General features: G+C 73.2%; 46 protein-coding genes, 1 tRNA gene, 2 pseudogenes and 1 riboswitch. Of the genes and pseudogenes, 24 read left to right on the top strand and 25 right to left on the bottom strand.

The window, feature by feature from the left end:
* Positions 1-1,758: pseudogene (locus ABZV78_RS17780) on the top strand (hypothetical protein); the annotation flags it as partial.
* 49 nt (positions 1,759-1,807) lie between these two features.
* Here ABZV78_RS17780 and ABZV78_RS17775 read toward each other — a convergent pair.
* Complete coding sequence (locus tag ABZV78_RS17775) at positions 1,808-2,386, bottom strand: TIGR03086 family metal-binding protein (protein ID WP_355639782.1); 579 nt, start codon at positions 2,384-2,386, stop codon at positions 1,808-1,810.
* Between the two features lie 88 nt (positions 2,387-2,474).
* Here ABZV78_RS17775 and ABZV78_RS17770 point away from each other — a divergent pair, with 88 nt between their 5' ends.
* Together ABZV78_RS17770 and ABZV78_RS17765 are read left to right on the top strand one after the other, a co-directional pair.
* Positions 2,475-3,125 carry a TetR/AcrR family transcriptional regulator gene (locus ABZV78_RS17770; RefSeq protein ID WP_355639781.1) on the top strand — a complete coding sequence of 217 codons (651 nt, stop codon included), beginning with the start codon at positions 2,475-2,477 and terminating at the stop codon, positions 3,123-3,125.
* Between the two features lie 72 nt (positions 3,126-3,197).
* Positions 3,198-5,030 (top strand): NHL domain-containing thioredoxin family protein, encoded by a 1,833-nt coding sequence (locus ABZV78_RS17765; RefSeq protein WP_355639779.1) that lies wholly within the window; start codon positions 3,198-3,200, stop codon positions 5,028-5,030.
* A 16-nt stretch (positions 5,031-5,046) separates the two neighbouring features.
* Here the strand turns inward: ABZV78_RS17765 and ABZV78_RS17760 are convergent, their stop codons facing one another.
* The 3 genes from ABZV78_RS17760 to ABZV78_RS17750 are packed head-to-tail and all read right to left on the bottom strand — an operon-like array spanning position 5,047 to position 7,284.
* The gene (locus tag ABZV78_RS17760) at positions 5,047-5,796 is read right to left on the bottom strand and encodes a 5-oxoprolinase subunit PxpA (RefSeq protein WP_355639777.1); all 750 of its coding nucleotides are present in this window, start codon (positions 5,794-5,796) and stop codon (positions 5,047-5,049) included.
* Positions 5,780-6,676 (bottom strand): biotin-dependent carboxyltransferase family protein, encoded by an 897-nt coding sequence (locus ABZV78_RS17755; RefSeq protein WP_355639775.1) that lies wholly within the window; start codon positions 6,674-6,676, stop codon positions 5,780-5,782. The genes ABZV78_RS17760 and ABZV78_RS17755 overlap by 17 nt, the downstream gene beginning before the upstream one ends.
* Complete coding sequence (locus tag ABZV78_RS17750) at positions 6,673-7,284, bottom strand: allophanate hydrolase subunit 1 (RefSeq protein WP_355639774.1); 612 nt, start codon at positions 7,282-7,284, stop codon at positions 6,673-6,675. The genes ABZV78_RS17755 and ABZV78_RS17750 overlap by 4 nt, the downstream gene beginning before the upstream one ends.
* Before the next feature lie 76 nt (positions 7,285-7,360).
* On the opposite strand from ABZV78_RS17750, the gene ABZV78_RS17745 reads away from it, so the two are divergent.
* Positions 7,361-8,038 (top strand): hemolysin III family protein, encoded by a 678-nt coding sequence (locus ABZV78_RS17745; protein ID WP_355639772.1) that lies wholly within the window; start codon positions 7,361-7,363, stop codon positions 8,036-8,038.
* A gap of 76 nt (positions 8,039-8,114) precedes the next feature.
* On the opposite strand, the gene ABZV78_RS17740 is transcribed toward ABZV78_RS17745, so the two are convergent.
* Positions 8,115-8,405: a DUF6458 family protein gene (locus ABZV78_RS17740; protein WP_355337320.1), complete on the bottom strand. Its 291-nt coding sequence runs from the start codon at positions 8,403-8,405 to the stop codon at positions 8,115-8,117.
* A gap of 116 nt (positions 8,406-8,521) precedes the next feature.
* On the opposite strand from ABZV78_RS17740, the gene ABZV78_RS17735 reads away from it, so the two are divergent.
* The gene (locus ABZV78_RS17735; protein ID WP_355639770.1) at positions 8,522-9,058 is read left to right on the top strand and encodes a histidine phosphatase family protein; all 537 of its coding nucleotides are present in this window, start codon (positions 8,522-8,524) and stop codon (positions 9,056-9,058) included.
* A gap of 26 nt (positions 9,059-9,084) precedes the next feature.
* Here the strand turns inward: ABZV78_RS17735 and ABZV78_RS17730 are convergent, their stop codons facing one another.
* The 4 genes from ABZV78_RS17730 to ABZV78_RS17715 form a co-directional block, all read right to left on the bottom strand.
* A complete protein-coding gene (locus tag ABZV78_RS17730) occupies positions 9,085-9,354 on the bottom strand; it encodes a DUF6458 family protein (protein ID WP_088969138.1) in 270 nt (89 codons plus the stop codon).
* Between the two features lie 173 nt (positions 9,355-9,527).
* Positions 9,528-11,384, bottom strand: coding sequence for an acyl-CoA dehydrogenase (locus ABZV78_RS17725; RefSeq protein WP_355639768.1), 1,857 nt, complete (start codon positions 11,382-11,384; stop codon positions 9,528-9,530).
* A gap of 140 nt (positions 11,385-11,524) precedes the next feature.
* The gene (locus ABZV78_RS17720) at positions 11,525-12,652 is read right to left on the bottom strand and encodes a PP2C family protein-serine/threonine phosphatase (protein WP_355639766.1); all 1,128 of its coding nucleotides are present in this window, start codon (positions 12,650-12,652) and stop codon (positions 11,525-11,527) included.
* Between the two features lie 100 nt (positions 12,653-12,752).
* Positions 12,753-13,382, bottom strand: coding sequence for a septal ring lytic transglycosylase RlpA family protein (locus ABZV78_RS17715; RefSeq protein WP_355639764.1), 630 nt, complete (start codon positions 13,380-13,382; stop codon positions 12,753-12,755).
* Positions 13,383-13,579: 197 nt separating this feature from the next.
* Here ABZV78_RS17715 and ABZV78_RS17710 point away from each other — a divergent pair, with 197 nt between their 5' ends.
* Entirely contained in the window at positions 13,580-14,134 is a 555-nt protein-coding gene (locus ABZV78_RS17710) for a phosphoribosyltransferase (RefSeq protein WP_355639762.1), read from the top strand.
* A gap of 33 nt (positions 14,135-14,167) precedes the next feature.
* Positions 14,168-15,187 (top strand): hypothetical protein, encoded by a 1,020-nt coding sequence (locus ABZV78_RS17705; protein WP_355639760.1) that lies wholly within the window; start codon positions 14,168-14,170, stop codon positions 15,185-15,187.
* On the opposite strand, the gene ABZV78_RS17700 is transcribed toward ABZV78_RS17705, so the two are convergent.
* A complete protein-coding gene (locus ABZV78_RS17700) occupies positions 15,175-15,693 on the bottom strand; it encodes an alpha/beta hydrolase (RefSeq protein WP_355639759.1) in 519 nt (172 codons plus the stop codon). The two genes, ABZV78_RS17705 and ABZV78_RS17700, sit on opposite strands and share 13 nt — an antisense overlap.
* An 87-nt stretch (positions 15,694-15,780) precedes the next feature.
* On the opposite strand from ABZV78_RS17700, the gene ABZV78_RS17695 reads away from it, so the two are divergent.
* Entirely contained in the window at positions 15,781-16,215 is a 435-nt protein-coding gene (locus tag ABZV78_RS17695; RefSeq protein WP_355639758.1) for an ASCH domain-containing protein, read from the top strand.
* A 4-nt stretch (positions 16,216-16,219) separates the two neighbouring features.
* Here ABZV78_RS17695 and ABZV78_RS17690 read toward each other — a convergent pair whose 3' ends face one another.
* From ABZV78_RS17690 to ABZV78_RS17675, 4 genes are all read right to left on the bottom strand, one after another.
* The gene (locus ABZV78_RS17690; protein ID WP_355639756.1) at positions 16,220-17,098 is read right to left on the bottom strand and encodes an LLM class flavin-dependent oxidoreductase; all 879 of its coding nucleotides are present in this window, start codon (positions 17,096-17,098) and stop codon (positions 16,220-16,222) included.
* A gap of 49 nt (positions 17,099-17,147) precedes the next feature.
* A complete protein-coding gene (locus ABZV78_RS17685; protein ID WP_355639754.1) occupies positions 17,148-18,200 on the bottom strand; it encodes a MerR family transcriptional regulator in 1,053 nt (350 codons plus the stop codon).
* A gap of 103 nt (positions 18,201-18,303) precedes the next feature.
* Entirely contained in the window at positions 18,304-18,864 is a 561-nt protein-coding gene (locus ABZV78_RS17680; RefSeq protein ID WP_355639752.1) for an NUDIX domain-containing protein, read from the bottom strand.
* Between the two features lie 31 nt (positions 18,865-18,895).
* A complete protein-coding gene (locus ABZV78_RS17675) occupies positions 18,896-19,789 on the bottom strand; it encodes a LysR family transcriptional regulator (RefSeq protein WP_355639751.1) in 894 nt (297 codons plus the stop codon).
* A 113-nt stretch (positions 19,790-19,902) separates the two neighbouring features.
* On the opposite strand from ABZV78_RS17675, the gene ABZV78_RS17670 reads away from it, so the two are divergent.
* The 6 genes from ABZV78_RS17670 to ABZV78_RS17645 all read left to right on the top strand — a co-directional run bounded on the left by ABZV78_RS17670 (position 19,903) and on the right by ABZV78_RS17645 (position 23,810).
* Positions 19,903-20,259, top strand: a complete 357-nt coding sequence (locus ABZV78_RS17670) for a DUF1801 domain-containing protein (protein ID WP_355639749.1) — start codon at positions 19,903-19,905, stop codon at positions 20,257-20,259.
* Complete coding sequence (locus ABZV78_RS17665) at positions 20,256-20,642, top strand: VOC family protein (protein ID WP_355639747.1); 387 nt, start codon at positions 20,256-20,258, stop codon at positions 20,640-20,642. The genes ABZV78_RS17670 and ABZV78_RS17665 overlap by 4 nt, the downstream gene beginning before the upstream one ends.
* A 67-nt stretch (positions 20,643-20,709) precedes the next feature.
* On the top strand, positions 20,710-21,708 hold the full coding sequence (locus ABZV78_RS17660) for an aldo/keto reductase (protein WP_355639745.1): 999 nt from the start codon (positions 20,710-20,712) through the stop codon (positions 21,706-21,708).
* A complete protein-coding gene (locus ABZV78_RS17655; protein WP_355639743.1) occupies positions 21,708-22,199 on the top strand; it encodes a GNAT family N-acetyltransferase in 492 nt (163 codons plus the stop codon). The genes ABZV78_RS17660 and ABZV78_RS17655 overlap by 1 nt, the downstream gene beginning before the upstream one ends.
* An 81-nt stretch (positions 22,200-22,280) precedes the next feature.
* Positions 22,281-23,006, top strand: a complete 726-nt coding sequence (locus ABZV78_RS17650; RefSeq protein WP_355639741.1) for a DUF899 family protein — start codon at positions 22,281-22,283, stop codon at positions 23,004-23,006.
* A 27-nt stretch (positions 23,007-23,033) separates the two neighbouring features.
* Positions 23,034-23,810, top strand: coding sequence for a nucleotidyltransferase domain-containing protein (locus tag ABZV78_RS17645; protein ID WP_355639739.1), 777 nt, complete (start codon positions 23,034-23,036; stop codon positions 23,808-23,810).
* A 456-nt stretch (positions 23,811-24,266) separates the two neighbouring features.
* On the opposite strand, the gene ABZV78_RS17640 is transcribed toward ABZV78_RS17645, so the two are convergent.
* Positions 24,267-24,851: a DinB family protein gene (locus tag ABZV78_RS17640; protein WP_355639738.1), complete on the bottom strand. Its 585-nt coding sequence runs from the start codon at positions 24,849-24,851 to the stop codon at positions 24,267-24,269.
* 275 nt (positions 24,852-25,126) lie between these two features.
* Here ABZV78_RS17640 and ABZV78_RS17635 point away from each other — a divergent pair, with 275 nt between their 5' ends.
* On the top strand, positions 25,127-26,305 hold the full coding sequence (locus ABZV78_RS17635) for a low temperature requirement protein A (protein ID WP_355639736.1): 1,179 nt from the start codon (positions 25,127-25,129) through the stop codon (positions 26,303-26,305).
* A 113-nt stretch (positions 26,306-26,418) separates the two neighbouring features.
* Positions 26,419-26,565 (top strand): hypothetical protein, encoded by a 147-nt coding sequence (locus ABZV78_RS17630; protein ID WP_355639734.1) that lies wholly within the window; start codon positions 26,419-26,421, stop codon positions 26,563-26,565.
* Between the two features lie 51 nt (positions 26,566-26,616).
* Here ABZV78_RS17630 and ABZV78_RS17625 read toward each other — a convergent pair.
* A tRNA-Gly gene (locus tag ABZV78_RS17625) sits at positions 26,617-26,690 on the bottom strand.
* 252 nt (positions 26,691-26,942) lie between these two features.
* On the opposite strand from ABZV78_RS17625, the gene ABZV78_RS17620 reads away from it, so the two are divergent.
* Positions 26,943-27,926, top strand: a complete 984-nt coding sequence (locus ABZV78_RS17620) for a zinc metalloprotease (protein ID WP_355639732.1) — start codon at positions 26,943-26,945, stop codon at positions 27,924-27,926.
* An 88-nt stretch (positions 27,927-28,014) separates the two neighbouring features.
* On the opposite strand, the gene ABZV78_RS17615 is transcribed toward ABZV78_RS17620, so the two are convergent.
* Entirely contained in the window at positions 28,015-28,560 is a 546-nt protein-coding gene (locus ABZV78_RS17615) for a pyridoxamine 5'-phosphate oxidase family protein (protein WP_355639730.1), read from the bottom strand.
* 74 nt (positions 28,561-28,634) lie between these two features.
* Here ABZV78_RS17615 and dcd point away from each other — a divergent pair, with 74 nt between their 5' ends.
* Entirely contained in the window at positions 28,635-29,213 is a 579-nt protein-coding gene (dcd, locus tag ABZV78_RS17610) for a dCTP deaminase (protein ID WP_355639728.1), read from the top strand.
* A gap of 58 nt (positions 29,214-29,271) precedes the next feature.
* Here dcd and ABZV78_RS17605 read toward each other — a convergent pair whose 3' ends face one another.
* Entirely contained in the window at positions 29,272-30,252 is a 981-nt protein-coding gene (locus tag ABZV78_RS17605; protein WP_355639726.1) for an NlpC/P60 family protein, read from the bottom strand.
* 70 nt (positions 30,253-30,322) lie between these two features.
* Positions 30,323-30,458: riboswitch (cyclic di-AMP (ydaO/yuaA leader) on the bottom strand.
* 207 nt (positions 30,459-30,665) lie between these two features.
* Here ABZV78_RS17605 and ABZV78_RS17600 point away from each other — a divergent pair.
* The gene (locus ABZV78_RS17600; protein WP_355639724.1) at positions 30,666-32,702 is read left to right on the top strand and encodes a peptidoglycan recognition family protein; all 2,037 of its coding nucleotides are present in this window, start codon (positions 30,666-30,668) and stop codon (positions 32,700-32,702) included.
* A 64-nt stretch (positions 32,703-32,766) separates the two neighbouring features.
* Here the strand turns inward: ABZV78_RS17600 and ABZV78_RS17595 are convergent, their stop codons facing one another.
* The 3 genes from ABZV78_RS17595 to ABZV78_RS17585 all read right to left on the bottom strand — a co-directional run bounded on the left by ABZV78_RS17595 (position 32,767) and on the right by ABZV78_RS17585 (position 36,252).
* On the bottom strand, positions 32,767-33,768 hold the full coding sequence (locus ABZV78_RS17595; RefSeq protein ID WP_355639722.1) for an NlpC/P60 family protein: 1,002 nt from the start codon (positions 33,766-33,768) through the stop codon (positions 32,767-32,769).
* 179 nt (positions 33,769-33,947) lie between these two features.
* Positions 33,948-34,952 carry a hemolysin family protein gene (locus tag ABZV78_RS17590; protein WP_355639720.1) on the bottom strand — a complete coding sequence of 335 codons (1,005 nt, stop codon included), beginning with the start codon at positions 34,950-34,952 and terminating at the stop codon, positions 33,948-33,950.
* On the bottom strand, positions 34,945-36,252 hold the full coding sequence (locus ABZV78_RS17585) for a hemolysin family protein (protein WP_355639718.1): 1,308 nt from the start codon (positions 36,250-36,252) through the stop codon (positions 34,945-34,947). Before ABZV78_RS17585 ends, ABZV78_RS17590 begins: the two co-directional genes overlap by 8 nt.
* Before the next feature lie 107 nt (positions 36,253-36,359).
* Here ABZV78_RS17585 and ABZV78_RS17580 point away from each other — a divergent pair, with 107 nt between their 5' ends.
* Positions 36,360-37,037 (top strand): GPP34 family phosphoprotein, encoded by a 678-nt coding sequence (locus ABZV78_RS17580; RefSeq protein ID WP_355639716.1) that lies wholly within the window; start codon positions 36,360-36,362, stop codon positions 37,035-37,037.
* Positions 37,038-37,104: 67 nt separating this feature from the next.
* Here ABZV78_RS17580 and ABZV78_RS17575 read toward each other — a convergent pair whose 3' ends face one another.
* Together ABZV78_RS17575 and ABZV78_RS17570 are read right to left on the bottom strand one after the other, a co-directional pair.
* Entirely contained in the window at positions 37,105-39,303 is a 2,199-nt protein-coding gene (locus ABZV78_RS17575; RefSeq protein ID WP_355639714.1) for a (Fe-S)-binding protein, read from the bottom strand.
* 206 nt (positions 39,304-39,509) lie between these two features.
* Positions 39,510-39,773, bottom strand: a complete 264-nt coding sequence (locus ABZV78_RS17570; protein WP_091264673.1) for a cell division protein CrgA — start codon at positions 39,771-39,773, stop codon at positions 39,510-39,512.
* Between the two features lie 231 nt (positions 39,774-40,004).
* Between ABZV78_RS17570 and ABZV78_RS17565 the strand changes: the two genes are divergently transcribed.
* From ABZV78_RS17565 to ABZV78_RS17550, 4 genes are read left to right on the top strand one after another with little or no spacing between them, the layout of a single operon-like run.
* On the top strand, positions 40,005-40,811 hold the full coding sequence (locus tag ABZV78_RS17565; RefSeq protein WP_355639712.1) for a DUF881 domain-containing protein: 807 nt from the start codon (positions 40,005-40,007) through the stop codon (positions 40,809-40,811).
* Positions 40,808-42,340 (top strand): class E sortase, encoded by a 1,533-nt coding sequence (locus ABZV78_RS17560; RefSeq protein WP_355639710.1) that lies wholly within the window; start codon positions 40,808-40,810, stop codon positions 42,338-42,340. The genes ABZV78_RS17565 and ABZV78_RS17560 overlap by 4 nt, the downstream gene beginning before the upstream one ends.
* A gap of 3 nt (positions 42,341-42,343) precedes the next feature.
* The gene (locus tag ABZV78_RS17555) at positions 42,344-42,622 is read left to right on the top strand and encodes a hypothetical protein (RefSeq protein WP_355639708.1); all 279 of its coding nucleotides are present in this window, start codon (positions 42,344-42,346) and stop codon (positions 42,620-42,622) included.
* Between the two features lie 5 nt (positions 42,623-42,627).
* Positions 42,628-43,278, top strand: a complete 651-nt coding sequence (locus tag ABZV78_RS17550; RefSeq protein WP_355639706.1) for an aminodeoxychorismate/anthranilate synthase component II — start codon at positions 42,628-42,630, stop codon at positions 43,276-43,278.
* An 84-nt stretch (positions 43,279-43,362) separates the two neighbouring features.
* On the opposite strand, the gene pknB is transcribed toward ABZV78_RS17550, so the two are convergent.
* Together pknB and ABZV78_RS17540 are read right to left on the bottom strand one after the other, a co-directional pair.
* The gene (pknB, locus tag ABZV78_RS17545; protein ID WP_355639704.1) at positions 43,363-45,180 is read right to left on the bottom strand and encodes a Stk1 family PASTA domain-containing Ser/Thr kinase; all 1,818 of its coding nucleotides are present in this window, start codon (positions 45,178-45,180) and stop codon (positions 43,363-43,365) included.
* Positions 45,177-45,527, bottom strand: a pseudogene (locus ABZV78_RS17540) (serine/threonine protein kinase); the annotation flags it as partial. The pseudogene ABZV78_RS17540 and the gene pknB, both read right to left, overlap by 4 nt.

Raw genomic sequence — 45,527 nt, 5'->3', positions numbered from 1 at the left:
CGGCGCCGGTCAGCCGGATGCGTACGAGGCTGGCGGCCTCCGGAACCTCGAGGCGGGATCGTCCTGAGCCTGCCAGCCGCCTGGGGCGCCCCCGAGGAGCAGCGTCCGGCCGCCGCGTGGGGCGGTGCCGCCGCGGTGCCGCAGCAGCGCGAGCCGGAGCGGGCGGCCGACGAGCCGGCGCAGCCCGGCTGGGGTTCCCCCGCCGTGCCGACGCCGGCCGAGGCGCCGGCCCGGGCGAGCGCGTCCGTCCCGTCCCCCGACTCACCGCCCGCCTGGGCCGGCAACCAGGACAACCCGGGGCAGTGGACGCGCGAGCGTCCGGCCATCCCGGAGGCGGAGCCGTGGGCGCCCGGCGAGGCGTGGGGCCGGTCCGCGGAGGCCCCGCCCGAGCAGTCCGCGTCGCCGGGCTGGGAGCCGGCCCGCGCCGACGACGGGCCGATCTACCAGCCGGCCCCGGGTCCGGGGATCTCCGCGGCCAACGCGGTGCCGCTGCCGCCGCAGGAGCAGCGGGTGCCGGGCGCCGCCCTGGCCGCCGCGCCGCCCGCCGACTACGCGCCGTTCGACCCGGGCGCCGAGCCGGGCGACCGGAACCCGCAGGCGTACGAGCCGGAGCAGGCCGCCGACGCCGGCTGGGGTACCCCCGGTCCGGCGCACGAGGAGCCGCAGTCGCCGGCCGGGCCGGTGGTTCCCGCGCCGCGTACCTCGCCGGAGGCCGGCGCGGGTGGTGCCGTCTCGGCCAGCGCCTCGGTGCCGATGGCCAGCCGGGTCACGCCCCCGGCCGACCAGCCGCTGCCCACGGCCGGCGGGTCGGCCCCGCAGCCGCGGGTCTACGGCCGGCCCGCCCGCCCGGAGCCGGAGGAGGCGCCCGGGCAGGACGGCCCGAACGGCTTCCCCGAGCCGGGCCCGCAGTCCCGGACGGACGAGTCGGACCGCCCGCACGGGTACGCCGACGCGCCCCCGCTGCACGCGGCCCCGCCGTCCTCGCCGGCCGGCCCGCCGCCGTTCCCGCCCGGCGTGCCGTCCTTCGTGGACCCGCCCGGCAACAACCGGCCGGCCAACGGGGTGCACCCGCACAACGGCGAGCGCCCGGGCGGGCCGCACGACCCGTTCGGTGCCCCCGGCGGGCCGCGCGACCCGTTCGGCGCTCCCGGCGGTCACCAGGACCCGTTCGGCGCGCAGAACGGCCACCACGACCCGTTCGGCGGGCCGGGCAGCGCGCCCGGTGACCCGTTCGGGGGTCCGGCCGGCGGTCGTGCCTCGGTCGGCGTACCGGGGCCGGGGCCGATGGGCGAGCCGGGTGGCTTCCCGCCCGCGTTCCCGCCGCCGCCCCAGCAGGCCCCGCCCGGCTGGCCGCAGGCGGGCCCGGGCGGCGACCCGGACCAGGGCCGGTTCGAGGCGTTCCGGCCGGAGGCCGAGCCGAAGACCGAGGCGCCCACGCCGAAGGTGCGCAACGGACGGGTGCTGGCGCTGGTGCTGATCGCGGCGGTGCTCATCCTCGCCGTGCCGCTCGGCCTGCTCACCCTGCTCGGCAAGATCGGTGGGGACGAGAAGCCGGCGGGCTTCGACCCGGCGGTGGGCTCCTGCGTGAAGCAGTCCGGCGCGACCGCGGTGCCGGCCGACTGCGGCGAGCAGGGCGCGTTCACCGTGGTGTCGAAGGTCGACAGCAGGGACAAGTGTGCCGACCCGGCACAGCCCCAGGTGGTCCTCCCCGGTGACGGGACCAACCGGGTGCTCTGCCTCAAGCCGGCCGGTCAGTAGCAACTCCCACGACGGCGGGGCCACGGGATCCGTGGCCCCGCCGTCGTCGTCACTTCTGCCAGTTGGGGTCGCGACCGAGGTAGGCCAGCAGCGCGGCGACCGGGTCGGCGCCGGGCTCCGCGGGCAGCGCGGCGGCGTACGCGAAGCCGCGTAGCGGCTCGGCGGTCGCCCGGGCCGCCGGCATGAGCTGCTCGGCCAGTTCGGCGGTGAGCGGCGCCGGCTGCCCGGTGGCCACCGCGACGTCCCAGGCGTGGACGGCGGCGTCCAGCGCGCAGGCGGCGGCGGCCAGCCGCGGGTCCATGGTCGGCACGGGCGGCAGCGGCGTGCCGACCGGCCCACCCGCCGCGTCGACCCGCGCCCAGGTCGCGGCGGCCGCCTCGATCGCGTTCCGCACCACGGTCTGGACGCCCTCGTCATGGCCGCGCGGCGGGTCGAACGGGTTGTACGCCGGCGGCGTGCCGGCCCCGACATGCGCCGCCCACGCGTGCTGGTCACCGGCGGCGTGCATCAGCACCTGGCCGACGGTCCACCGGTCGCACGGAGTCGGGTCGTCGAGCCGGTCGGCCGGAACCCCCTCGGCGGCGCGGCGCAGGAGGTCGAGAGCGGTGGTGAGAACGGGGAAGCTCACGAGGCCGGTCCTTTCGGGGGAACGGAATGTTTCGTTCCGTTCCAGCTTAGCAGAACGGAACGATCTGTTCCGCTGCTATGGTCGGCGCATGTCCGCACCCGATCCCAGCCCGCTGAGCGGTCGCCGCGCCGAGGCGGCCCGCAACGACGCCCGGATCCTCGACGCCGCCCGCGAGGTCTTCCTGGCCGACCCCGACGCGCCCGTCTCCGCCGTGGCCGGCCGCGCCGGCGTGGGCATCAGCGCTCTCTACCGGCGCTACCCCAGCAAGGAGGACCTGCTGCGGGCTCTCGCCGCCGACGGCCTGTCCCGCTACATCGCCGACCTGGAGGCCGCGCTCTCCGCCGAGGCGCCACCGTGGGACGCCTACGTCGCCTGCCTGCACCGGGTCGTCGAGGGCGGTGGCCAGGCCCTCGCTCAGCGGCTGGCCGGCACGTTCGCCCCCACCCCGGAGCTGAGCCGGCTGGCCGACCGGGCGACGCGGCTGGCGGACACGCTCCTCGACCGGGTACGTCGGTCGGGCGACCTGCGCGACGACGTCAGCGAGGCCGACATCGTGCTGCTGCTGGAGACCGTCATGCTGGTCGACCTGCCCGGCGCCGACCGGGGCGCCGCGCTGCGGCACCGCTACCTCACCCTGCTGCTCCAGGCGCTGCACAACCCCGTCGAGGCCCCGCTCCCCGGCGTCCCGGCCCAGCAGGCCGACCTGGTGGCGCGCTGGCGGAGCCGGTCCGGCGGGTAGCTCGGCGGAAGCGTGTCGCTCTTCACCGCCCCATCAGGCCGGCGGCCGACGGCGGTGCGGCACGATGGGGGCATGAGCGCACGAGTACGGGCACCCGAGCTGCGCGGCCGGGGCTGGCTGAACACCGGCGGCAAGGACGTCACCCTGGCCGACCTGCGCGGCAAGATCGTCCTGCTGGACTTCTGGACCTTCTGCTGCATCAACTGCCTGCACGTGCTCGACGAGCTGCGCCCGCTCGAGGAGAAGTACGGCGACGTCCTGGTCGTGATCGGGGTGCACTCGCCGAAGTTCGAGCACGAGAAGGACCCGGTGGCCCTCGCCGCCGCCGTCGAGCGGTACGGCGTGCACCACCCGGTGCTCGACGACCCCGAGATGGACATGTGGCAGCAGTACGCGGCGAAGGCCTGGCCGACCCTCTCGGTGGTCGACCCCGAGGGCTACGTGGTCGCCACCATGGCCGGCGAGGGGCACGCCGAGGGGCTGGCCCGGCTGGTCGACGACCTGATCGCCACCCACGAGGCGAAGGGCACCCTGCACCGGGGCGAGGGCCCGTACGTGCCGCCGGCCGAGCCGGAGACCCCGCTGCGCTTCCCCGGCAAGGCCGTGGTGCTCGACAACGGCAACCTGCTGGTCTCCGACTCGGCCCGGCACTCCCTGGTGGAGCTGGCCCCGGACGGCGAGACCCTGGTCCGCCGGATCGGCACCGGCAGCCGCGGCCACGCCGACGGCCCGGCGGAGGGCGCCACCTTCGCCGAGCCGCAGGGGCTCTGCCTGCTGCCCCCGCACGTGGCCGAGGTGGCCGGCTACGACCTGGTCGTCGCGGACACCGTCAACCACCTGCTGCGCGGCGTGCGGCTGGCGACCGGCGAGGTGGTCACGGTCGCCGGCACCGGCCGGCAGTGGCGCTCGACGGTCGACGACCATGCGCACGACGCCCGCTCGGTCGAACTCTCCTCCCCCTGGGACGTCGCCTGGTACGACGACAAGGTCGTCGTCGCCATGGCCGGCATCCACCAGCTCTGGTGGTTCGACCCGACGAAGCGGACCGCCGGCATGTACGCCGGAACCACTGTCGAGGCGCTGCGCGACGGCCCGCTGCCGGACGTCTGGATGGCCCAGCCCTCCGGCCTCTCCGTCTCGGCCGACGGCGCCCGGCTCTGGGTCGCCGACAGCGAGACCAGCGCCATCCGCTACGTGGAGAACGGCGTGATGGGCACCGCCGTGGGGCAGGGCCTGTTCGACTTCGGCCACGTCGACGGCCCGGCCGACCGGGCGCTGCTCCAGCACCCGCTGGGGGTGTGCGCGCTGCCGGACGGCTCGGTGCTGATCGCGGACACCTACAACGGCGCGGTGCGCCGCTTCGATCCGGAGACCGAGCAGGTCGCCACGGTGGCCGACGGGCTGGCCGAGCCGAGCGACGTGGTGCTCACCACCGAGGGCGAGGTGCTGGTGGTCGAGTCGGCCGCGCACCGGCTCACCCGGCTGGCCCCGGGCGCGCTGACCGCGGCGGGCGCGAACACCGTGGACGGCCCGCGGCACAAGCTCGAGCGCAAGCCCACCGACGTGGCGGCCGGCGAGCTGACCCTCGACGTGATCTTCACGCCGGCGCCCGGGCAGAAGCTGGACGAGACGTACGGGCCGTCGACCCGGGTGGTGGTCTCGGCGTCCCCGCCGGAGCTGCTGGTCGAGGGGGCCGGGACGAGCACCGACCTGTCCCGCCGCCTGGTGCTCAGCGGCGACGTGGTGCAGGGGGTGCTCCAGGTGACCGCCCAGGCGGCCACCTGCGACGCCGACGTCGAGCACGCCGCCTGCCACCTGACCCGGCAGGACTGGGGCGTGCCGGTCCGGGTGGTGGCCGGCGGGGCGACCCGCCTGCCGCTGGTGCTGCGCGGCCTGGACGCCTGACGCACCGGGCCGCCGGTCAGGCGAACGGGGTGAGGACGACCCCGGCGTCGATGAGGGCGGCCCGGACCAGCTCGGCGCAGCGCACCGCGCCCGGGGTGTCGCCGTGCAGGCAGATCGACTCCACCGGGCAGGGCACCACGCTGCCGTCGACCACGACGACGCTCCGCTCGGTGGCCATCCGGACCGCCCGGTTGGCCACCTGCTCCGGGTCGCTGATCAGCGCGTTCGCGGCGCTCCGGGGCACCAGCTGCCCGTTGGGCAGGTAGTTCCGGTCGGCGAAGCCCTCGGCCACCACCCGCAGGCCGGCGCCGACGGCGAGCTGGGCGAGCACCGAGCCGGGCGGGCAGAGCAGCGGCAGCTGGTGGTCGTACCCGCTGACCGCGGCGACCAGCGCGGCGGCCTGGGCCTCGTCCGAGGCCGCCGCGTGGTAGAGCGCGCCGTGCGGCTTGAGGTAGCGCACCCGGGTGCCGGCCAGCCGGCAGAAGGCGTCCAGCGCGCCGAGCTGGTAGATCGTCTCGTCGCGCAGCGTGGCGAAGTCGTAGGCGATGTGCCGCCGGCCGAAGCCGGCGAGGTCCCGGTAGCCGACCTGGGCGCCGACGGCGACCCCGCGCCGCGCGGCGGCCGCGCAGACCCGGTGCATGGTGGACGCGTCACCGCCGTGGAAGCCGCACGCGACGTTCGCGGAGGTGACCAACCCCAGCAGCGCCTCGTCGTCGCCCAGCCGCCAGATGCCGAATCCCTCACCGAGGTCAGCGTTGAGGTCCATGGAACGTCACCGTAGTGCCTGGGCGGGCCTGGGCGAGCGGGGTCACGTCCTCCACCACCCCGATGACCGGGTATCCGCCGGTGGTGGGGTGGTCGGCCAGGAAGATCAGCGGTTGGCCGTCCGGCGGCACCTGCACCGCGCCGAGGACGAGGCCCTCGCTGGGCAGCTCGCCGGCCACCGCGCGGGGCAGGGCCGCGCCGACCAGTCGCGCGCCGACCCGGTTGCTGGCCGGGCTGATTTCGTACGCGGTGGTCAGCAGCAGGTCGAGCGCGGCGGGAGTGAACCAGTCCTGCCGGGGTCCGGGGCGCAGGGCCAGCCGCAGCACGGCCGGCACGGCCGGGGCGACGGTGAGGTCCACCGGGGCCGGCGGGCCGGCCGGGGCGCCCAGGGTCAGCCGGTCGCCGTCGCGCAGCGGGGGCGGGCCGAGGCCGGAGAGGGTGTCGGTGGCCCGGCTGCCGAGCACCGGCTCGACCGCGATCCCGCCCGAGACGGCGAGCCAGGTGCGCAACCCGGCGCGGGCGGGACCGATCCGCAGGACCGCCCCGGCGGGCAGCGACAGCGGCCGGCCCAGGTCCCCGGGCCGGCGCTCGGCGGGCCGGCCACCGCGGCGCGGGCCGTCCGGGGCGGGTGGGCGCTCGACCAGCAGGTCCACCTCGGCGCCGGTGAGCGCCACGGTGACCGCCCGGGTGAACCGCAGGGTGCAGCCGGTCAGGGTGATCTCCAGGCCGGCGGCGGGCTCGGGGTTGCCGACCAGCCGGTTGGCCAGCCGCAGGGCGGCCGGATCGAGCGCGCCGGAGCGGGGCACGCCGAGGTGGGCCCAGCCGAGGCGGCCCTGGTCCTGCACGGTGGTGAGGGCACCGGCCCGGAGCACCTCGATCATGCGGGCACCAGCCGGACCCGGGTGCCCGGGGTGAGCCGGGCCGGTGGGTCGGCGTGCACGTCGAAGAGGACCAGGTCGGTCCGCCCGACCAGCAGCCAGCCGCCGGGCGAGGCGGTCGGGTAGATCCCGGCGTACGGGCCGGCCAGCGCCACCGAGCCGGCCGGCACCCGGGTACGCGGGGTGGCGAGCCGGGGCACGGCCAGCTCGGCCGGCAACCCGGTGAGGTACGCGAACCCCGGCGCGAAGCCGCAGAACGCCACCCGGAACTCGGTCCGCCGCAGCCGCTCCACCACGGCGGGCACGTCGACGCCCCAGTGCTCGGCGACGGCGGGCAGGTCCGCGCCGTCGTACACGGTGGGGACCCGGACCTCGGCGGCGCCGGCAGTTGCGGCGGCGCCTTCCGGGGTCCACCCGGCGATCCGCGCGGCGGCCGCCGCCGGGTCCGGCACCCCGTCGACCAGCACGGTGGCCGCCGCCGGGACGATCTCGACGGCGCTCAGGTCGCCCGTCGCGCGGCGGCGCCACAGCTCGGCCCGCCACGCCTCGACCTGTTCGGGGCCGTCGCAGTCGAGCAGGAGGGCGTGGGCGCCGACGGGCCGGATCCGCATCCCGTCATCCTCGCGTCGACGACCGTGACGGTCCACACTACTTGCAAGTAACCTACGGTGTCGTAACCTGTTGGGCGTGACCACCTCCGCACCGCTCCGGCTCAAGCCGGCCGACATCGGGAAGCCCCGGATGCGCGGCTGGCTGCACACCTACGCGTTCTTCGCCGCGCTGGTCTGCGGCATCGTGCTGTGCTCCATCGCCGCCGCCCGCCCCGGCTGGGCCCCGCTGGTGAGCTGCCTGATCTACAGCCTCACCGTGTGCGGTCTCTTCGGCACCAGCGCGCTCTACCACCGCCGGGTCTGGTCCGAGCGGGGCTACCAGATCATGCGCCGGATGGACCACTCGATGATCTTCGTGTTCATCGCCGGCACCTACACGCCGTTCTGCACCCTGCTGCTGGACACCCGGCACGCCACGATCATGCTCGGCCTGGTGTGGGGCGGCGCGCTGGCCGGGGTGGCGGTCAAGCTGATCTGGCCGCACGCGCCGCGCTGGGTCTCCGCCCCGCTCTACCTGGCGCTCGGCTGGGTCGCGGTGGCCATGCTGCCGGAGATCCTGCACGCCGGCGGGGTCACCGCCCTGGTGCTGCTGAGCGTCGGCGGGGCGATCTACAGCGTCGGCGCGATCTTCTACGCGCTGCGCCGGCCGAACCCGTGGCCGACCGTCTTCGGCCACCACGAGTTCTTCCACGCCTGCACCCTGGTCGCGGCGATCTGCCACCACGTCGCGATCTACTTCGCGCTGTTCGCCTGAGCGCCGGCCGGTCCGGAAAGCAGGCGAAGGCCCCGCGCCGTTGCGGGGCCCTCGACGTCTGCTGCGGGGGTGCGGGTCAGGCCGGGTAGCCCGTGCCCGGACGGCGCACCTCGCGGTACTCCTCGCGCACGACCCGGTCGTCCTGCACCGGCACGACCGGCTCGGCCACGACGCGCTCGCGCACCGGGGCGGCCACCACCCGGCGGCGGCTGTTCCAGAAGTAGAGCGTGGTGATCAGGCCCGCCACTCCGGCGAGCATGAGCACCCAGCCCACCACGTTCAGGTTCAGCCATCCCAGGTTGGCGTCGATGGCGAACGCGAAGATCGCGCCGAGCGCGATGAGGAAGATGCTGGCACCGATGCCCATGACGTCGCCTCCTTGGCGTCCTGCTGGCGTTTCCTGCCCGCCGCGGCCATGGATGAGGTAGCGGCACACATCGACTTACCCAGGCGCTCCGATCGCCAATCAGGCAAGCTGAGTGCATGACGGACGGCAGGAACCAGCAGCGGACCCTGGTGCTGCTGCGACACGCCAAGGCGGAGCAGTCCCAGGAGATGCCGGACGAGGAGCGGCCGCTGACCGCACGGGGGCACGCCGACGCGGCCGCAGCCGGCGCCTGGCTGGCCCGGCACGCGCTCCTCCCCGACGTGGTGCTCTGCTCGACCGCCCGGCGGACGCGACAGACCTGGCACGGGGTGGCGCTGGGCGCGACCGGATCCCCGCCCGAGGGCGGCCCGGGGGGGTCGGCGCCGGCGGTGCGCTACGAGCCGGCCGCGTACGAGGCGCAGCCGGACGGGCTGCTGGACCTGGTCCGGGCGGTCGACCCGGACGTCCGCTACGTGCTGCTGATCACCCATAATCCGGGCATCTCGCTGCTCTCCGCGGTGCTCGACCCGGAGCGGGCGGATCCGGACGGGCTGCGAACCACCGACCTGGTCGTGCACCGGCCCACCACCCGGTGGGCCGAACTCGCGCCCGGCGGGGCGCCCATCACCGCCCGGCACACCGCACGCGGCTGAGCCCGCCCGGAGGCGGGCTCAGCCGGTCAGGACGGCGGGGCGGTGGGCGGCGGTGGGTCCGGCGGCGGGGGCATCATGGCGGTCGGGTGGGAGAGCCGGTTCTCCTCCACGATGAGCGTCCGTGCCCGCTTACGCCGGTCCTGCCAGAACCAGAGCGTGGTGAGCAGCACGGCCAGCCCGGCCAGGATGAACACCCAGCCGACCGCGCGCAGGTCGATCCACCAGACGTTGGCCCGGATGGCGAAGGTCATGATCGCGCCGAGCGCGATGAGAAAGATGGCGCTGCCAATGCCCATGTGCGCTGCACTCCCCCGTGCGGTGGCCCTTGGGCGTGCCTTGTCGTGGTCCGCGACGGTTACCCGCCAGGCGGCGGGCCTACCGGGCGGGGGGCGAAAACACGACGGCGGCCGGCGAGCTCGTCCGCTCGCCGGCCGCCGTGGTCAAACCGGTCACATCACCCCGTGGGGGATCAGAACGCCTCCTCCGGGAGGTCCATGATCTCCAGGTCGGCGCCCTCGATGATCCGCCGGTCGGCGCCGATGCGGGGCAGCACCTCGCGGGCGAAGAACCGGGCGGCGGCCACCTTGCCGGTGTAGAACGCCTTGTCGGTGGCGGAGACCTCGCCGCCCAGCGCCTTCAACGCCACGTCGGCCTGCTTCTGGAGCAGCCAGCCGACCACCAGGTCGCCGATCGCCAGCAGGAACCGGCGGCTGCTCAGGCCGACCTTGTAGAGGGCGCGCGGGTCGCCGCCCTGGGCCTCGGTGAGCCAGCCCATCATCACGCCGAGGATGTTCTGGATCTCGCCGAGCGCCTTGCCGAGCGCCTGCCGCTCCTCCTTGAGCTGGCCGTTGCCGGCCTCGGAGGCGATGAACTCCTGGATCTCGCCGGCGACCGCCATGAGCGCCTTGCCGTTGTCCCGGACGATCTTCCGGAAGATCAGGTCGAGGCTCTGGATCGCCGTGGTGCCCTCGTAGAGGGTGTCGATCTTGGCGTCCCGGACGTACTGCTCGAGCGGGTAGTCCTGGAGGAAGCCGGAGCCGCCGAAGGTCTGCAGCGACTCGTGGCCGAGCAGCTCGTAGGCCCGCTCCGAGCCGACGCCCTTGACCAGCGGCAGGAGCAGGTCGTTGACCCGCTTGGCCAGCTTGGTGGCCTTCTCGTCGCCGGCCGCCTCGGCGACCGCGACCTTGTCCTGCCAGGTGGCCGTGTAGCAGACCAGCGCGCGCAGGCCCTCGGCGTACGACTTCTGCATGAGCAGCGAGCGGCGCACGTCCGGGTGGTGGGTGATGGTCACCCGCGGGGCGGTCTTGTCGGTCTGCTGGACCAGGTCGGCGCCCTGCACCCGGTTCTTGGCGTACTCCAGCGCGTTCAGGTAGCCGGTGGAGAGGGTGGCGATCGCCTTGGTGCCGACCATCATCCGGGCGTACTCGATGATCATGAACATCTGCCGGATGCCCTCGTGCTTCTCGCCGAGCAGCCAACCCTTGGCCGGCACGCCGTGCTCGCCGAAGGTCACCTCGCAGGTGTTGGAGACCTTCAGGCCCATCTTGTGCTCGACGTTGGTGGCGAAGACGCCGTTGCGCTCGCCCAGCTCGCCGGTCTCCTCGTCGAAGTGGAACTTCGGCACGACGAAGAGGGACAGGCCCTTGGTGCCCGGGCCGCCGACGCCCTCGACGCCGACCGGGCGGGCCAGCACGTAGTGGACGATGTTGTCGCTCAGGTCGTGCTCACCCGAGGTGATGAAGCGCTTGACGCCCTCGATGTGCCAGGAGCCGTCCGGCTGCTGGATCGCGCGGGTGCGGCCGGCGCCGACGTCCGAGCCGGCGTCCGGCTCGGTCAGCACCATGGTCGAGCCCCACTGCTTCTCGATGAAGAGGCGGGCCCACTTCTTCTGCTGCTCGGTGCCCTCGACGTGCAGCACGTGCGCGAAGGACGGGCCGGAGGCGTACATCCAGATCGGGGCGTTGGCGCCGAGCACCAGCTCGGCGAGCGACCACCAGAGGGCGCGCGGGGCGTTGGTGCCGCCGAGGGCCTCGGGCAGGTCCAGCCGCCAGAACTCCGAGTCCATGAACGCCTGGTAGGACTTCTTGAACGACTCCGGCAGCGGCGCGGTGTGCGTCGCGGGGTCGAAGACCGGCGGGTTGCGGTCGCTGTCCGAGTAGCTGGCGGCCAGGTCCTCGCGGGCCAGGCGGTCGACCTCGGAGAGGAAGCTACGGGCGGTGTCGACGTCCAGGTCCGTGTACGGCTCCTGGCCGAACGTCCGGTCCGCCCCGAAGACCTCGAAGAGGTTGAACTCGAGGTCCCGAAGGTTGCTCTTGTAGTGGGTCATGCTCGCTGGCCCCGCTTCCGGACAGGTGTTACCGATCAGTAACTCCAGACTGTATTACTCGCCGGTAGCCAACGACAAGCCGATCTCCGAAGTGACAGCGATTACACACTTCCGGTTCACCTGACGGAGTGACCGGCGACTCAGCTCTCGGCCGCGCCGACCTCCCAGCTCGGCACGGGCGCGGCGGTGGCGCTGCGCGGCCCGGTGTACTCCATCAGGACCAGCGCGATGTCGTCGTCGAGGCGGCCGTGCACCCATTCGACGAGGGCGGTCTCCAGCGAGGCGAGGCCGTCGGCGACGGTGCCGTGGCCGAGCAGCCGCCAGGCCCGGTCGGCGGTCGGGAAGAACTCGCCGTCCCGGCGCGCCTCGCCCAGCCCGTCGGTGAAGAGCAGCAGCCGGTCACCCGGCTCCAGCCGCTCCACCCGGGGCCGGACCACGGGCATGAAGCCGAGCGGCGGCGCGGGCGCCGGCGGTTCGAGCGGGATCACCGCGCCCCGGCGCAGCAGCAGCGGCGGCGGGTGGCCGCAGTTGACGATGGTGAGGGTGCCGCCCCGCTCCTCGACCAGCGCGGCGGTGACGAAGTCCTCGTCGCCGACGTTGCGGGCCACCGCCCGGTCCAGGTCGGTCACCACCGCGCGCAGGTCGGCCCGCTCGTACGCCACGTGCCGGTAGGAGCCGAGCACGATGCTGGCCAGCCGGACCGCGTCCAGCCCCTTGCCGCGCACGTCACCGATGATCATCCGGACGCCGTACGGGGTGTCCATGGCCTCGTACAGGTCGCCGCCGATCTCGGCGGTCGCCGTGGAGGAGATGTAGCGGGCGGCCACCGCCAGGGTGCCGACCTGCGGGCCGAGCGACCGGAGCACCGCCTGCTGGGCCACCGAGGCGAGCCGGGACAGCTCCGCGATCTGCTCGGACTGGCGCTGGCGTACCGCCGCCACGGCGCCGGCGATGGCGGTGGCCAGCGCGATGCCGGCCACATTGACGGCGGTGACCAGCGACATGGTCTGCTCGGCGAGGGCGAACGCGGCCCCGATCCCGGTGGCGAGCAGGCCCACCCCGAGCACCACCCGCCAGGACGCGAGCGCGGCGGCGAGGAACGGCGCGGCCACCATGAGCGCGACGTAGTGCGCCGGCCGCCCGTCGGCGAGTTCCACGACGGACACGATCGCGAGCAGCGCGAGGGCCGCGCCGAGGCCGGCGCGGGATCCGGGGCTCAGCGGGCCGCGGCCCGACTGGAAGGGTTGCGTGCGTACACCGGACAGCATGCCTGATCGACGTGAACGGGTGAATGAACCTGGCCCGTCGTCCGAGGAGGTTCTGCCCGGCCGGATCCCGTCGCCGACCCGATCGCCGCCGGTCACCCGGTCAGCCGAGGACCTCGTACCTGACGGTCAGCTCGCCGAGGTCGGTCGAGGCGATCGCGGCGAAGGCGGCCCGGGACAGGTCGATGCACCGGCCGTCGATGTACGGGCCGCGGTCGTTGATCCGCACCACGACCGACTTGCCGTTGGCCGGGTTGGTCACCCGCACCCTGGTGTTGAACGGCAGGGTCTTGTGCGCGGCGGTCAGCGCGTCCGGGTTGAAGGTCTCGCCGTTCGCGGTCATCTGCCCCTCGTCATAGAAGGACGCGCCGCAGGAGCCGCTGTCCACGACCTTCGCGGCGGCGGTGGTCCTCGTCGCGGCCGGCTTCGGGCTGGCGGTCCGGGCCTTGCTGCGGGACGCCGCCTGGGTCCGGGTCGCCGTCGGGCTCGGGGTGGCCTTCGGCGAGGGACTGAGGCTGGGCGACGCGCTCGGCGAGGCGGAGGGGGACGCCGAGCTGGGGGCGAGGGTGCTGGGCAGGGCCTCGACCGCGGCCGGTCGGGCGGCGGGCTCGGCCGAGGTGAGCTGGACCGCGCCGACGGTGCCGCCGACGGCGAGCACCACGCCGACGGCCGCGGTGGCGGCGATGCCGGCCGGCGAGGAGAACTTGCGGGTACGAAGGTGCCTACCAGCCACCGCCCGGTCCTTTCGTCTGCTGAACAAACCGGCTCGGACCGTAACGAGAGAAGCACTTCGGAAGTCAACGTGATCATGATGGTATGCCCGCATTTACCCCGGTACGTGTAGCCGATCAAGCCAGCGCCACTCCACCGAACGGACGAAGGAGCGCTGGCCGGGGCCGGTGCGGCATCGCCTGGCGTCGGTGCCCCAGGATGGAGGGCGTGCTGAGCCGACGCCTGGTCGAACTGTTCCGCTGGGTCGACCCCGGCGCCGGGAGCAGCCATCTGGTCAGCGACCTCTCCGGCTGGTGGCGGGATCCCGAGGTGCTGGCCGGGGTCGGGCCCGCCCTGGCCGGCCTCTTCCCGGCCGCCCGGCCGACCGTGGTGGTCGCCCCCGAGGTGACCGGGCTGCTGCTCGGCCCGCTGGTCGCGGCGGCCGCCGGCGCCGGGTTCCTGCCGGCGTACAAGGACGGCGGGGAGCGGCGCCGGGTCGGGCCGATGCGCTGGGCCGAGACACCCCCGGACTACCGGGGCCGGCAGCTCCGGATCGGTGTGGACGCCCGCCGGCTCGGTCCCGGCGAGCGCGTGCTGCTGGCCGACGACTGGGTGGCCACCGGGGCACAGCTCGACGCGCTGCGCCGCCTGGTCCGCGACAGCGGGGCCGAGTTCGTCGGGACGGCCGCGCTCGTGGCGACCTGCCCGCCGCCGGTCGCCGAGCGGCTCCGGCTGCGCGCCCTGCTCAGCGGGGAGCAGCTGCCCGAGGGTTGACCTCAAGGGAGCTTCAACTCCGAGGATCGGCGCATGGACGACGACATCCTGGACGAGGCGTACCAACGGCTGCACCGGACCGGCCCGGAGTTCGAGGGCTGGCTCTCCAACCACGGACCGATGGCGGTCGAGGCGCTGGTCCGCCACGGCCACGGCGCCCGGGTGCACCGCTGGCTGGACGACTACCTACGCCGGCTGGACGAGCTACCGCGCGGGCTCCGGCCGATCGACGACTGGCGGGCCGCGCTGGGCGACCCGAAACGGGCCGGCGACTGGCTCGCCCACTTCGACCGGGAACTGCGCGACCGCCCCTGGCGCGGGGTGCTCGGCGACTGGTGGCCCCGGCTGCTGCCGGGCATCGCGGCCGGGGCCACCCACGGGGTGATCCGGGTCGGGCACGCGGTGCGGGTGCTGCGGACCGACGGGGAGAACCCGCAACGGCTGGCCGAGCTGGGCCAGGCGCTCGGCTACTGGGCCGCGCGCTGGCAGCCGGTGCCCGGCGCCGGCCCGCTCACCGGGCGGTCCGACGTGCCGGCCGCGCTCGCGGCGGTGCCCCGGATCCCGGCGCAGACCGGCGGGATCCGGGACCGGCTGGGCCGGCTGCCCGACCTGCCCGGCTGGTCCGGCGCGGCGACGGCGCTGCGCCCGCCGGCCGACCCGGCCGGGGCCGAGCGCACCCTCACCGAGCTCGTGCACGGGGCCGGGCTCGACTACCTGCGGTTCGGGCACGGCAACCCGGTGATGCTGGTGCACGCGGTGACCGCACCGACCGCGGTGCTGCGTACCCTGCCGGCCCTGGATCCGGCGCTCTGGGCCCCGAGCGTCGCCGCGGCCTGGTCCGCCACGGCCGCCGTGACCTCGGTGTACGCCCCACCCGCACCGGCCCCCGCACCGGCGGTGCCTGCCGGTGGGCCGGCCGAGGTGTTCGCACGGGCCGCGCGGCACGGCGACGCGCACGTGGTGAAGCTGGCCGACGCGGTGCTGGAGGCGCACGCGGCGACCGGCGACGCGCGGGTGCTGGCCGCCGCCGGCTACGCCGGTCAGCTCATCTGAACGAAGTCCTCCACGGCGGTGCAGACTCGGCCCAGGGCCTCGGCGGAACGCGCCAACGGGCCGGGCACCAGCATCGAGTGGTCGGCGTCCGGCACCTCCAGCACGTGCGGGCTGAGCCGGCGGGCCACGGCGCCGTTCCAGAGCGAGTCGGCGGTGCCGCCGACCAGCAGGCACGGCGCGGTGGCCCGGCCGAGCGCCTCGACCACCTCCGGGTGGTTGAGCACCGGCGTCAGCCACACGGCGCGCAGCCCCCGGTCGGCCGCGAGCGGAGTGGCGAAGGTGCCCAGCGACTTGCCGACCAGCAGGTCGGCGCCGTCGAGCACCGGGGTGACCTGCTCGGCCACCCAGTCGGCGCTCCGGTCGGCGCGCAGGTCGCGAGGCACCTGCCAGGTCACCTCGTGCACGGCGAAGCCGAGGCGGCGCAGCGCCTCCCCGACGTACGCGAAGAGCGGGGCCCGGGTGTCGTAGCCCCGCCCCGGCACCAGCACCGCCCGCCGAACCGCCATGCCGCCCACGCTAGTCCCGCCGGGCCGCCCCGTGGGGGCGGACGAAATCCCGCGACGGGCCGGCGGGCGGCGGTTAGCCTCGGCAGGATGTGGCCCCGCATCGGTGGACTCCGCACCCTCGCCCTCGGCACGCCCGGCGAGCTGCGCACCACCCTCAACACCCTCGTGCTCTCCGGCGTGAAGACCGCCACCGCCGGCCTGCTGACCGACGAGTACGCCGCCGAGAACGAGGAGCTGGAACACGTCGGCGAGCGGCTCGCCCTGGTTGACGACGACGACAAGCTGATCGGCGTCGTCGAGGTCACCGGCGTCGAGGTGGTGCGCTTCGCCGACGTGTCCTGGGACTTCGCCCGCTCCGAGGGGGAGGGGGACCGGTCCATCGAGGAGTGGCGCGAGGGCCACCGCCGCTACTGGGCCCGGGTGGGCTTCCCGGTCGACGACGACACCCAGGTGGTCTGCATCCGGTTCCGGCTGGTCTCCGCCGGCGACGGCGGGATCAGCACCGGCGACCTGGGCACCTGACCGGTCACGCCCGGCGCAGCTCCGGCAGCAGCTCCGCCGCCTCGACCAGCACCGCCTCGTCGCCGGCGTACCAGCTGCTGGCCCGGGGCCAGTGGGTCGCCACGTCGGTGAAGCCCAGCCGGGCCGCCCGGGCGACCTGCTCGGCGAAGAAGTCCGCGTTGCTGAGCGAGAAGACCGGCGCCGAGTCCAGCGACAGGTAGCGGTCGAGGGTGGCCGGGTCGCGCCCGGCCTGCTCCAGCGTCGCGTCCAGCCGGGCGGACAGCTCCGCCACGCTCGACCACCAGCTCTCCAGGTCGTCACCGCCGAGCCCGGTGGTCACCCAGCCCTGCCCGAAGCGGGCGACCAGCCGCATCGAGCGGGGCCCGTTCGCGGCGACCACGAACGGCACCCGGGGCTGCTGGACGCAGCCGGGATTGTTCCGCGCGTCGACCGCCGCGAACCACTCGCCGCGCCAGGTCGTGCCGTCCTCCCGCAGGACCAGGTCGAGCAGCTCGGTGAACTCGGCGAACCGGTCGACCCGCTGCCGGGGCGGCAGGGTCTCCCCGCCGAGGACCGCCGAGTCGAAGCCGATGCCCCCGGCGCCGAGACCGAGCAGCACACGACCCCCGGAGACGTCGTCCAGCGCCGTCACCTGCCGGGCGAACGCCGCCGGGTGCCGGAAGTTCGGCGAGGCGACCAGGGTGCCGAGCCGGATCCGGGAGGTCACCGTCGCCGCGGCGGTGAGCGTGGTCATCGAGTCGAACCAGGGGCCGTCGACCAGGTCGCGCCAGCCCAGGTGGTCGTAGGTCCAGGCGTGGTCGAAGCCCCACTCGTCCGCCTGCTGCCAGCGTCGCCGGGAGTCCGACCAGCGCTGGTCGGGGAGGATCACGATGCCAATCCGCATGATCGCCAGGGTACGACCCGGGTCGGACAGGCCGACCCGGGTCGGGGGACTACGCCGTCATTAGGTCGGCGACCACGCAGGCGACGTTGTCGGGTGCACCGGCGGCGTACGCGAGGTCGACGAGGCGCCCGGCGGCGCTCTCCGGGTCGTCGGCCCCGGCGAGCGCGGCGTGCAGCGCCTCGGGGTCGACCACCGCGGCGAGCCCGTCGGAGCAGAGCAGGTAGCGGTCGCCGGCCAGGGCCGTCCGAAGCGCCAGGTCCGCCTCGACCTCGCCGGCCCCGAGCGCCCGCGCCAGCAGGGCCCGCTGCGGGTGCGCCGCGGCCTCCACCGGGCTGAGCTTTCCCTGGTCGACCAGCGACTGGACGTAGGTGTGGTCCTGGGTGAGCCGGGACAGCTCACCGCCGCGCAGCAGGTAGGCCCGGGTGTCGCCGACGTGCACCAGGGCGAGCCGGGTGCCGCGCCGCAGGATCGCGGTGAGCGTGGTGGCCGGCTGGTGGGCGGCGGTGGCGTGCGCGCGTACCGCCCGGTCGGCCGCGCCCACCGCGTCGGCGAGCGCGGTGAGCAGTTCGGTGGCCGGCGCGTCGGCCGGCTCCAGCGGCCGCAGCGCGTCCACGGCGGCGGTGCTGGCGGCGGCCCCGCCCGGGCCCCGCACACCGTCCGCCACGGCGAGCAGCGTCCCGCTGGCGTACGCGGTGTCCTCGTTGGACTCCCGGACCGTGCCGGTCTCGCAGCGGACGGCGTACCGGAAGGTGGTCTCGGACATGGTGGTGCCCCTCTCGGTGAGCTGGTCGACGAGGAGCGCGACGGCACGACCGCGGGCGACCGTGTCGGCGCTGACCCGCCGCCACCAGGCGTCCACCGCCGCGGCGGTGGCGGCCTGCGGCAGGCCGCAGACGGCCTGGATCTCGGCCAGCGGCATGCCGGCCCGGCGCAGCGCGGCGATCAGCCGGGCCCGGTCGAGCTGGGCCGGCGCGTAGTACCGGTAGCCCGAGTGCGGGTCGACGGCAGCGGGCGGCAGCAGCCCCAGCTCGTCGTAGAGCCGCAGCGCCTTCGGCGTCAGGCGCGCCGCGCGGGCGAACGCCCCGATGGTCAGCAGCTCCACGGACCCATCCTCCTCGCGCCGGTCGCGTTCCTCGTGCCGGTCACGGCGACCGGCACGGACCACGCTGGGCCTTGCCGCAGGGGCAGGGTCAAGGCGGTGGTTTTCAGCCTCGACCGAGCTTCGCCAGCATCCGGCCGAGGTGCGGCTCGACCGTGCCCGGCGCGGCCTCGGCCACCTCGCGCGGCGTCCACCAGCGGACACCCCGGAACTCGGCCGGGTCGGGGATCAGCTTCTGGTCGCGTCTGCCGGTCAGCACATACCAGAGGCTGACGTCGGTGTGCCGCTCCTCCGGCGGGCCGACGGTCTCGGTGACCGTGAGGAAGGCCGGGCGCTCGCCGAGGGCCGGCGCGAAGACGGCCGGCACGCCCAACTCCTCCACCATCTCCCGGCGGACGGTCTGCGCGGGGTGCTCGCCCGGCTCGACGTGACCGCCGCTGGGCAGCCACATCCCGGCTCCGCGGTGGTCGACCAGCAGCACCGCGCCGTCGGCCTCGTCGCGGAGCAGGAAGTAGGCCACCAGGTGCGGCGAGGGCGTGCGCGGCTTCGCCCGGCGGAAGATGTCCGTCGTCCCGGCCAGCCAGGCCAACGCCGCCGCGCGGTGCCGCGCCTCCTGCTCGTCGCCCGGCGTCAGCGCCTCGACCATCGCCCGGATCTCGTCCCGCACGCCGTCATGGTGCCAGCCGGGTCCGACAGCGTCAGGCCGCCGGGGCGGGGTTGGCATCGACCGCGGCGCGGACGAACTCGCGTACCCGGGTGGTGGTGTTGCTGGCCAGCCACACCGGACCGCGCCGGATCGGCGGCGCGTCGCGGATCGGCACGTACGCCAGGTCCGGGCGAGCGTGGTAGTGCCGGGTCTGCTCGCCCACCGGCAGCACCCCGCGCCCCATCGCGACCAGGGCCAGCATCTCGGAGAACGTGGCGCCCGGCGGACCCTGCGGCACCGGCCGCCCCGACGGGGTCCGGTCCGGGGTGCGGTCCCGCTTGAAGGCGGCCGAGGTGACCGCCGGGTACTGCACCACCGGATGGTCGGCGAGCGCCTCCAGCGACACCGACTCGGCGCCGGCCAGCGGATGGTCCGCGGCCACCGCGAGCACCCGGCGCTCGTGCAGCAGCGCCGGGCCGTTCGCCATGCCGTCGAAGGGGTACGCGGCGATCAGCACGTCGACCGAGCCGTCCCGCAGGCTCGACCGGGTGGTGGCGAGCGGGGCCTCCTGGACGTGCACCACGCAGTCCGGGTGGCGCTCGGTGAACAGGGCGACGGCCCGGAGCAGCACCGGGGCGGTCGATTCACCCACGTACGCCACCCGCAGCTCGCCGGTGAGGCCGCGCCCGGCGTCGACGGCGCGCTGGACGGCATCCTCGATGCCGGCCACCAGCGGACGCAGGTCGTCGGCGAGGCGGGCGCCGATCGGGGTGAGCCGGACCACCCGGCTGGTCCGCTCGAAGAGCGGCGCGCCGATCCGGCGTTCCAGCTTCCGCACCACGTGGCTGATCCGCCCGGTGGTCACCCGCAGCCGCTCGGCGGTCCGCCCGAAGTGCAGCTCCTCGGCGAGGGTCAGGAACGTCTCGATCTCGTACCGCTCCAGCACCGCCGACCCCCATCGTTGAATCCTGGTCAACGATCGTAGCCCGATCGCGTCTTGGTCCGGACGGCGCCGCGGACGAGTGTTGACGGTGTTCCCGCCGCACACAGGAGGACCACATGGATCCCGTCACCACCTATCTGACCGGCCTCGACGCGCCGCTGCGCGAGACCGGCGAGAAGCTGCGTTCCGTCGTCGAGGCCGCGTTGCCGGAGGCCACCGGCGCGATGTGGCACGGGCACCCGGTCTGGGGGCTGGGCGACCGGCCGGGGAAGACCCCGATCTGCCTGGTCAAGGCGTACCCGTCGTACGTCACCTTCGGGCTGTGGCGCGGGCAGGACGTGACGGACGGCTCCGGCCGGCTCGTCCCGGGGGCGCGCCGGATGGCCTCGGTCAAGCTGCGCGCCGTCGACGAGATCGACCCGGAGCTGTTCACCGGCTGGCTGCGTGCGGCCCACGCGCTGGAGACCCGGTGAGCGCCGTGCGGGTGACCGGCTTCGACCACCTGGTCCTGGCCGTCACCGACGTCGAACGGTCCCTCCGGTTCTACTGCGACACCCTCGGCCTGGCGCCGGTACGCGTCGACCGCTGGCGCGCCGGCGAGGTGCCCTTCCCCTCGATACGTGTCAACGCCGACACCATCATCGACCTGGTCCGCGGCCAGCCGGACGGGTCGAATGTGGACCATTTCTGCCTGGTGGTCGAGCCGCTCGACTGGGCGGAGGTGGTCGAGTCCGGGGTGTTCACCGTGCTGACCGGGCCGGTGCCGCGCTTCGGGGCGCGGGGCACGGCCACCTCGATCTACGTACGCGACCCGGACGGCAACACCGTCGAGCTGCGCTGGTACCCGGAGTCTTGACTTCGAGCCCGCTCGAAGCCGGAGAGTGGCAACCGGCGGAACCACGACTCGGGACGGGGAGCGGATCATGAAGCGCACGTTGGGACGGAGCGGGATCGACGTCAGCGCGCTGGGCATGGGGTGCTGGGCGATCGGCGGCCCGTACGCCGGTGGCGACAACCAGTACGGCTGGGGCCGGGTCGACGACGCCGAGTCGACCCGGGCCGTCCGCCGGGCCCTCGAACTCGGCGTCACCTTCTTCGACACGGCGAGCAGCTACGGCGCCGGGCACAGCGAGGCGGTGCTCGGCCGGGCGCTCGGCGCCGACCGGGACCGGGTGGTGATCGCCACGAAGTGGGGGTTCACCTTCGACGAGCGGACCCGGGAGGCGCTCGGCACGGACAGCAGCGTCGCGTACCTGCGCGAATGCCTGGACGGCTCGCTGCGGCGGCTGGGCACCGACCACGTCGACCTCTACCAGCTCCACCTCGGCGACCTGCCGGTCGCCGAGGCCCTGGATTTGATCGGGCCGCTGGAGGACCTGGTCGCCGCCGGCAAGATCCGGGCGTACGGCTGGAGCACCGACGACCCGGAACGCGCTGCGGCCTTCGCCGCCGCCGGCCCGCACTGCGCCGCCGTGCAGCACGACATGTCGGTGCTGGCCGACCGGCCGGCGATGATCGAGCTGTGCGAGCGGGCCGGGCTGGCCAGCATCAACCGCGGGCCGCTCGCCATGGGCCTGCTCAGCGGCAAGTACGCCGACGGCCGCACGGTGGCCCGGGACGACGTGCGCTCGCAGAGCTACGAGTGGCTGACCTACTTCCGCGACGGCGCCGGGGCGCCCGAGTGGCTGGCCCGGGTGGAGGCCCTGCGGGAGGTGTTCGCCACCGGCGGCCGTACGCCGACGCAGGGCGCGCTGGCGTGGCTCTGGGCGCGCAGCCCGGCCACCGTCCCGATCCCGGGGTTCCGCACCGTCGCCCAGGTCGAGCAGAACGCCGGCGCGCTCGCTGAGGGCCCGCTGCGGCCGGACGAGTTCGCCGCCGTGGAGGACCTGCTGGCGGATCTGCGGGCTGCTAGCGTCGCCTGATGCCTGAACTCGAACGGCTCGCCGCCCAGCATGCTCCGGCGTTGCTCCGCTTCGAGCGGGCGAACCGGGCGTACTTCGCCCGGTTCGTGCCGGACCGGGGCGACGACTACTTCGACGAGTTCGACGACCGGCTGGCGGACCTGCTGAAGGAGCAGGACACCGGCCGGTGCCACTTCCACGTCCTGGTCGACGAGGACGGCACGGTGCTGGGCCGGTTCAACCTGGTCGACGTCGCCGACGGCAGCGCAGAGCTGGGCTACCGGGTGGCCGAGCGGGCCACCGGGCGCGGCCTGGCCCGGGAGGGCGTCCGCCGGGTCTGCGCGCTGGCCCGCGAGGAGTACGGGCTCCGCCGGCTCGTCGCCGCGGCCGCGCTGGCGAACCCGGCCTCCCTGGCGGTGCTCCGGCGGACCGGGTTCGTGCCGGTCGAGGAGGTGCTGATCGGCGGCCAGCCCTGCCTGCGGCACGTCCTCGACCTCACCGCCGGCTCCTGACCCGCAGGTGACCGATGAGAATCGCCGGCTGGGCAGGTCATACCGGTGACCGACTCGGACACCTCGAAGGAGACCGCCCCGATGGCAACCCCCACGTACCGCACCGCCCTGCCGCCGATCGTCGACCGGGAGACCTGGCTGCGCGAGCGTGACCAACTGCTGGCCCGGGAGAAGGCGCACACCCGCGAGGGCGACGGGATCGCGGCCGCCCGGCGCCGGCTGCCGATGACGCTGGTGCCGCCCGTGACCGTGCAGGGCCCCGGTGGGGAGACGCCGCTGCTGGAGGTCTTCGAGGGCCGCCGGATGCTGATGGCCTACTTCCACATGTGGCACGACGGCAAGCCGTACGAGGACCAGTGCGAGGGGTGCACCTTCTCGACCTGCCACATGGAGATGCTGGACTACCTGCACGCCCGGGACGTCACCTACGCCGTGTTCTGCCAGGGTTCCTACGCCGAGAGCGCCCCGTTCGCCGAGTTCATGGGCTACCCGTTCCCCTGGTACTCGGCGCGCGACTCCGACCCGGCGCTGGCCGACGGTCGTGGCTTCGGGTTCATCGCCTGCTACCTGCGCGACGACGACCGGGTCTACGAGACCTACTGGACCACCGGCCGCGGCGTGGAGGCGCTCACGACCAGCTACCACGCCCTCGACCTCACCGTGTACGGCCGGCAGGAGAAGTGGGAGGACTCGCCGGAGGGGTGGCCGACCGTCAGCGGGCACCAGTGGCGTCTCGACGGCCGCCCGATCGCGCAGTGGGGCCGCCCCGGTGTCGCGGCGACCCGGGGATCCTGCTGCGGCAGGTGATCAGGCGGTGAGAGCTACCGTCACGGGGTGCTCGAGGAGCTGATCCGGCGCTACCTGCACGCGGTCGACGAGGCCCTGCCCGGCTACGTGCGCGCGCTCTACCTCGTCGGTTCCGCCGCGCTCGGCGCCTGGCAGCCCGGTGCCAGTGACATCGACACGGTGATCCTGACCTCGCGCGCGGCGACCGGCGACGACCTGGCCCAGCTCGCCCGGATCCACGCCGGGATGCCTCGGCCACCCCACTTCGACGGGGTCTACCTCGAACCCGCGCTGGCCCGCTCCTGGCCGGCGGACCGCAGGGCCGTTCCCTTCGTGGTCAACGGCGAGCTCCGGACCGACGAACCGTGCGGCGAGCTGACCCCCGTCCTCTGGCTGACCCTGCGGCGCCACGGCATCCCGGTGCGCGGCCCGGCCGTCGCCGAACTGGGGGTACGGGTGGACCCGGAGCAGCTCCGCCGGTACAACCTCGACAACCTCCGGGACTACTGGCAGTCGACGGTGGCCACGGTCCCGGCGGAACTTGCCGGCGTCGACCCGGCCACCGTCATGGACGGCGGGATCGTGAGCTGGTTCGTACTGGGACCGGCCCGGCTGCACTACACGCTGGCCCACGGCGACGTGATCTCGAAGGCCGCGGCGGGCGACCACCTCGCGGCCCTGTTCCCCGAGTACGCCCGGCTCGCGCGCCGGGCTGTCGGTTGGCGCGCGGGCGAGGCGGAGCAGTTCACCGCCGCCGACCTGGTCGCCGCGGTCGACAGCGTCAACGCGGTCGCCGAGGACGCCTGGCGCCGCTTCGGCGACTGAGGGCACCCGCAACCTTGTGGCCCTGACCGCCCGGCGGGTGGCGGGAATCGAACCCGAGGCTAGACGTCGACCCGTAGGCCCGCCTGCTTGTTCGCCTCGGCTTGCGGCAGTCCGGACGCCTGGAGCAGCTCACTGGCGACAGCGCGCACTCGCGTGGCGACGACCTGTCCGGAGAACTCGACGCCTTCGGCGCACGCCTCGTTGAGGGCTCGGGCTTCGACGTGACACTTGACGACCTTCCCTGATTCCCTGACCAGGGAACCCGCGGTAGGGCGGGTCCTCCGTGCTGACCGGCGCCCTGCGCCCCCTGCGCGACCCGGACGTGCCCGAGCTGGACGAGGACGACGAAGGCGTGGACTGAACGCCCACATCGGGTGACGCGGGCATATCAGGTGGCCGGGTGCTCGGAAATCGCCAGCGCCGGTAGGGGAGCTGATGTCAGGCTGCCATGTCTGACTAGGCCTTGATTGGCGCGGCCGTCCTGGCGGCCTGCTCGATCTTCGCGCAGTAGGCTGCACGGGCTTCCTCGTCGATCTGCTTCTCGTGTTCGGCGCGCAACCCGGTCCGGCCGTCGAGGCCCTCGCGCAGGATGTCGGCGTGCCCGGCATGCCGGATGGACTCGCCGAGGACATGGACCATGATGGCGAACAGGTTCGTGTCGGCATAAGGCTCCGGCCACCACGGCACGTGGCCGGGGGCGTCGAGGGGAAGCTCGTTGATCGTCGCGTCCGAGTGTTCCCACGTGCGGCGGTAGAACGCGATGATCTGATCGCGGGTCTCGTGCTCGGTCGCCCACAGATCGCTGCCGTTGGAGTCCTGCCACCGGGGCAGCGGTTCCGGGGAAGGGCGGTCGAAGACCTCGCCGAAGTACCTGGCCTCGACGGTGGCCACGTGTTTGACCAGGCCGAGGAGGTTGGTCCCGGTCGCTGTCAAAGGTCGGCGGGCGTCGTATTCGGACAAGCCGTCGAGTTTCCAGAGCAGCGCCTTGCGGTCCCGCCGCAGTCTCCCGTGCAGGTTGGCTTTCGCGAATTCATCGTTCATGCGGCATGAGCCTGCCATGGCTACTCGTGGTCTCAAGATCCAGGACCTGGGTAACACTCCGCCACCTGTGGTACTGGCCCGACGGCTGGTCAAGGTCGACGAGCTGATCAGAACCGGCGGCGACGGCTGGGAAGGAACTGATCGGCCTCTACCGTCGCCGGCCACGGGCGAGGCCGTTCGACCCAGGCCGCCGCAGCACATCCGCATTCACCAGCGTTGCCGGGTGGTACGACTGTTTCAGAGGCTGACAGAAGCGGCAGAAACGGGGCGAACCGATGACGGGTGGCGCGGCCCGGCTGGTGCGGGGACGGGAGGAGCAGCGGGCGACGTTCCTGGACCTGTTCTTCGACCTGGTTTTTGTCTTCGCGCTCTTCCGGCTCTCGCAAGGACTGCGGCAGCATCTGAACTGGAACGGCGCCTTCCAGACGCTGGTGTTGCTGCTCGCCCTGTGGTGGGTGTGGACCCAGTCGGCGGCGGTAGGCGACAGGTTCGACCCGTGGCAGCCCACGATACGGCGGCTGGCCATCGGGGCCATGTTCGGCAGCTTGGTGCTGGCGGCCGCAGCGCCTGCGGCGTTCGGCGGGCGTGGCCTGGTCTTCGCCGGCGTGTACGTCGCCGTCCAGGTCGGTCGCAGCCTGATTCTCGTGATCTTTACGTGGGGCGATAAGCGGGCGCAGCGTCCCGAGCTGCGGGTGCTGTTCTGGTTCGGCGTGTCGGCGGTGCCGTGGCTCGCGGGCGCCCTCGTGCAGGGTTGGCCGCGTGGGGTGCTGTGGGCGTTGGCCGTGGCCGTGGACTACGCGGTGCCCGGACTCGGCTGGCCCATGCCGAGGCTGGGCCGCGCCGGTGCGGCGGAGTTTTCGGTCTCGGGCGAGTTCCTGGCCGAGCGGCTTCGGCAGTTCTTCATCATCGCGCTGGGCGAGCTGATTCTGGTGACGGGGTTGGGGCTCAGCAGCGGCGGCTTCGAGGCGGCCCGCGGCGCGGCGGTCGTGGTGGCGTTCGTGACCACGGTGCTGCTGTGGTGGATCTACATCTCCCGTGCTGGGGAGGTGTTGGGCGGGGCCTTCGCCGCGGCCCGTGATCCGCTCCGCGTTGGCGTGTCGGCGATGTACGCCCACGTGGTCATGGTCGCCGGCATCGTCGCGATCTCCGTCGGCGACGAACTCGTCATCGAGCACCCCTTCGGACACACACCCCCGGCGTGGGCCGCCGTCATCTTCGGCGGACCCGCACTGTTCCTCGCCGGACGGGCCATCTTCGAGTACGTGGTGTTCGGTCGGGTGTCCCGAGACCGCGTGGCCGGGGTCCTCGTGCTCGCCGCCATCTCGCCAGCAACGATCTTCCTGCCGCCCGTGCTGGTCGCCGCCGCCGCTGCCCTCGTCCTGGCCGCGATCGCCGTAACCGACGCAGCCCATGCCCGAGGACGCCCACCAGAGCCGCCCTCACCACCTGGCTAGCCGGAAGCGTCATCCACGTCCCGAGACTGTTCCGTCACGGACCTCCTGAGACTCGACATCGCCGGCAGCCGGTGTCGTACTTCGCTTGATGCGTAACGCGGTGGCTCCACTTGATGGGCCACGCCTCGACCCGGGCCGCGATGATCTACCAGCACACCGCGCGGGAGCGGGACGAGCACATCGCTGATGCGCTCAGCTTGCAGATCAAGCAGAGCAGGGATCGGGCACGTAGCGGGCACGGCCAGCGCAAGAAGCGGTAGCAACGATCGAGGCCCCAGCCAGGAAACCTGTCCTGAGCTGGGGCCTCACGCTGGAGCGGGTGACGGGAATCGAACCCGCACTGTCAGCTTGGGAAGCTGATGTTCTGCCATTGAACTACACCCGCAGGCGGCACCACTGTACCTGAGGTCACCACCTCCCTGCACCCAGGTACCCCCGGAGCCGGATCACGCGTCGCGCCGCCCGGCAATCAGGCCGAAACGATCTTGTAACGGCTGGAGCGGCGACGAGCAGCAAGAAGTTTCCCCACGGCAACTTATGGTCGTTCTCAAATCCTTCGATCGGATGTAACGTCTCCCACACGTTTCCGACCCGGCGTGACATACCCCCTGTCACGCCGTTCGAAAGAGGTGGGCCCATGGGACTTCGTCCCAACCTGCTGACCCGGCGTACCGCCGGCGTCGCGTCGACGACCCTCGCGCTGCTGCTGAGCACCGCCGCCGTGGGTGTCGTCCCCGCAGCATCGGCCTTCTCGGCCGCCCCGTCCGGCTCCTGCGTCGAGCCGGCCGATGTCCACTCGGACGCCCGCGTGAAGAAGGGCGGCCACGCCAAGCTGGACCCGAACGAGCTGACCGCCAAGCAGGTCCGCGAGCGCGACGCCGACCTGGCCGCGGCGCTGCGTGAGCGGGCCAACTTCCGCGCCGGCGCCGGGGCCACCCCACTCGCCACGGTGACCATCCCCGTCGTCGTCCACGTCATCCAGCGGGACAGCACCCGGGCCGGCGGCAACATCCCGGACTCGCTGGTCACCCAGCAGATCGACGTGCTGAACAAGGCGTACAGCGGTGCCACCGGTGGCGCCCCCACCGCCTTCAGCTTCCAGCTCACCAAGGTGCACCACGTCACCAACGCCGCCTGGTACCCGATCGTCCAGGGCTCCTCGGCCGAGCGCTCGATGAAGTCCACGCTGCGCGAGGGCGGCAAGAACACCCTCAACATGTACCTGGGCGAGTTGAGCGACGACCTGCTCGGCTGGGCCACCTTCCCGCAGCGCAAGCTCAACAGCATGGACGGCGTGGTCGTGCTGAGCGAGTCGCTGCCGGGCGGCACCGCGACCAACTACAACCAGGGCGACACCGGCACCCACGAGATCGGCCACTGGCTGAACCTCTACCACACCTTCCAGGGGGGCTGCTCCGGCTCGGGTGACAGCGTCTCCGACACCCCGGCCGAGGCCTCGCCGGCCTTCGAGTGCCCGACCGGTCGGGACACCTGCACCACCGCCGGCCTGGACCCGATCACCAACTTCATGGACTACACCTACGACTCGTGCATGTACCAGTTCACCCCTGGTCAGGCGAGCCGCATGCTGACCGCGTGGAACGCCTACCGCGCGGCCTGACCGTCCCGCACCACACCCCGGTGCCGGTCCCGTCCTCGGACGGGGCCGGCACCGGCCTTTTCAAGGGCAGGCACCACCGGGTACGGGGTCAGGCCGCCGGGCGGCGGGTGTCGAATCCGTGCCGGCCGCGCCGGCCTTCGGGGGCGAGCGGATCACGCCGGGCCGGGGCGGTCGCCAGCGGGTCGAGCCAGACCCGCACCTCCGGCCGGCCGCCACCGGGGCGCGTCACCTGGTCGCGCCGGGTCAGCATCGCCACGTCAACGGTGAACTCGAACAGCCGCCAGTCGCCCTGCGGCGCGGCCCGGCCGATCCGGGCCACCCGGGCCACCGTCGCCGGGTCGGTCACCGGGCGGGCCCGGCCGGCCACGTAGGCCTCGTCGTCGCTCTCCTCCGGCGGGAAGGAGTGCAGCGCGTAGCGGCCGTCGCGTTCGAGGTCGCGACGCTTCGGCGAGTCGATGACGAAGCACCAGAGCCCGTCGTCGGTGATGACCGGGGAGACCGGGTGCACCCGCGGGCCGCCGTCGGCGCGGACCGTGGCGAGGTAGCCGAAACCCGGCCCGTACTGCTGCAACAGGATGCGGATCTCGGCGGCGAGTCGGGGCTCGTCGGCGGCGAATTCGGACCAGGAAGCCATGCGGACATTCTATCGAACACGTGTACGAAGATGTAGTCCGACACGCAGGTCACCCGTACCGGTATGGTGTTCCGATGCTGCTCTCCGACCGCGACCTGGTCTCCGAGATCAAGGCGGGCACGCTCGCGCTGGAGCCCTTCGAGCCCACGCTGGTGCAGCCGTCCAGCATCGACGTACGTCTCGACCGGCTGTTCCGGGTCTTCAACAACCATCTCTACACCCACATCGACCCGGCCGTGCAGCAGGACGACCTGACCTCGATGGTGGAGGTGCCCGAGGGGCAGCCGTTCGTGCTGCACCCGGGCGAGTTCGTGCTCGCCTCCACACTGGAGGTGATCTCGCTGGGCGACCAGCTTGCCGGGCGTCTGGAGGGCAAGTCCAGCCTGGGCCGGCTCGGCCTGCTCACCCACTCCACCGCCGGATTCATCGACCCGGGCTTCTCCGGCCACGTCACGCTGGAGCTGTCCAACGTGGCGAACCTGCCGATCACGCTCTGGCCCGGCATGAAGATCGGTCAGCTCTGCATCTTCCGGCTCTCGTCGCCGGCCGAGCACCCGTACGGCTCGGCCATCTACGGGTCGCGCTACCAGGGGCAGCGCGGGCCGACCCCGAGCCGGTCCTGGCAGAGCTGGCGCACCTGGCCGACCCGCTGACCAACCGCCGCCGGAACGGCGCAGGGGCCCCCGCGACGCGGAAGCCCCTGCGGACCGGTCAGCCGGGGCGGCCGTAGCTGTTGATCTGGCCGTCGTCGACGCGTTTCATCGTGATCGGCTTGCCGGACTGGGAGGCGTGCACCACCCAGCCGTCACCGACGTACATGGCGACGTGGTGCAGGTCGCTGTAGTAGAAGACGAGGTCCCCGGCGCGCAGCTCGCTCCGGCTCACCCGCCTGGTCACGTCGTGCTGCTGCCGGGCGTTGTGCGGCAGCGAGACGCCGGCCTTGGCCCAGGCCGCCATGGTGAGGCCGGAGCAGTCGTAGTGGTCGGGGCCGGCGGCGCCCCAGACGTAGATCTTGCCGATCTGGGCGCAGGCGAACTTGACCGCGACGCCGGCCGGGCCACCGGGGTAGCCGGCGGGGCAGGGCGCCGGGCGCAGCGGACCGCCGCCACCGCTGCCGTAGACCTTGAGCCGGAGCTTCTGGAGCTTGACGATCTCGGCGTCGATCTGCTTCTTCCTGGCCGCGAGCTGGGCCTCGGTACGGGCCAGCTCGGTGATCATCGCGTCCAGCGGCTGCTTCTTGGCGGCCAGCTGGTCGCGCAGCTCGGCGACGGCCCGCACCTGCTCCTGCTGGCGGTGCGCGAAGCGGTCGAGCAGTTCGAGGCTGTCCACCAGGTCGCTCGGCGACCGGCTGCCCAGCAGCGCGTTGACGGTGGAGAGGTTGTTGTCGCCCTTGTAGGCGTCGGCGGCGAGGCCGCCCACCTGACCGAGGGCGGCGTCCACCCGGGCCTGGAGCGGGGCGATCTGCTTGGCGAGCGCGGCGGCCTGCTTCCGCTTGGCGGCGAGCTGCTCGCGAGTGGCGTTGACCTGTTCGATGACCGGTTCGAGCTTGTTCCAGTCCTGGTCGATCTGGCGCTCGATCTCGGCGACCGACGGTTCGGCGTGCGCCGCCGTGGCGCCGCCGGTCAGGACGACGGCGGTGCCGACCAGGGCGGCCAGTGCGGTGGTGAAGCGGGACCAGCGGGAACGCGGCACAGCCGGCGACCGGTCGACCGACCGGCCCGACGGTGGCCGCGGGGCATGGTGTGCCACCGGGCTTCCGTACTCCTTCTTCCTGGCCGCCTACCGGGTTAGCTGACGGGTTCGGGCGGGAAGGGAGCCGCCCTACCGCAGTGGCTGCGGATTCACCCCAGTTACCTGGGTCCCCGGCTCGCCCGGAGGCGACTCGGCGGTGTCGGACCGTCACCACCCGGTTGGACGGTGAAGCTGGCGGTCGACGATTGACCAGAGTAGAGAGCGTCGTTATCGTTCCGCAACCCAACAGGGCGTGACACTCCGTACGTGAAGGTTTTCTTCATGCGAGATTACTGGCTGGAAAGGTATTGACCCGGAGGGTGCGCGGGGTGAGGGTGGGGACGCAGTGACCCCCATCCCTGTCTGGAGGTTCGATGCACCTCTCACCCCCGCCGTCGGGCAGACGGATACTGCTGGCAGCCGCCGTCGCCGCCGCCACCGCGCTGGTGACGACCGGACCGGTGGCCGCCGAACCGCTCACCGCCCAACCCGCCAGCGACCGCCAGGAGCAGTACGCCGCCGCCGCGGCGGAGTACGGCGTGCCGCAGAGCGTCCTCCTCGGCGTCTCTTACCTGGAGTCGCGTTGGGACACCCACCCGGGCCAGCCGAGCACCAGCGGCGGCTACGGCCCGATGCACCTCACCGACGCCCAGCACGTCCTCGCGACCCCGGCCAGCGGCCACGTCGACGAGGACGAGGACCCGCGGGGCGACGACTCGCGTCCGCTCACCCTCGACCCGGCCATCGCGGCCGCGCCGGCGGAGGACGTGCTGCCGCAGGCCTCCCTGCAGACGCTCGACGCCGCCGCGTCGCTCACCGGCCTCGCCGAGGAGGCGCTGCGCACCGACGCGGCCGCGAACATCCGGGGCGGGGCGGCGCTGCTCGCCTCGTACCAGAAGGAGTTGGGAGCGCCGGTCGGCGCCGGCACCGACCCGGCGGCCTGGTACGGCGCGGTGGCCCGCTACTCCGGCGCGGACACCGAGGACGCGGCGGCGGCCTTCGCCGACGAGGTCTACGACCAGCTCGGCCTCGGCGCGGCCCGGACCACCGACGACGGCCAGCGGGTGACCCTCGCCGCCACCGCGGTGACGCCGGACGAGTCCGGGCTGCACAAGCTGGGCCTGCGCCGCGCCGAGCGGCCGGACGGCCTGGAGTGCCCGGTCCGCCTCGCCTGCGAGTGGATCCCGGCCCCCTACGAGAAGTACGGCCCGGGATCCGGCGACTACGGCAACCACGACCTCGGCAACCGGCCGGCCCAGCAGAAGATCGAGTACATCGTCATCCACGACACCGAGGGCTACTTCGGCCCGAGCGTGAAGCTTGTGCAGACGAAGACCTACCTGGGCTGGCACTACACGCTGCGGTCGGTGGACGGCTACGTGGCCCAGCACATCAAGGCCAAGGACGTCGGCTGGCACGCCGGCAACTGGTACGTCAACGCCAAGTCCATCGGCCTGGAGCACGAGGGCTTCGCCGGGCACGGCACCTGGTACACCGAGGCGATGTACCGGACCTCGGCCAAGCTGGTCCGGCACCTGGCGCTGAAGTTCCAGATCCCGCTGGACCGACAGCACATCATCGGCCACGACAACGTGCCCGGCACGGTCGCCGGAAACGTGGCCGGGATGCACTGGGACCCGGGCCCCTACTGGGACTGGTCGCACTACTTCGACCTGATGAAGGCGCCGTTCCACTCCACCGGCACGCCGAACACCGGCCTGGTCACCATCGACCCGGACTTCGCGTCGAACCGGCCCGCCTTCAACGGCTGCAACCAGCAGCCCCCGTTCCCACCGGGAGAGGGCGCACCCCCGGTCGCCGAGCCGTGCCCGCTGCGCGGTTCCTCCTCGGTGATCCTACGGAGCGCGCCGAGCGCGACCGCACCGCTGGTCAACGACCTGGGGCTGCGGCCGAACGGCACGCCGGACACCATGTACATCAAGGACCACGGCGCACGTGCCTCGGCCGGCCAGACGTACGCCCTCGCGGACATTCAGGGCGACTGGACCGCGATCTGGTACCTCAACCAGAAGGCCTGGTTCTACAACCCGGCCTCCGCGCCGACCGCCAAGTGGGCGAACGGCTTCGTGGTGACGCCCAAGCCCGGGAAGACCACCATCCCGGTGTACGGGCGCGCCTACCCCGAGCGGGCGGCCTACCCGGCCGGCGTGCCGTACCAGGCCATCTCCCCGCTTCAGTACACCCTCTCCGCGGGCCAGCGGTACGCGGTCGGCGGGGTCCTGCCGGGCGAGTACTACCGGGCCGTCACCTTCGACGGCTCCTCGCCGGGTGACTGGACGGTGATCCGCGGTGAGAACCGGTACGTGCAGATCCAGTTCGGCCACCGAGTGATGTTCGTGAACCTCGACGACGTCCAGATCCAGCCCGCCTCGGTCGGCGCGCCCGCCTGACCGACCCGACGACGAAGGCCCCCGGTCCGCGTGGACCGGGGGCCTTCGTGCTGCTCGGGGTGGGTCAGTACGGCCTGCGGTAGCCGGCGACCGGCATGTAGCCCACCTTGGAGACCTGGACCGGTTTGCCGGTCCGTGGTGCGTGCACCATCAGCCCGTTGCCGAGGTAGAGCCCGACATGGTGCAGGTCGCTGTAGAAGAAGACCAGGTCGCCCGGTCTGGCGTCGCTCGACGCGATCTTCCTGCCCTCGTTCCACTGGGCGCCGGTGAAGTGGGTGAGCGAGATGCCCGCCGCCTTGTAGGCGTACTGGGTGAGGCCGGAGCAGTCGAACGAGTTCGGGCCGGTGGCGCCCCAGACGTACGGGTCACCGACCTGGAGGCAGGCGGTCTTGATCGCGGTCCGCGCGGCGCTGCTCACCACGCCGTCGATGGCCGGGCAGCCCTCCGGGCGGATCGAGGTCACCGGCAGCATCGCGGTCAGCCGCTTGATCTCGGAGTCGATCTGCTTCTTCTTCGCCGCCAGCTCGTTGCTCTGCTTCTGCTCGGTGGCGATCAGCGCGTCCAGCTTCTGCTTCTGCTTGTTGTACTTGTCCCGGACGGCGAGCACGCCGGCGATCTGCCTGCGCTGGTCGTCGGCGAGCCGGTCGAGGATGACCAGCTGCTCGGCGAGCGTGCCAGGCTTGGTGTTCACCAGCAGGGCGCCGAGGTCCTGGGACGGGCCCTGCATGTAGTAGCGGGCGGCGATGTCGCCGACCTTGTTCATCGCCAGCGCCGACTCCAGCTCGAGCGGCACCATCTTCTTCTCGAGGTCGGCCGACTTCTTCTTGTTGACCTTGAGCTGGGCGCGCACCTTGTTGTACTGCTCGATGGTGGGCTCGAGCTGCTCCCACTGCTTGTCGATCTGGGCGTCGATCTCGTCCACCGAGGGCGCCGCGTGCGCCGGGGCCGCCAGCAGCCCCGCGCCGACCGCGACGGCCGCGACCACGGTGAGGAGACGGCGTACCACCCGGTGGAACCCGGCCGGTCGGCCGGGCGGCTGGCTCGGGGCGTGACGATGAGGGGGCATGGTTGCCACCGGCACGGACTCCTTTGCAACCGACCGCCGGGCGCCTCGCGAGAGGGAAGGTCGAGGCAGACGACCCACAGCGGTCGGTGCCCCACATTAGGGAAGGCACCCGGGTGGAATCAAGGCGACCTTTGGTTCAATCACGTCTGCGCAACCGCTTGCACACCAAGGGTATTCATTCACTTGCCAACGATTGCCGTCAATACGTCGTCGAGTGTCACCACGCCGAGGGGCCGGCGGCCGTCGCTCACCAGCACCATGTGCCGGCGCTCGCGCCGCATGGCGAGCAGCAGATCGGCCAGCGTACGGTCGGGCGGCACCACGGCCAGCGGCCGGTAGACCTCGGCGGGCACCGGCGCCCGGCGGCTGGCCCCGGCGTAGCCGAGCACGTCCTTCACATGCACGAAGCCGAGCACCCGGCGGGTGGCCCGCTGCACCACCGGAAAGCGGGACCGCCCGGTGCGGGTGGCCAGCACCTCCAGCGACGCCGGTGAGACGTCCTCGGCCACCGTGGTCACCGTCGACCACGGTTGCAGGGCGTCGGCCGCGGTCCGGCTGTGCAGGGCCAGCGCGCCGGTGATCCGGGCGTGCTCCTCGGCGTCCAGCAGCCCCTCGGTACGCGCCTGCGAGACCAGGCCGGCCAGCTCCTCCGCGGTGAACACGGTCTTCACGGCGTCGGTCGCCTCGACCCGCCACAGCCACAGCACCTGCCGGGCCGACCACTTCATCGCCAGCAGCAGCGGCTTGGTGGCCAGGCAGAAGGCGAGCATGGCCGGGCCCAGCCAGAGCGCCGACGGCTCCGGGCCGGCCAGGGTGATGTTCTTCGGCACCATCTCGCCGACCACGGTGTGCAGGAAGACCACCACGCCCAGGGCGATCACGAAGGCCACTGGGTGCACCGCCGAGGCCGGCAGGCCGAGCGCCTCGAACGGGGCCTCCAGCAGGTGGGCCAGCGCCGGCTCGGCGATCGCGCCCAGGCCGAGCGAGCAGACCGTGATGCCGAGCTGCGCCCCGGCGATCATCAGCGGGATCTGGTTCATCGCCGACAGCGCCCACCGGGCCCGCTTCGAGGTCACCGCAAGCGGTTCGAGCACCGTCCGGCGGGAGGCGATGAGAGCGAACTCGCTGCCCACGAAGAAGGCGTTGCCGAGCAGCAGCACCAGGGCGATCAGCAGCTCACTCACCGTCGTCGGGCTCCTCCGGGCGGACCACCCGGACCTGCTCGATCCGGTGCCGGTCGATCTCCACCACGGTGAACTCGTACCCGGCCTCGTCGACCGTCTCGCCGGGCACCGGGATGTGTCCGAGCCGGGCCATCAGGAAGCCGGCCAGGGTCTCGTACGGCCCCTCGGGCAGCCGGAAACCCGTCTGCTCGACCAGCTCGTCCTCGCGCAGCACCCCGTCCACCAGCACGGTCCGCTCGCCGCCCGGCACGGTCAGCTCGACCGGCCCGAGGTCGTCCACCGCCGCCGGGTCGAACTCGTCGGCGATCTCCCCGACCAGCTCCTCGACCAGGTCCTCCACGGTCACCACGCCGTCCGTGCCGCCGTACTCGTCGACCACGATGGCCAGGTCGGCGCCGGCGTCCTTGAGCGCGGCCAGCACGCCGTCGAGGTCGAGGCTCTCCGGGACGTACACCGGTTCGCGGGCGACCGCGGCGACGGTGGTGGCGGCCCGGCTGGCCAGCGGCACGCCGAGCGCGTCCGGCACCCCGGCCACGCCGGTGACCAGGTCCAGCGTCTCCTCGTAGACCGGGAACCGGGTCCGCCCGGTCTGCCGGGACAGGTCCAGCAGCTCGGCGACGGTCGCGGTGGCGCGCAGCGCGATCACGTCGACCCGGGGGGTCATCGCCTCGGCGGCCCGCTTGTCGCCGAACCGGATGGTGCGGCGCAGCAGCATCGCGGTGTCCGGCGGCAGCGCGCCGGCCCGGGCCGAGATGGCCGCGAGCAGCCCCAGTTCCTCCGGGGACCGGGCGCTGGCCAGCTCCTCCTGCGGCTCCACGCCGAGCCGCCGGACCAGCCGGTTGGCCGAGTCGTTGAGCAGCCGGATCAGCCAGCCGAAGCTGCGGGAGAAGGTCCGCATCGGCCCGGCGGTGCCGAGCGCCGTGGGCATCGGCCGGGCCAGCGCCAGGTTCTTCGGCACCAGCTCACCGAAGAGCATCGAGATCAGGGTGGCCAGCGCCAGGGCGAGCAGTCCGGTGAACCGCTCGGCCCCGCCGACCGGGCGCAGCAGCGGGGCGAAGAGCCGGGCCAGTGCCGGCTCGGCCAGGTAGCCGGTGAGCAGCGCGGTGATGGTGATGCCGAGCTGGGCGCCGGAGAGCTGGAAGGAGAGCTCGCGCAGCGCCCGGCGGACCGTGGCGGCCCGGGCGTCCCCCTCGCCGGCCCGCCGGTCGATCTCCGCCCGGTCGACGGTGACCAGAGCGAACTCGGCCGCGACGAAGAACGCGTTGCCGGCGGTCAGCAGCACGAAGCCGACCAGGGGCAACAGCGTGGTAACCAGCAGGCCGTCGATGAGCGCGATTGTTCCACGGGCCGGCAGCCGGCACGAGCCGGCGACCGGTGGGCTGGCGGCCCGGACGTAGCGTGGATCGCATGAACCGCCTGCTGCTCACCGACGAACTGGTCCTGCTCGCCCACGACGACGCCGGCGCCAACCGGCTCGGCCGGCCGCACCTGGACTACGGCCTCGCCGGGGCGGTCCTGCTGGAGCTGACCCTGGCCGGCCGGGTCGAGGTGGCCGACGGCCGGCTGGCGGTGACCGACCCGGCTCCGACCGGCGTGCCGCTGCTGGACCAGGCGCTCGCCGCCGTCGCCGGGGACCGGCCGCGCAAGCCGAAGGACTGGATCGGCAAGCTGGCCAAGGGCCTGCCGGACCGGGTGCTCGACGGCCTGGTCGACGCCGGGGTGCTGCGCCGCGAGTCGGACCGGGTGCTGTGGGTGTTCCCGCGTACCCGCTATCCGTCGCCGACCGGCGCGGAGCCGGCGGTGGAGACGGCGGCCCGGGAGCGGATGGTCACCGCGGTGGCCGGCGACGGCCCGGTGGACGCCCGGACGGCAGCGCTCCTCACCCTGACCCGCGCGGTCGGCCTGGACCGGAAGCTCTTCCGCGAGCTGCCCAGGGAGCGGGTCAAGGCCCGCCTGGCCGAGATCGCCGCGGGCGACTGGGCCTCCGCGGCCACGAAGAAGGCGATCGAGGAGACGCAGGCCGCGGTGCTGATCGCCACGACGGCCGCCACCACGGCCGCCATCGCGACCACGACGGTCTCCTGACCGACGACGGCGGCGGCACCGCCCGGGTGCCGCCGCCGTCGTGGTTCAGCTCTTGCCGGGGTACGCCTCAGCCGGCGACCGACTCGGTCTCCTTCTCGCCCGCCGGGGCGTCCGGCTTGACCGAGCGGAGCAGCACGCTGGCCACGTCGACGACCTCGACCTGCTCGCCGGCGCCCTTGCCGTTGACCCCGTCGTTGAGCATCGTCGAGCAGAACGGGCAGCCGACCGCGATGGTCTTCGCGCCCGTGGACATGGCCTCCTCGACCCGGTCCACGTTGATCCGCTTGCCGATCTTCTCCTCCATCCACATCCGGGCACCGCCGGCGCCGCAGCAGAAGGAGCGCTCGCTGTTGCGCGGCATCTCGGTCAGCTCGCCCTGGATGGCGTCGCCGAGCACCTCACGCGGGGCGGCGAAGACCCGGTTGTGCCGGCCCAGGTAGCAGGGGTCGTGGTAGGTCACGCCGCCGTCGACCGGCTGCACCGGGGTGAGCTTGCCGGCCGCCACCAGGTGGGCCAGCAGCTGGGTGTGGTGCACCACCTCGAACTCGCCGCCGAGCTGGCCGTACTCGTTGCCCAGGGTGTTGAAGCAGTGCGGGCAGGTGGCGACGATCTTCCGCTTGCTCTTCTCCCGGCCCTCGAACGCCTCGTTCAGCGTCTCGACGTTCTGCTGGGCGAGCATCTGGAAGACGAACTCGTTGCCGATCCGGCGGGCCGGGTCGCCGGAGCAGGTCTCGCCCTCGCCGAGGATGGCGAACGAGACGCCGGCCTCGTTGAGCAGCGTGGCCACCGCGCGGGTGGTCTTCTTGGCCCGGTCCTCGAACGCGCCGGCGCAGCCGACCCAGAACAGGTACTCGAAGTCGTCGACCTCGCCGACCCGCGGCACCTCGAAGCCGAGGCCCTTGGTCCAGTCCTCGCGGGTGTTCTGCGGGGCGCCCCACGGGTTGCCCTTGTTCTCCAGGTTGCGGAGCATGACGCCGGCCTCGGACGGGAAGCTCGACTCGATCAGCACCTGGTAGCGGCGCATGTCGACGATGTGGTCGACGTGCTCGATGTCCACCGGGCACTGCTCGACGCAGGCGCCGCAGGTGGTGCAGGACCAGAGCACGTCCGGGTCGATGACGCCGCCCTCCTCGGCGGTGCCGATCAGCGGCCGGTCGGCCTCGGCCATGGCCAGCACGTCGACGCCCGCCAACTGCTCCTGGGTGGCCTTCTCCTCGCCGGTCAGGTCCTTGCCCCCGCCGGCCAGCAGGTACGGCGCCTTGGCGTACGCGTGGTCGCGCAGGCTCAGCACGAGCAGCTTCGGCGACAGCGGCTTGCCGGTGTTCCAGGCCGGGCACTGCGACTGGCAGCGGCCGCACTCGGTGCAGGTGCTGAAGTCCAGCAGGCCCTTCCAGGTGAACTGCTCGACCTGGGCGACGCCGAACTGGTCCTTCTCCGGGTCGGCCTCCTCGAAGTCGAGCGGCTTGCCGTCGCTCATCATCGGCCGCAGCGCGCCCAGGCCGGAACCGGCCGCCTTCTCGGGCTCGCGCTTGAAGAAGATGTTGGGGAACGCCAGGAACCGGTGCCAGGCGACACCCATGGTGACGTTCAGCGAGATCACGATGAGCCAGGTCATCGAGATGGCGATCTTGATGAGGGCGGCGAGGCTGACGCCGGCCGTCCAGGCCGGCAGCGCCGCGCCGACCGCGTGGCTGAGCGGGGTGGCCCAGACCGGGTACTCGAAGTGGTCGGTGGCGACCTTGAAGCCCCGGATCACGAAGCCGAAGATCAGGACCAGCAGCACGACCCACTCGACGAAGTAGCCCTGCCACATCGTCGAGCCGGTGAACCGGGAGCGGTTGCCCGGCCGGCTGGGCCGGTTGCGCAGCCGGATCGTCATCAGCACCAGGATCCCGGCCAGGCCCAGGATCCCGATCCACTCGGTGGCCAGGCCGAAGACCGTCCAGTGCCCGATGATCGGCAGGCCGCCGCCGGGGGTGACCACCTCGAAGTACGCCTCGAGCACCAGCAGCGACAGCACGATGAAGCCGACCATCACGAACCAGTGCGCCGCGCCCACCACGCCCCACTTGAGCATGCGGGTGTGGGCGGCGGTCTCCACCAGCATCTTCCTGGTGCGGGCGCCCTTGTCGCCGAAGCGCTCCGGCGCCGGCTGACCGAGCCGGATGACGGCCGTCATCTTCATGACCGCGCGCACCGCAAGCCCCACCGCCACGGCGGTGATGGCGGCCGCGAGGATCGTGGTGACGATCTGGACGCTGCCCATCGAGTTGGCCTCCCGGTCTGCTGCTTGTCAGTGCAGCCTACGCGCAAGGTTACCCAGCAGTAACGTGAGTCATCTCGCATCCGGCCACGCCGCCCTGCCGACACCTTAGGGGCAGCGGGCGCCGGGCGCCGGTCAGGGGCGGCCCGGCGTGACGTACGTCCATGGCCGGCGTGGCTACGGGACCGGCCGGCGAAGGCCGGCGGGGGTCAGCGCCAGCGGGAGAGCAGGATCAGCGAGGAGACCATCGCGCCGAAGCCCACCGCGAGGTTCCAGTAGCCCCACGTCGCGACGGGGTACGCCTGCTCGGAGAGGTAGTAGACGACCAGCCAGCCGATGCCCACCACGATCAGCGCGACCGCGGTGATCGGCAGCCAGACCGGGCTAGGCTTGCGCGTCGCCGCCGTCGCCGTCGGACGCACGTCCGTCGGCGGGGTGTACACCTTCTTCTTGCGGACCTGAGACTTGGGCACGACGCTCTCCAGAGGGGGGTACGACCTCGTCCGGCCTGACAACCGGGCGCGGGGGCGACGGTCCATGGCCAATAATGTTCGACAGCTAGCGTAGTCCCGACGGACCGTCCCGGCCACGAATGGGGTCAGGCCGGTGCACGGAGTGACCGAAAAGGGCGGGACTTTTCGGGTCGAGCAGACCGGTCCGCGCCGTCGCGGGCCGGAACGAGACGACAGGAAAGGGAACGCCCGGTGGAGTACACGTCCGGCGCCGCCTCCTGGCAGAAGGTCCTCCGGCGCGCGGTGGTCGGCCTGCTGCCCCGCCGGCCGCGGCAGCGCCGCCCGGGCTGGTCGGTCGGCGTACCCCTGATCGCCGCCGCGGCCGGCCTCCTGTTCACCACGACCGCGACCACCGCGGGCGGCACCTCGCTGCGCGAGGACCGGCGTCCCCAGCTCACCCAGTTGATCGAGGACCGGCGCGAGCAGGTCGCGGCCAGCGAGGCGAAGGCGGCCCGGCTGCGCGCCGAGGTCGAGGAGCAGACCGGCGCCCTGGCCGGCGCGGACGGCCCGATCAAGGCGCAGCGGGACCGGGCCGCCGCCACCCGGCAGGCCGCCGGGTTCACCGCGCTCACCGGCAGCGGCATCACCATCGAACTGAACGACGCGCCCCGGCGTGCCGACCAGAGCCTGCCCAAAGGTGCGAGCAACGACGACCTGGTCGTCCACCAGGGTGACGTCCAGGCGGTCGTGAACGCGCTCTGGGCGGGCGGCGCCGAGGCCATGTCAATCATGAATGTCCGCGTGCTCAGCACCAGCGCGGTACGCTGCGTCGGAAACACCCTGCTGCTGCACGGCCGGGTGTACTCCCCTCCTTTCAAGATCGTGGCAATCGGCGATCCCGCCGCCTTCCAGCGCGAACTCGCCGCTTCCAAGGGAGTCCGGTTGTTCAGGGAAGCCGTCGACCACTACCAGCTCGGCTACTCCGAGAACATCTCCACGGTCACCGTGCCGGCGTTCGAGGACTCGACCGCACTCCAGTCCGCGAAGGTGCCCCGGTGACACGGGACGACCCCCGGGAGCGGGACGGTCGCCACCGCGACCACACCGACGACCCGACCGCGTTCCTCCCGAAGGTCGACCGACCGGCGCCCGCGCCGTCCCGCCCCCCGCTCGACCTGCCCTGGCCGGACCGGCCGGCGCCCCCACCGACCACCGACCACCGGCCGGCCGGCCCGCGCCCGCCGGCCGAGCCGCCGCCGGCCTGGCCCGGCGACCAGGGCCGCCCGCCGGCACCCGCCGCCCGGCCGGTGTCACCGCCGCCCGCCAACGGGCCACCGCCCGCGTGGTCCGGGCGGCCGGACACCGCACCACCGGCGCGCGCGGGCGGGCCCGTGGCGGGGCCCGACGGTCGGGCGGACCGGCACCAGCGCGGTCGCGGCCTCGACGGGCCTGCCGCAACCTCCGAGCAGCCCGGGCGCCGGCTCGACGCGCCGGCCAGCGAGGCACGGCCGTCCAGCCCCGCCGACGCGCCGACCGCGTTCATCCCCCCGCTCGGCGACCGGCCGGAGCGCCGCCCCGCCGGTGGGCCGCTGCGTCCCGGCGCGCCGGGAGCCGGCGTACTCCGGTCGGGCGGCCCCGCCGACGGCGGCACGGCCCGTCCGGCCGCGAGCGGCCCGGAGGACCCGGGAGCGACCGCGGTGATCCCGGCCGTCAGCCGCCCGGCGGCCGGTCCGGCGCTGGATTCCACCGCGCTGATGGGTGCGGTGCCCCCGGTCCGCGACGACGGCGACGGCGACGAGCCCGGGACCCCGGCCGAGCCGCCGCGTCCCCGCCGGGGCGAGCGGGTGGTGCAGCTCCGGCCGGAGCAGACCGGCGAGGGCTACAAGAGCGTCTACTCCGAGCTGACCCGCCCCACCGTCGGTTCCCGGCTGCGGACGATCGTGCGGGGCACCGGCGAGGTGCTGATCACCTTCGGCCTGGTGGTGCTGCTCTTCGCCGGCTACGAGATCTGGGGCAAGGCGGTGATCGTCGACGCCCACCAGAACGACCTGAGCAGCCAACTCGCCCAGGAGTGGGGGGCGGACCCGACGGTCGGCCCGACGACCGGGCCGAGCGCCAAGCCGAAGCCGCCGGCCGAGGGGAAGCCGGTCGCCGGGCTCTACATCCCGAAGCTCGACAAGCACTGGGTGGTGGTCGAGGGGGTCACCCCGGACGACATCCGGTACGCCCCGGGTCACTACCCGAAGAGCGCCATGCCGGGCCAGGTGGGCAACTTCTCCGTGGCCGGGCACCGCATCCGGGCCACCTTCTGGCGCCTGGACGAGCTGCGCTCCGGCGACGCCATCGTGGTCGAGACCCAGGGCGAGTGGTTCGTCTACAAGGTCTACCAACAGCGGATCGTCAAGCCGTACCAGGTCGAGGTCGTCGCGCCGGTGCCCGGCAAGCCGAACGAGCAGCCGACCGAGAAGCTGCTGACCCTGACCACGTGCAACCCCAAGTTCGACAACTACCAGCGGCTGATCATCCACGCCCGGCTGGACCACGTCCAGGCCAAGGCGGCGGGCCGCCCGGCCGAGCTGGAGGGCTGAGGCGTGTACGCGTGGATCTGGCGGAAGCTGCCGCTCGGGCTGCCGGGCAAGCTGATCGGCTCGCTGCTGCTGGCCGCCGCGACGGTGGCCCTGCTCTGGTTCGTGGTCTTCCCGTGGGCCGAACCCCTTCTCCCCTTCGACGACGTGCAGGTCACCCAGGACTCCGGCGTGCCGGGGGACGACGGCGGCGGGCTCACCGAGCCAAGCGAGCGGCCCTCCGAGGAGGAGATCCCGTACAGCACCGAGTCGAACAACGCCCCGCCCTCCACCCCGAGCAGGTGACCCCGATGCGCGTCCTCGTGATCGACAACTACGACTCGTTCGTCTTCAACCTGGTGCAGTACCTCGGCCAGCTCGGCGTGGACTGCGAGGTGCGGCGCAACGACGAGATCGACGTCGCCGAGGTGGGCCGGGTGGGCGCGGCTGGCGTGCTGCTCTCGCCCGGGCCGGGCAGCCCGGACCGCGCGGGCATCTGCCTCGACGTGATCAAGGAGTACGCCGGCAAGCTGCCCCTGTTCGGGGTCTGCCTCGGTCACCAGGCCATCGGCGAGGCGTTCGGCGCGACGGTGACCCGGGCGCCGGAGCTGCTGCACGGCAAGACCTCCGAGGTGAGCCACCACGGGGTGGGGGTCCTGGCCGGCCTGCCCGACCCGTTCACCGCCACCCGGTACCACTCGCTCGCCGTGCTGCCGGAGACGCTCCCCGACGAGCTGGAGGTCACCGGCCGGACCGCCTCCGGCGTGGTGATGGCCATCCGGCACCGCACCCTGCCGATCGAGGGCGTCCAGTTCCACCCCGAGTCGGTGCTGACCGAGGGCGGGCACCTCATGCTGGCCAACTGGCTGGCCGTGTGCGGTTTCCCCGAGGCGCTGGAGCGGGCCCCGGAGCTGGCCGCCGAGGTGGACGCCCGCCGCCGCGCCGCCTTCGCCACCGCCTGACGGCCCTTCGGTACGCCTCATACGCGACGTGGCGGTGTCCGGTCGATCCGGACACCGCCACGTGGCGTTCGTGAGGTCGGTGGGTCAGGGCTCGTTGAGCCGGGTCGGCGCCGTGGTGGTCGGGAACGGGAAGCCGCCGCCCCCGCCGGTGCCCGGGGTTGTCGGCGTCACGCCCGGGGTCGGGGTCGTCGGGGTGGGGCTACCGGTCTCCTCCGGTGCCGGGATGTCGACATAGATCGTCACCCGCTCGCCCCGGGCCAGGGGCGTATCGGCCCTGGGGGTCTGCCGGCTGACCTTGCCGGCCTTGTCCGGTGTGACTTCGTCGCCGTCCAGCACCCGCACCTTGTAGCCGGAGTTCTCCAGCTGCCTTCTCGCCTCGTTCTCGGAGAGGCCGAGGACGTTCGGCACCTTCGCGACGTTGCCCCGGGAGACCTCCAGGGTCACCTCACTGCCCTCGGCCACCGAGCTGCCCTCGTCGGGAGTCACCTTGACGACCTGGCCCTCGGGAGCCCCGTTGTCGATCAGCTTGCGCGTGGCGACGAGCTTCAGATCGTCGAGGCGCAACTTGGCGCTGTCGTAGGTGCTGCCCACCAGGCCAGGGGGCACCTTCACCACAGGCTTGCCGCCGCAGATCTGGATCGTCACCACGCTGTTCTTCGCCACCGACGCGCCGGACTGCGGGTTCTGGCCGGCCACCGTGTTCTTGGTGCAGTCGCCCAGCACCGGGTCGCCGAGCGTCACGCGCAACCCCGCCCGCTGGAGATCGGCGGTCGCGACCGCCTGGGTCTTGCCCTGCAGCTGCGGTACGGAGACCTTCTCGGCGCCGGTCTGGTTGAGCCAGAGCGCGGTGGCCAGCGCGATCACAGCGAGCACGCCGAGCGCCGCGAAGGTGGCGATCACCCAGGCGGAACTCTTCCGCTTGCGCGCGTCGCCGACCCGGGCCGGCGGCTGCTGGCGGGTCTGCGGCCCCATCACCTGGGTCTGCTGGTAACCGCCGGCGGCCGGGGCCATCGGCATGGTCTCCTCGGCCGGCATGACCGGGGTGGCCAGCACGGGCCGGCCCGCGGCGGCGCGGAGCAGGTCGGCCCGCATCTCGCCGGCGCTCTGGTAGCGGTTCAGCGGGTTCTTCGACAGCGCCTTCAGGACGATGGCGTCCACGGCGGGGTTGACGTCCGGGTTGATGGTGCTCGGCGTGGGCGGCTGCTCCCGTACGTGCTGGTAGGCGACGCTGACCGGGCTGTCCCCGACGAACGGCGGGTGCCCGCAGAGCAGCTCGAACAGCACGCAGCCGGCCGCGTAGACGTCGGAGCGGGCGTCGACCGCCTCGCCGCGCGCCTGCTCAGGAGACAGGTATTGTGCCGTGCCGATGACGGCGCTGGTCTGTGTCATCGTGGTGGCGCCGCTGGCCAGCGCCCGGGCGATGCCGAAGTCCATCACCTTGACCTGGCCGGTCTGGGTGAGCATCACGTTGCCGGGCTTGATGTCGCGGTGGATGATCCCGTGCCGGTGGCTGAACTCCAGCGCCGCGCACATGTCGGCGCAGATCTCCAGCGCCCGGCGCGGCTGCAGCCGGCCCTCGGCGCCGAGCACCTCCTTGAGGGTCCGTCCGTTGACGAACTCCATCACGATGAACGGCAGTGTCTCGCCGGTCGCGGCGGTCTCCTCGCCGGTGTCGTACACGGCGACGATGGCCGGGTGGTTCAGCGAAGCGGCGTTCTGCGCCTCTCGGCGGAATCGCATCTGGAAGGTCGCGTCCCGAGCCAGGTCGGCCCGGAGCATCTTGATCGCGACATCCCGACCGAGCCGGAGATCGCGACCACGGTGCACCTCCGCCATGCCGCCGTAGCCGAGCAGCTCGCCGACCTGGTACCTGCCACCGAGCAGGCGGGCCTGCGCTGTCATCGCGTCTCTCGTCCTTCGCTCGTCGTCGTCTCGCCGCCAGCCGGCTGGAGCCGTACCTCACGACGGTACGACGTGAGGACCGGATAGTCGCCCCCGTGGGCCCGCACCGCGCCGGAGGTCACGCTCACCGGAGCAAGCGCGCCGGGGTCACCGGCCGCCGCGTTGTCCCGGATCTTGTAGGAAATCACGCCGGAGCACAGCAGGATCAGCACGGCCACCACGATGGCCAGCAGCCACCGCCCGGCGTGGGACCGACGCGGCGCGGGCGCGACCGGCGGTCGCGCGTACCCGAGGGGGTTGTGCTGCCGGGGCGGCGGCACGGCAGCGGCGCCGCGCGGCGCCACCGG

Origin of the sequence: Micromonospora sp. NPDC004540 (assembly GCF_040610095.1) — a bacterium.
GTDB lineage: Bacteria > Actinomycetota > Actinomycetes > Mycobacteriales > Micromonosporaceae > Micromonospora.
Note: the sequence above shows the minus strand (reverse complement) of the source record. Positions and strands in the feature narration are given on the sequence as shown.

Coding starts and splice junctions, on each gene's coding strand:
- ABZV78_RS17770 (WP_355639781.1), top strand. CDS start 2,475: ATGTCCGCACCCGATCCCAGCCCGCTGAGCGGTCGCCGCGCCGAGGCG.
- ABZV78_RS17765 (WP_355639779.1), top strand. CDS start 3,198: ATGAGCGCACGAGTACGGGCACCCGAGCTGCGCGGCCGGGGCTGGCTG.
- ABZV78_RS17760 (WP_355639777.1), bottom strand. CDS start 5,796: ATGGACCTCAACGCTGACCTCGGTGAGGGATTCGGCATCTGGCGGCTG.
- ABZV78_RS17755 (WP_355639775.1), bottom strand. CDS start 6,676: ATGATCGAGGTGCTCCGGGCCGGTGCCCTCACCACCGTGCAGGACCAG.
- ABZV78_RS17750 (WP_355639774.1), bottom strand. CDS start 7,284: ATGCGGATCCGGCCCGTCGGCGCCCACGCCCTCCTGCTCGACTGCGAC.
- ABZV78_RS17740 (WP_355337320.1), bottom strand. CDS start 8,405: ATGGGCATCGGTGCCAGCATCTTCCTCATCGCGCTCGGCGCGATCTTC.
- ABZV78_RS17735 (WP_355639770.1), top strand. CDS start 8,522: ATGACGGACGGCAGGAACCAGCAGCGGACCCTGGTGCTGCTGCGACAC.
- ABZV78_RS17730 (WP_088969138.1), bottom strand. CDS start 9,354: ATGGGCATTGGCAGCGCCATCTTTCTCATCGCGCTCGGCGCGATCATG.
- ABZV78_RS17725 (WP_355639768.1), bottom strand. CDS start 11,384: ATGACCCACTACAAGAGCAACCTTCGGGACCTCGAGTTCAACCTCTTC.
- ABZV78_RS17720 (WP_355639766.1), bottom strand. CDS start 12,652: ATGCTGTCCGGTGTACGCACGCAACCCTTCCAGTCGGGCCGCGGCCCG.
- ABZV78_RS17710 (WP_355639762.1), top strand. CDS start 13,580: ATGGAGGGCGTGCTGAGCCGACGCCTGGTCGAACTGTTCCGCTGGGTC.
- ABZV78_RS17705 (WP_355639760.1), top strand. CDS start 14,168: ATGGACGACGACATCCTGGACGAGGCGTACCAACGGCTGCACCGGACC.
- ABZV78_RS17700 (WP_355639759.1), bottom strand. CDS start 15,693: ATGGCGGTTCGGCGGGCGGTGCTGGTGCCGGGGCGGGGCTACGACACC.
- ABZV78_RS17695 (WP_355639758.1), top strand. CDS start 15,781: ATGTGGCCCCGCATCGGTGGACTCCGCACCCTCGCCCTCGGCACGCCC.
- ABZV78_RS17690 (WP_355639756.1), bottom strand. CDS start 17,098: ATGCGGATTGGCATCGTGATCCTCCCCGACCAGCGCTGGTCGGACTCC.
- ABZV78_RS17670 (WP_355639749.1), top strand. CDS start 19,903: ATGGATCCCGTCACCACCTATCTGACCGGCCTCGACGCGCCGCTGCGC.
- ABZV78_RS17660 (WP_355639745.1), top strand. CDS start 20,710: ATGAAGCGCACGTTGGGACGGAGCGGGATCGACGTCAGCGCGCTGGGC.
- ABZV78_RS17655 (WP_355639743.1), top strand. CDS start 21,708: ATGCCTGAACTCGAACGGCTCGCCGCCCAGCATGCTCCGGCGTTGCTC.
- ABZV78_RS17650 (WP_355639741.1), top strand. CDS start 22,281: ATGGCAACCCCCACGTACCGCACCGCCCTGCCGCCGATCGTCGACCGG.
- ABZV78_RS17640 (WP_355639738.1), bottom strand. CDS start 24,851: ATGAACGATGAATTCGCGAAAGCCAACCTGCACGGGAGACTGCGGCGG.
- ABZV78_RS17635 (WP_355639736.1), top strand. CDS start 25,127: ATGACGGGTGGCGCGGCCCGGCTGGTGCGGGGACGGGAGGAGCAGCGG.
- ABZV78_RS17630 (WP_355639734.1), top strand. CDS start 26,419: ATGGGCCACGCCTCGACCCGGGCCGCGATGATCTACCAGCACACCGCG.
- ABZV78_RS17620 (WP_355639732.1), top strand. CDS start 26,943: ATGGGACTTCGTCCCAACCTGCTGACCCGGCGTACCGCCGGCGTCGCG.
- ABZV78_RS17615 (WP_355639730.1), bottom strand. CDS start 28,560: ATGGCTTCCTGGTCCGAATTCGCCGCCGACGAGCCCCGACTCGCCGCC.
- dcd (WP_355639728.1), top strand. CDS start 28,635: ATGCTGCTCTCCGACCGCGACCTGGTCTCCGAGATCAAGGCGGGCACG.
- ABZV78_RS17600 (WP_355639724.1), top strand. CDS start 30,666: ATGCACCTCTCACCCCCGCCGTCGGGCAGACGGATACTGCTGGCAGCC.
- ABZV78_RS17595 (WP_355639722.1), bottom strand. CDS start 33,768: ATGCCCCCTCATCGTCACGCCCCGAGCCAGCCGCCCGGCCGACCGGCC.
- ABZV78_RS17580 (WP_355639716.1), top strand. CDS start 36,360: ATGAACCGCCTGCTGCTCACCGACGAACTGGTCCTGCTCGCCCACGAC.
- ABZV78_RS17575 (WP_355639714.1), bottom strand. CDS start 39,303: ATGGGCAGCGTCCAGATCGTCACCACGATCCTCGCGGCCGCCATCACC.
- ABZV78_RS17550 (WP_355639706.1), top strand. CDS start 42,628: ATGCGCGTCCTCGTGATCGACAACTACGACTCGTTCGTCTTCAACCTG.
- pknB (WP_355639704.1), bottom strand. CDS start 45,180: ATGACAGCGCAGGCCCGCCTGCTCGGTGGCAGGTACCAGGTCGGCGAG.